The sequence below is a fragment of the Kribbella polygonati genome (assembly GCF_050320105.1).
In the GTDB taxonomy this organism is placed as follows: Bacteria; Actinomycetota; Actinomycetes; order Propionibacteriales; family Kribbellaceae; genus Kribbella.
On the sequence record NZ_CP190129.1, the window covers coordinates 510,658 to 565,591 of the forward strand.

Below are 54,934 nucleotides of genomic sequence, written 5' to 3' on the forward strand. Positions count from 1 at the left end.
CCGGGAGGTGCCGTTGGGCGAGGTCGAGGAGTACGACGACACGCTTCGGCTGCTGTTCCTGTGCTGCCACCCCGCACTCACGCCGGCGTCGGCGATCGCGCTGACGCTGCGGGCTGTCGGCGGACTGACCACTGCCGAGATCTCCACGGCGTACCTCGTGCCGGAAGCGACGATGGCGCAGCGGATCAGCCGCGCCAAGCAGAAGCTGAAGGGTGCGAGCTTCGAGCTGGACGCGGACGACGACCGGCTGCGCAACGTGCTGCACGTCCTCTATCTGATGTTCAACGAGGGCTACACGAGTACCAGTGGCGAAGAGCTGCACCGTAGCGACCTGTCGGGCGAAGCGATCCGCCTGACGCGCGCCGTACGCGCTCAGCTGCCTGACAACGGGCAGGTCACCGGGCTGCTCGCCCTGATGCTGCTGACCGACGCCAGGCGTGCAGCGCGGACCGGTAAGGACGGGGAGCTCGTTCCGCTTGCTGAACAGGACCGGACGCTCTGGGAGCAGGCGTACATCACCGAGGGCGTGGCTCTTGCGGTGGAGGCGTTCAACAGCCCGCCGTTGGGGGAGTACCAACTGCAAGCGGCCATCGCCGCGCTGCACGACGAGGTGGGCCGCGCCGAGGACACCGACTGGCCGCAGATCCTCGCCCTGTACGGGCTGCTGGAGGACCTGTCCGGCAACCCGATGGTGAAACTCAACCGTGCGATCGCAGCCGCCATGGTGGACGGCCCTGACGCCGGCCTGAAGCTCCTCGAACCGCTGGACGCGGAACTGGCCGGCCACTACCGCCTGGACGCCACCCGCGGGCACCTGTACGAGATGCGCGGGGACCACGAGACCGCCGCCGGGCACTTCCGGGCGGCGGCCCGTGGTACGACGAGCACGCCGGAGCGCGACTACCTGCTGGCGAAGGCAGCCTCGCTCGGTCAGGCGTAGCGCGCGAAGCCCGCCGCGACGTCGGCCTTCGTTGCCAGCAGCAACCGAAGCAGGATGCGCGCCTTGTACGGATCGAGAAAGCCGCCGTCGACCAGCCCGCGGCGCAACAGGTCGGTCTCGGAGCCGGGGGAGTGGTACGTGTTCCGCACCACCGAACCGGCTCCGGTCCGGGACGTGAGTACGACGGGCATCCGGGCGGCGAGGTCTCCGAGCACCGGAGCGAGTGCGGCCGGCACGTGGCCGACGCCGTACCCGGCAACCACGAGGCCCTGGTGTGTGTCGGCGAGGCCCTGCAGCAGCAGACCGTCGTCGTCCATGGTGACCGTGTAGAGCGCGACCCTGGCACTGTCTCCGTGGGCCTGGATGCTGTCCAGGCGTTGCGGGCGCATAAGTACACGGACCTGGTCCTCGACGACGTGTCCGAGCGGTCCGGTGTTGGGCGACTGGAACGTCGCAGTACTGGTGCTGTGCGTCTTACGGACCCAGCGAGCTGCGTGGATCTCTTCTTTGAAGACGACCAGGGCGCCCAGGTCACGTGCAGCGGGGGAGCATGCGACGCGCAGAGCGGCGAGTACGTTCGCTGGGCCGTCCGGACCGGCCAGCGTCGGGTTGCGCATCGCTCCGGTGAACACGAGCGGCTGCGGATGCGGCCAGACCAGGTCGGCGAGGAAGGCGCTCTCTTCGAGCGTGTCGGTGCCCTGCGTGACCACGGCCCCGACTGCACCGTCCGCTACGGCCTTGGCAGCGGCCTCGACGACCTCCAGCAGCTTCGCTGCGGTCAGATTCGCGCTGGGGATCTTCTCGATGTCCTGGATCTCCACCTCGTGCCCGAGGTCGGCAAGACCGGGCATCGCGGCGGTGAGGTCCGCACCGGTGAGGCGACGGCTGCCCGCCATCGAGATGGTCCCGCCCAACGTGAACAACGCGATGGCCACGCCGTGTCTCCTGTCATTTCGTCCGTGCTCTGACGTGCATCCTCTCTCCCTGCGGCCCGAACAGGCACAGCACCTCTGTCGGGCCAGGCCCTGGGTTGGAGAACCAGTGCGGCACCCGGCAGTCGAACTCGGCCACCTCGCCCTCCTTGACCACGAAGTCCTTGTCGCCGAGTCGCAGCCGGATCCGGCCGGACAGCACGTAGAACCAGTCGTAGCCCTCATGGGTCTTCTGTTCCAGGTCGTTCCCCGGATAGCCCTCGGGCAGGATCTGCTTGAACGCCTGCAGCCCACCCGGACGGCGGCTCAACGGGATGTGGATGCTGCCGTGCCGCCTGATCGGCTTGGGGTAGATCCGCGGGTCGCCTGTCGGCGGTGCGTCCACCAGCTCGTCAAGCTGCACCTGGTGCGCGCGGGCCAGCGGAAGGAGCAGCTCCAGCGTCGGCTTGCGCTGCCCGGACTCCAGCCGGGACAGGGTGCTGACCGAGATGCCGGTGGCGTCGGACAGCTGCGCCAGCGTCGTACCGCGTTCGGTCCGGAGGGCCCGCAGCCGGGGGCCGACCGACTCCAGGACGTCGTCGTCGTTTGCCATACCGGCAACAGTACTTGTCGAAAATGAAAATCACCACGCATGCTCGGGACATGACCTCGAGAACAGAGCAGTACGACGTGATCGTGATCGGCGGCGGCGCGGCCGGGCTGAGCGGCGCGCAGGCGCTGGTGCGGTCCCGCCGGTCGGTCCTGGTGATCGACGACGGTACGCCGCGCAACGCGCCCGCCGACGGTGTCCACAACTTCCTCACGCGGGACGGCGTACCGCCCGCGGAGATCTACGCGCTCGGCCGCCAGGAGGTGCAGGGGTACGGCGGATCGTTCGCCGACGGCACCGTGACCACGGCCCGGCGGACGGCGGACGGCTTCGAGGTGCAGCTCGCGGACGGTACGGCGTACCTCGGCAGGCGGCTGCTGGTGACCACAGGGCTCGTGGATGTGCTGCCCGACGTACCCGGGCTGGCCGACCGGTGGGGCAAGGACGTGGTGCACTGCCCGTACTGCCACGGCTGGGAGGTACGGGACCAGAAGATCGGCGTACTGGCGACCAGCCCGATGGCAATGCACCAGGTGCAGCTCTTCCGGCAGCTGAGCGACGACGTGACGCTGTTCCTGCACACGGCGCCGGAGCCGACCGAGGAGCAGTGGGAGGAGCTGGCTGCGCGTGGAATCGCCGTAGTACAAGGCAAAGTCGAGCAGGTGGAGGTGGCTGACGACAAGATCACCGGCGTACGGCTGGAAGGCGGCACGGTGGTCCCACGACAGGCGTTGGCGATTCAAACGACCGTACGCGCACGGGCAGGCTTCCTGGCCGATCTTGGGCTGGAACCGACCATGCTGGAGTCTGAGGTCGGTACGGCGATCCAGGTCGATGCCATGGGTGCCACCCACATACCAGGCGTGTACGCCGCGGGCAACGTCACCAACCCGATGGCCCAGGTGATGCCGTCCGCCGCCGCCGGGCTGATGGCCGGCGCCGCCATCAACTTCGACCTCATCACCGAAGAGACGCGGCAGGCAGTAGCCGCCCGCAGTAGTTGAGGAGTTGAATAGGTCCGGGAGGTCGGATGCGCGACACGGTCGACCCGGATTTCGCCTCGTTCGTCGATGCACGACAAGGCAGATGGCTGCGTACGACGTACCTCGTGTACGGCGACCTGCAACGAGCTGAGCGGGTGCTTCTGCGCGCCTTCACGCGACTGTCGATGCGCTGGCCCAGAGTGGACGACCCGGACGTCTTCGTCCAGCGCCTGCTCTACCAGCCCGCGTTGCGGCCCTGGAACCGCGACAAGCCGTTCCAGGGCGAAGAGGACGCCGTGAAGCTGGCCCTGGCCGAGCTGACGCCGGCACAGCGCGCGGTGCTCGTTCTGCTGCATCTGGAGGAGCTGACCGAGTTCGAGGTCGCCGACATGCTCGGGATGTCGCAGCCCGCCGTACACACGCACGGGATGACCGCACTGAGCCGTTTGCGTACGGCGCTCGGCGCGGGGGACTGGCGGGATGCCACATGAGGCGTGAGGACGTACCACCGCTGCTCATGCAGGCAGGGGACCTGCTACCGGAGCCTGACCTGGCGGACGCGGCCTGGGCAGCGGGCTTGACGGCACGGCGCCGTCAGCGCCGTACCGTCATGCTCGCGGTCGTGGCCGTGATCGTGGCGTTGATCGTCGCCTCGATCGTCATCCAGGTCGGCTAGGGCTCCATGATCACCCGGAGCGTCACCTCGGCCATCCGGTCGGCCTCCTCCGGTGGCGGCATCGGCTGGCCGGTCAGCGCGCGGATCACGAACACGCCGGCCATCCACTCCACCATCAGCACCGGGTCCGCGGAGCTCCTGACCCGCTCGCCGCGGGCGCGGGCCCGCTCCAGTGCCTGCGCGGTCAGGTCGATCCGGCGCTCCAGCAGGCCGCGGTAGGCCGCCGCGGACCGCTCGTCGCGGTTCGCCTCGGAGACCGCGAGCCGGATCATCGCCCGGCCGCGCTCGCTGTTCGCGAAGGCCAGCGCGACCCGGTAGACCTGGCGCAGGTCCCCCGCGATCGAGCCGGTGTCCGCGTCCGGGATCTCCAGGTCGAACAGATCGGACATCGCGTCGTTGGCGAGCTGCTCCTTGCTGGCCCACCGCCGGTAGATCGTCGCCTTGCCGACCCCCGCGGCCTCGGCGACGTCGTCCACCGTCATTCCGTCGAATCCCCGCTCCAGCAGCAGTTGCACGGCGTACCGGCGGATCCTCGGTTCCGCTTCCGGATCGCGTGGTCTGCCGCGGCGCGGCCTCACCCCGTGGCTCGGCTCCATGACGTCGTTCCCCAGGTCGGACGGGCGCAGTGGCGCGGCTGCGGTCCCGTGTGGTCCAGGCCAGAGTGCCACACTCCGCTCCGTAGTGGGCGACGTCACCTCGTTGTCACCTGGGAGTCCGCTTTGTCACACGCCTGAAACAAACGGACCGATCGGCTGAAACGGCGCGCCGACACCGTTTGCGGTGTGGCGGGCGCGGGCTCCCCGGCGTTGTGGAGTTCTCCCGACTGAGGACGTCGGCCACCCCCTGTATCGATGGAAGGGATGACGTTGATGGAGATCAACGCCGGCGATACCGCCTGGGTGCTGGCCAGTGCCGCCCTGGTGATGCTGATGACCCCGGGACTGGCTTTCTTCTACGGCGGCATGGTGCGCGTGAAGAGCGTGCTGAACATGATGATGATGAGTTTCATCACCATCGCCGTCGTCACCATCCTCTGGGTGGTGGTCGGCTACTCGCTGACGTTCGCCGGTGACACCGGGCACGTGATCGGGAACTTCTCCGAGGTCGGGCTGCAGGGCCTGCTCGACCCGAAGGCGGTGAGCGGGACGACGCCCACGCTCGCTTTCGTCGCCTTCCAGTTGATGTTCGCGATCATCACCCCCGCGCTGATCTCCGGTGCGATCGCCGACCGGGCCACGTTCCGCGGCTGGATCGCGTTCGTGGTCGGCTGGACGCTGCTCGTGTACTTCCCGGTCGCGCACTCCGTCTGGTTCCTGGACAAGGGCAACGGCGGCTGGATCGGTGACAAGCTGAAGGCGATCGACTTCGCCGGCGGTACGGCGGTGCACCTGAACGCCGGTGCCGCCGCGCTCGCGCTGGCCATCGTGCTCGGCAAGCGGGTCGGCTGGAAGAAGGACCCGATGCGGCCGCACAGCCTGCCGCTGGTGCTGCTCGGTGCCGGTCTGCTGTGGTTCGGCTGGTTCGGCTTCAACGCGGGCTCCGCGCTGAGCGCCGGCACCACCGCTTCGGTCACGTTCGTGAACACCCAGGTCGCCACGGCCGCCGCGGTGATCGGCTGGCTGATCGTGGAGCGCCTCACCCACGGCAAGGCCACCACCCTGGGCATGGCGTCCGGTGCGGTCGCCGGTCTGGTCGCGATCACCCCGTCCTGTGGTGCGGTCACCCCGCTCGGCGCGATCGCCGTCGGTGTGCTGGCCGGTGCGATCTGCGCCTTCGCGGTGTCGCTGAAGTACAAGCTCGGCTTCGACGACTCGCTCGACGTGGTCGGCGTGCACTTCGTCGGCGGTCTGTTCGGCTCGCTGGCGATCGGCCTGTTCGGTTCGGCCGCCGCCCCGTCCGCCGTGAACGGCCTGTTCTACGGTGGCGGCGTCACCCAGCTCGGCCGGCAGGCGCTGGCCAACGTGGTGGTCGCGATCTACTCCTTCTCGGTGGCGTTCATCCTCGGCAAGGTGATCGACAAGACGATCGGCTTCCGGCTCACCGAGGACGACGAGGTCACCGGTGTCGACCAGGTCGAGCACGCGGAGACGGCGTACGACTACCTCAGCGCCGCGGGTCTGCGCGGCGCGCTGGCGTCCCGCCCCGCTGCCGCGGCAGCCCCTGCCGAGACCGAGAATGGGTCGACCGAGGCGTCCGAGAAGGAAGGTGTCAAGGCATGAAGCTGGTCACCGCGGTGGTCAAGCCGCACAAGCTCGAGGACGTGCGGGCCGCGCTGGAGACGTTCGGCGTCACCGGGATGACGGTCACCGAGGCGAGCGGGTACGGGCGGCAGAAGGGCCACACCGAGGTCTATCGTGGCGCCGAGTACGAGGTGGACCTGGTGCCGAAGGTCCGGCTCGAGGTGGTCGTCGAGGACGGTGACAGCGCCGACGTGGTGGACGTCATCGTGAAGGCCGCCCAGACCGGCAAGATCGGCGACGGCAAGGTGTGGGTCACCCCGGTCGAGACGATCGTCCGGGTCCGCACCGGTGAACTGGACGGAGACGCGCTCTAGATGGTCGATCGGGCAGAGCAGCGGCGGGTTCGTGCCGCAGAGGCGGACGAGCTGCTGCAACTGCTGCTGGCGAAGGCCTGCGACGCCCTCGGTGTTCCCACCGAGGGCGTCGCCCTCGTCGCGGTGGGCGGTTACGGCCGCGAGGAGCTGTCGCCGTACAGCGACCTCGACGTGATGCTCGTGCACGCCGAGGGGTACCCGCGGATCGACGAGCTGGCTGCCCAGATCTGGTACCCGCTGTGGGACTCCAGGACCAAGCTGGACCACAGCGTCCGCACCCTGGCCGAGGCGCAGCAGGCGGCCGCGGCCGACGACCGGGTGGCGTTGGGCCTGCTGGACGCGCGGCACGTCGCGGGCGACACCCACCTGACCCTGCAGCTCCGGTCCGTGCTCATGGCCGACTGGCGACGTACGGCGAAGTCCCGGCTGCCCGGGCTGGCCCAGGCGTGCCGTGACCGCGCCTCCACGGTCGGAGAGCTCGCGCACCTCGCAGAGCCCGACCTGAAGGAGGCGTACGGCGGTCTGCGGGATGCCGTCGTACTACGTGCTCTCGTGGCGTCGTGGCTGGTCGACGTACCGCACCCTGTGGTCGAGCGGGCGCGGCGTGACCTGCTGGAGATCCGCGACGTACTGCATGAGGTGGCAGGGCGGGCGACTGACCGGCTGGTGGCCGACCTGGCCGGTGAAGTGGCAGCAGGGCTCGGGTTGTCGGGGCGGGACGAGCTGCTGCGGCACGTGTACGCGACCGGGCGGACGCTGGCGCATGTATGTGACGTGTCTTGGCGACGGGTCGAAAGCTTGATGACCAAGCCGCCGCGGTCCCGGCGCAGACAGCGGACAGGTGGGCCGTTGCTGCTCGCGCTGGACGAAGGGGTGGCGCAGCACGAGGGTGAGGTCGTGCTGATGCCGGACGCGCGCCCAGAGCGCAACCCGGTGCTAGGCCTCCGTGCTGCTGCGGTTGCTGCCGACCGGGAGCTAGTGCTCTCGCCTGCGGTCTGTGCGCGGCTTGCGTCGTCGGCTGCTGACTTTCCGGAGCCCTGGCCGGGGGAGGCGCGGCGGTTGCTGTGCGCTCTGCTCGGTGCCGGGGCCGGGTTACGGGAGGTGTGGGAGGCCCTCGATCAGGCCGGGTACATCTCGCGGCTGCTGCCCGAGTGGGATGCCGTACGGTTCCGGCCGCCGCAGTCGGCGATCCACCGGTTCACCGTCGACCGGCACCTGCTGGAGACGTGCGTCGAGGCGTCGGCGATGGTGCGCGACGTACGGCGCCCGGACCTGTTGCTGGTGGCTGCGCTACTGCACGACCTCGGCAAGGCGCTCGACGGCGACCACAGCGTCACCGGCGCGGGCATCGCGGCCCGGGTGGCGCGCCGGATCGGCTTCAGTGAGGCGGACGCCGGCACGATCACGTTGCTGGTCCGCCAGCACCTGATGCTCGCGCAGGTCGCGACCCGGCGTGACCTGGACGACCCGATGACGGTGGACATGGTCGCCGGGATCGTCCGCAGTACGGAGACCCTGGACCTGCTGGAGGCGTTGACGTACGCCGATGCGCGCGCGGCCGGTCCGGCGGCGTCGTCGCCGTGGCGGATGCGGCTCGTGGGAGACCTGTGCCGGCGGGTACGCAGCGAGCTCGCGGGTGGCGAGAGCATGTGGATGGAGAGCCCGCCCGTACCGGTGCCCGTGCTGCACCAAGTGGTCGGTGTCGGGCGTCTTGGCGTCACGGTGACAGAGCACCACGGTGACCTGCGCGTCAACGTCGCCGTACCCGACCAAGTGGGGACACTGTCGACGGTTGCCGCAGTACTGGCCGTAGACCGGCTGGCGGTGCGGTCTGCTGTCGTGACGTCCGTTGACGGCCTTGGGATCTCGCAGTGGACCGTTGCCGGCTCACCGCCCGATCCAGTGCGGCTACGGGACAGGCTGGCGGTAGCACTGCGCGACTCGTCGGACGTCGTACGGCGTCTTGCTGCCCGGGACTCGTCTCAGCCGCGCGTGGCCAGCCGTGTCGACTTGTTGGCAGAAGCGTCCGAGACGGCAACAGTGCTGCAAGTGCGGGCGCATGACCGACCTGGACTGCTGTACGACGTGACCGCGGCCATTGCGGCTACTGGTGCGGACATCCGGTCTGCCCACGTCAGCACGCTCGGGGCGGAGTGTGTGGACGTCTTCTACCTAACGGATCGCGATGGTGCGCCGTTGGAGCCTGAGGACGCGCGGACGACCGCAAAGTCGGTCCTGGATCGGTTGAGCTTCTAATCTTCGCTACGTGGATCTTGTAGAGGCATTGCAGCGACAGGCGACCGCCTGCGAGGACCTGGGCTCGCCGATGTACGCCGAGTTGCTCCGGCTGCTCGTCGACGACTACGAGGTCGGCGGGGTGACGGTACGGGTGCTGGACGGCTACGACGGCCGCTCGTTCGGCGAGGCGATCGGCCTACGGCTGCTGGCCGCCGTACACGGCCTGGTGCTGTCCGGTACGGCGCCTGAGCTGGCGGCGTTCTACCCGAGCACGGGCGGCGCGTGGGACCCGGTGCTCGGCTGGGAGGCCTTCGAGCAGGTGCTGCAGTCGCGGCTGGGGGAGGTGCGGTCCCTCCTGACACAGCCTCCGCAGACGAACGAGGTCGGCCGGTCGGCCGCGTTGTACGGCGGCCTGCTGCACCTGGTGTCGGCAGTGCCGTTGCCCGTGCGGCTGTTCGAGATCGGGGCGAGCGGCGGCTTGAACCTGCGGGCGGACCAGTACCGCTACGTGGCCGACGGGACGTCGTACGGGCCTGCTGACAGTCCTGTCGTGTTCGATCCGGCGTGGACGGGGCACGTGCCCTCGGTGGACCTGCGGATCGCGGAACGGGTCGGCTGTGACATTGCGCCGGTGGACCCGCTGACACCCAACGGTGCGCTCACACTCACGTCGTACGTCTGGCCGGACATGACGGACCGCCTGGCGCGGCTACGTGGTGCCTTGGCGATCGCCCACGACGTACCGGCCGACGTACGCCCGGAAGACGCCGTCTCGTTCCTGCAGGGCCTCGAACTGTCGGAGGGCCACGTAACCGTCGTGTGGCACTCGATCATGTGGCAGTACCTCCGCCGCCCGGACCGCGCCGCCATCGACGCCCGCCTGGCGGAACTGGGCGCCCAGGCCACAGCCACCGCACCACTCGCCCACCTCAGCCTCGAACCACACCGCACCCTCACCCACGACCACGGCACCGACGGCTACGAGTACCGAATCAACCTACAAACCTGGCCCCCCGGCAAACCCAGCACCCTCGGCACCTCAGCTCCCCACGGCCAAGACCTGACCTGGCTCACCTGAACCGTCGGACCGGCCGACCTCAACAACCACCGCCGAGCCTGCAGGATCTGCCCGAACCGTTCCGCCCGGCTCGCCGTCAACCGGTACCGCGCCATGTCCAAGGATGCTGCCCCGTCCCATGACGTCATTCCTGCGTCCGCCCCCGCTGCTGCCCCGGTGCCGACGTGGGCGCCGCCCCGCGCGCCCCCTGCCCGAGCCGCGGCGCACTCACCACCGCCCCGCCGGCCGGTGCCATCCCCGTCAAAAACCTCGCCGCCGCCACATCATGAGCCTTCGCCACCCCCTGCCCCTCGCCGACCACCTGCCTGTCTCCGGCCGCTTGCCCGGCGCCGCTCGTCGGACCGGTTTCCCGCGTCGCGCCGTCGGCCGTCGTTCCCACGGTCGCAGACTGGTGACGCTGCCGAATCTCGTCGACCTTCGCGTTCAGCGTTCGGCCGATCTGGTCGGCGACGTGTCGGCCGGCCTCTGGCGATTGGCCCGCCAACTTCTCCCACGCCGGGTGGAGCATGGTGCCGATCAGCTCGCGTCGGACTGCCCGGCGGTCGTCCGGGCGCATCGCGTCGTGGAGGCGGTTCTGTACAACGGCGTCCGCCAGTTGGTCGAAATGCATCGCCACCGGACCACGGCCGAGTTGGTCAAGTAGTTGGGTCCGGTCGACACGGACCCCGGACACCTGGTGGATGAGGTCATTGGCGGCTGCGTACGTCCCGGTCTGCTGCGACGGATCGAATGCGAGGTGCGAGTAGCCGGCCATCTGGGCGAACGTGGTGAAGTCGTCGGCGGCCCGAACGGAGGCGACTCCGTCGTGCAGCGCCAGTGACTGGTCGTTCCGAACCGCGTTGGCCGCGCCCGGTGCGTCCTTGGGCATGCCGGCCTCGGTCGCCCGGTGCAAGACCGTCGCCAACGCGTGCGCCTGCCGGCGAGGTGTCTCGGAACGACGGCCCGTCAGCTCGTGGCGGAGGAGTGATTCGTCGACACCGATGGCACCGGTCGCATGATCGAACCCACCGGGGCCGTCCGTCGCATACAGCTGGCGGCCCCCGCCGTTCCAGCCGTCGACGCCGGTCGGGTTGATCGAGCGCGCGAGATCGTACAGACGCGCGAACTCGCGGTAGGCCGCCGAGTCCTCCGGAACCCGCTGCGCCGACTCAGGCATCGGTCAGTGGGAACGGTGGATTGCGCAGCGAGTCCTCGAGATACTTGAGGTCGTACGTCAGCGCGCGGATGTCGTACTCCTCGTCCGGTGTCGCGCTGTCGGCGAGCTGCCAGATTCGCCGGCGGCCGTCCTCCAGGACCGCGATCTTCTCCTCGGTCGTGCCCTTCGGGGGAAAAACCTCGACGTGGATGCGTTCGGCCTGTTTGTAGAGCTCGCTGCGCACCGGGGGCGGCGGCGGAGGTACGGCGAGGTCGTCGATGAGACCGGTGGTCCAGGCACGGTCGTGTTCGGAGGCGTCGGCGGGGATCAGTGCACGCAGGCTCTCCTGCTCGGCGGCGACGTCCACGGATCCGCCGCGCACCCGCTCCCGGGCACGTTTGAAGGCCGTGTTGAACGCGTGCGGGTCGACAGGCATCGGTGGTCTCCTCAGGGTTCGGGGCGGTGGTAGCACGGTAGCTGGGGGCGGGGGTGGGGCGTGGGAGTTATCCACAGGTTGGGGGGCCGGTAGACTCGGGGAGTTCATCGCTTCGAGGAAACGGACTGTTTCTCGTGTTCGACACGCTTTCCGATCGGCTCTCCACCGCGTTCAAGAATTTGCGGGGCAAGGGCAAGCTGACCGACGCCGACATCGACGCGACCGCCCGGGAGATCCGGATCGCGTTGCTGGAGGCCGATGTCGCGCTGCCGGTGGTGCGGGAGTTCATCGCGGCGGTCAAGGAACGGGCCAGTGGGACCGAGGTGCGTGGCGGGCTGAACCCGGCGCAGCAGGTCATCAAGATCGTCAACGAGGAACTGGTCAACATCCTCGGCGGCGAGACCCGTGAGCTGCGGATGGCGAAGCGGCCGCCGACGGTGATCATGCTCGCCGGTCTGCAGGGTGCCGGTAAGACCACGCTGGCGGGCAAGCTCGCGAAGTGGCTGAAGGAGACCCGGCACCAGACGCCGATCCTGGTCGCCGCGGACCTGCAGCGGCCGAACGCGGTCACCCAGCTGCAGGTGGTCGGTGAGCGGGCCGGCGTACCGGTGTATGCGCCGGAGCCGGGCAACGGCGTCGGCGACCCGGTGGACGTGGCCCGCAGGGCGATGGACGAGGCGCGGACCAAGCAGCACAGCGTCGTGATCGTCGACACGGCCGGCCGGCTCGGTGTCGACGAGGAGCTGATGAAGCAGGCCGCGGACATCCGCGACGCGGTCAGCCCGGACGAGATCCTGTTCGTCGTCGACGCGATGATCGGCCAGGACGCGGTCACCACCGCGCAGGCCTTCCTGGACGGCGTCGGCTTCGACGGCGTCGTACTGTCCAAGCTCGACGGCGACGCCCGCGGTGGTGCCGCGCTGTCGATCGCGCAGGTCACCGGCCGCCAGGTGATGTTCGCGTCGAACGGCGAGAAGCTCGAGGACTTCGACGTCTTCCACCCGGACCGGATGGCGTCGCGCATCCTCGGTATGGGCGACGTGCTGAGCCTGATCGAGAAGGCCGAGCAGACCTTCGACGCCGAGGAGGCCGCGAAGACTGCGGCCAAGCTGCAGAAGAAGGGCGGCAAGGACTTCACGCTGGACGACTTCCTCGCCCAGATGCAGTCGGTCCGCAAGATGGGCCCGCTGACCAAGATCTTCGGCATGTTGCCGGGTGCGAACCAGTTCAAGGACCAGCTGGAGAACTTCGACGAGCGCGAGATCGACCGGATCGAGGCGGTCATCCACTCGATGACGCCGGCCGAGCGGAACGACCCGAACATCATCAACGGCTCCCGCCGGGCCCGGATCGCGAAGGGTTCCGGGACCGAGGTGGCGACCGTCAGCGGCCTGGTCGAGCGGTTCTTCGAGGCCCGCAAGATGATGGCCGCGATGGCGTCCGGGAAGGGGATTCCGGGGATGCCCGGAATGCCGGGGATGCCGGGCATGGGTGGCGGCGGCGGCCGGAAGGCCAAGCAGCAGGCGGCCAAGAAGGGCAAGAAGCGCGGCTCGGGCAACCCGGCCAAGCGGGCCAACCAGGTGAACCAGCAGCCGCAGGCGCCGCAGCCGGGTCAGCTGCCGGCCGCGTTCGGCGGGGCGGGACAGGACGGCGAGTTCGAGCTGCCGGACGACCTGAAGAAGATGCTCGGCGGCAACTGAGCCCTTCCCGAACGGGCACAGTACGAACGGATGACAGCTCTGTCATCCGTTCACCCGGCGCGCGCCGCGGCGCCCGGGCTTACGGTGGTGAACGCAGGGGGACGAGTAGCTGAATTGCCTGTTCGGTACTCGGTCACGGCGCACCGGCTCCGGTTGTGGCTGATCTTCCAACGGTTAGGATCGTCCCTACGCCCAAGAGCAACACCACCTGCGGAATGCGTCGAGGACGGTTCGGATGAGGCAGCAGTTCAAGAACCTGGACACGTGGCGGGGAAAGCTGACCGCCACCTGGGTCTGCCTGGCTCCGCCGACCGCCATGGTCGCCGTGTTCGTGGTCGGCGGCGTCACCTCGAACACGTTCATCGTCGACGCGCACGCGCTGGCCGCGCCGCGCCAGGACGCGGTCTTCGACGACCTGGCGAACAACGTCCCGGCGCAGCCCGGTGCCGACGGCAGTCTGCCGACGCAGGCGAAGTCCACGATCGAGGTCCCGTTCACCGGTACGACCGACGGCACCGTGCAGCCGATTCCGGGCGCGTTCGGCGACGCGTCGGGTATCCCGGGCACGGTGCTGGCGGCGTACCAGAAGGCTGCTCGCGATCTCGCGCTGTCGATGCCCGGCTGCCACCTCACCTGGCCGTTGCTGGCCGGGATCGGCAAGGTCGAGTCCGACCACGCCAGCGGCGGCAAGGTGGACGCGAACGGCAACACCCGCGGCAAGATCCTCGGCCCGGTCCTCGACGGCAGCCCCGGGATGGCGGCGATCGCCGACACCGACCACGGCGTGTACGACGGGAACACGACGTGGGACCGCGCCGTCGGCCCGATGCAGTTCGTGCCGGGTACCTGGAACACGTTCGGTGCCGACGGCAACGGTGACGGCGTGAAGGACCCGCACAACGTGTTCGACGCGGCCCGCGCGGCCGGGGACTACCTGTGCTCCGGCGGGGCGAACCTGTCCGACCCGCAGGGCCTGGTGCAGGCGGTGCTGCGCTACAACCACTCGATGGACTACGTGTCGACGGTGCTGCGCTGGATGCAGTCGTACAGCAAGGACACCGTGAGCGTGCCGGACAAGCCGGGCCAGATCGTCGTACCGGACGACAACGGCAACGCGGGCGGCGACGACAAGGGCAACACCCGGACCACGCCGCCGACCACTCCGCCGACGACGGTCCCGACCACGGCGCCGACGACCGGTACGACGACCTCCCGGCCGACCGTCGTACCGACGACGCCGCGCCCGACGTCCGGCGTCACCGGCTCGACGAAGCCGACGACGCCGAGGCCGACGCACGCGCCGGAGACCTCGACGACGCCGACGAAGCCGCCGTACACGCCGCCGACGACGCCGACGACGCCGCCGAGCACCCCGACCAGCACGCCGCCGACGACACCGCCGACGACGCCCGGGGACCCGAGCTGCCCGCCGAGCACGCCGCCGACGGACACGCCCACCCCGACACCTTCGCCGTCGGACTCGCCGACCCTGACGCCCACTCCGACCCCGTCGCCGACGCCGAGCCCGTGCGACTCGACGGCTCCGGCGGGCGAGCAGACGACCACGAACGCGCCGGCCGCGTCCCAGCCGGCGAACTGAGCCGACCCCGGTCCGGACCTTTTCGAGGTAGGGTTTGTCGTTACCTCGGTGCCGGTTTTCCGAGCGGATTCTGTGGCCCGTAACTTTGCGTCGTCTTGATGTAACTTTCTGGCGCTTGGTTCGTTGAAGGGGCTATGCGCCTAACCCGTAGTGGTAACCGTCGGGTCAAAATCATCATCGCTTCACTCTGTACCGCCCCGCTCCTGGTCGGGGCCGTTGTCACCGTCGCCTCGGGAGGAACCGGAGCCGCCGATCAGCTGACGGCGGGCAGTCCGGTCGCGCCCTCACCGGGGGCCGGGCTGAACAGCGGTGAGTTCGACGAACTGACGATGATCGTGCCGCAGCGTCCCGGCGTGGACGGGCAGCTCGGATCCGACAAACCCGCCCTCGCCGACGTCCCCGTGCAGGGGGCCACCGACGGGCGATCGGTCGTCCGTCCCGGGCGGCCGGGTGCCGTGAACGGCATCCCGCGCGGGGTGTTCCCCGCCTACCGCCGCGCCACCGCGAACCTCGCGGTCGTGCGGCCGAATTGTGGGCTGACCTGGCCGCTGCTGGCCGGGATCGGCAAGGTCGAGTCCGACCACGCGGCCGGCGGCCGGGTCGACGTGGCCGGCACCACCCGCGGCCGGATCCTCGGGCCGGAGCTGAACGGCCGGCACGGCAACGGCCGGATCACCGACACCGACAAGGGCAAGTACGACGGCGACCCGGTCTGGGACCGCGCCGTCGGGCCGATGCAGATCATCCCGCAGGTGTGGAGCGAGTTCGGGGCCGACGGCAACGGCGACGGCTTCCGCAACCCGAACAACGTGTACGACGCGGTCACCACCGTCGCGGTGGTGCTCTGCGCCCAGGGCGACGACCTGCGGAACCCGCGCGACCTGGTCGCCTCGCTGCTGCGCTACCACCACTCGAAGGACTTCGTCGCGACCGTCCTGAAGTGGATGCGGCTGTACAGCAAGGACGCCGTCCTGGTGCCGAACGCGAAGGGCAACATCGCGCCCGCGAAGCCGACCGGCAACGCGGACCGCCGGGTCGACCCGCGCAAGGTGCCGAACGTTCCGGACGACACGAACACGCCGACTCCGACGCCGACGGCCACCACGACGGTGCCGACGGTGGAGCCGACGACGCCGTGGGAGACGCCGACGCTGCCGCGGCCGATCGACACGCCGACGGACTCGCCGACCCACCACCCGACGACGACCCCGACCCGGACGCCGACCAAGACCCCCACCAAGACGCCGACGAAGACGCCTACCAGGACGCCGTCGCCGACGCCGACCCCCACGCCGACTCCGACCCCGACCCCGACGCCGACCGACACCCCGACGGAAACCCCGAGCGGTACGCCGTGCGCCGGCAACGAGACCACCACCCCGACCTGCACTCCGGGCGGCGGCTCGCACGGGTAGGTGGTGCCTGGTGCTTCCCCGCCTACTGCGGGGCACTCGGCACCACCAGCCGATACGGTCAGGGCATGACCGGTGTACTGAAGCTGGCCGGCACGGTGTTGCCGGCCGGCGAGCAGCAGGAGATCCACCTCAGCGGCGGGCTGGTCGTCGACCGGCCTGCCGCTGCTGACGTCACGACCGTGCACACGGGCGGCTGGATCGTGCCGGGGCTGGTGGACGCGCACTGCCACATCGGCCTCGACCAGCACGGCGGCGTCGACGAGGAGATCCAGGAGCAGCAGGCGATCGCCGACCGGGACGCCGGCGCGCTGCTGGTCCGGGACGCCGGTTCGCCGGTCGACACCCGCTGGATCGACGACCGCGAGGACCTGCCGAAGATCATCCGGGCCGGCCGGCACCTCGCCCGCTCGAAGCGGTACCTGCGCAACTACGGCTGGGAGATCGAGCCGGAGGAGCTGGTCGCGTACGTCGAGCAGGAGGCCCACCGCGGCGACGGGTGGGTGAAGCTGGTCGGCGACTGGATCGACCGCGAGGCCGGCGACCTGACCCCGTGCTGGCCGGCCGAGGCGCTGAACGCGGCGATCGCGCGCGCCCACGAGCTCGGCGCCCGGGTCACCGCGCACGTGTTCGGCGAGCACGCCCTCCCGGACCTGGTGGCCGCGGGCATCGACTGCCTCGAACACGGGACGGGCATCGAGCCGGGGCTGCTCGGCGAGCTGGCCGAGCGCCAGGTGGCCGTCGTACCGACGCTGATCCAGCTGGAGAACTTCCCGCAGTACGCCGAGCAGGCCGCGGGCAAGTTCCCGGTGTACGCCGCGCACATGACCGACCTGTACGAGCGCCGGCTGCAGCGGTTGCGGGACGCGTTCGAGGCCGGCGTACCGGTGTATGCGGGCACCGACGCGGGCGGCGTCCTCGGGCACGGGCTGGTCGCGCAGGAGATCCAGGCGCTGACCGAGATCGGGATGTCGGGGGAGCAGGCGCTGGCCGCCGGGTCGTGGGCGGCGCGCGAGTGGCTGGGGGCGCCGAGCGAGCTGCGGCCGGGCGATCCGGCCGATCTGGTCGTGTACGACGAGGACCCGCGGGCCAATCCGGCGGTTCTGTCGTACCCGCGGCTGATCGCGCTGCGTGGGAGCGTGATCTTCTCTCGGTGACGGAAAAATCTTCCTGAGAGGGTGGCCTCGGCGGAAGATCTTCCCTTAGCGTGGCTCTCGGGACCGCCGACGCCCCTCGGCGGACCAGATACGGGAAGGAACCGCCCCATGTCCCGAGTACCCAAGCTGGCCGCGCTCCTGGGCGTTGGTGCCCTCGCGCTGACCGCCCTTCCGAGCAACGCGGCAGAGCCCTCCGCGACGAGTCTCGCCTCGGCGTTCCAGAGCGCTTCGGCGAAGTACGACGTACCGCGTGAAGTGCTGGTGAGCGTCGGCTTCGCCGAGACGCATCTGGACGGCCACCACGGTGCGCCGAGCCAGGCGAACGGCTACGGCGTGATGCACCTGGCCGCGAACAACACGAACAAGACGATGTCCGAGGCAAGCAAACTGACCGGGCTGCCGGTCGCGAAGCTGTCGAAGGACGACACGTCGAACATCCTCGGCGCCGCCGCCGTCCTGGACTCGTACGCCGACCAGGCCCGCCTGAAGGACCGCTCGAAGCTCGGCGAGTGGTACTCCGTGATCGCGAAGTACTCGCACTCCGCCGACGCGCCGACCGCCCGGCTGTACACCGACGAGGTCTACAAGGTGATCGGCCTCGGGGTCCGTACCGCCGGCGTCTCGACCGATCCGCAGGACGTGACGCCGGACCGCGGCGCGTACGCGAAGGTCGCACCGCTCGATGCCAAGGTGCAGGGCGCCGACTACCCGGGCGCGATCTGGGACCCGGCGAGCACCAGCAACTACCAGGTCGGGCGCACGCAGGCGATCACCACGATCGTCATCCACGTCACCCAGGGCTCGTACGCCGGGACGATCAGCTGGTTCAAGAACCCGTCGGCGCAGGTCAGCGCGCACTACGTGGTGCGGTCCAGCGACGGCCAGATCACCCAGATGGTGGCCGAGAAGGACACCGCGTGGCACGCCCGGAGCGCGAACCCGTACGCGATCGGGATCGAGCACGAGGGGTACGTCGACCAGCCGTCGTGGTTCACCGACGCGATGTACCGGTCGTCGGCCGCGCTGGTGAAGAACATCGCCGACCGGCGCGGCATCCCGAAGGACCGTGACCACATCAAGGGCCACAGCGAGATGCCCGGCAACGACCACACCGACCCCGGTCCGAACTGGAACTGGGACTACTACATGCAGCTGGTGAACGACGGGAATCCGAACCCGCCGCAGTACAACTTCACCACCTGGGGGAGCGGCGTGAACGTCCGCTCCGCGCCCAAGCTGTCCGCGTCGGTGGTGACGTCGCTCGCCGGCCCGACCCGCGTGTTCGTGGAGTGCCAGGTCCAGGGCGACACGGTCACCGCGGGCGGGTACACCAACAACTGGTGGTCCAAGCTGCGCGACCAGAAGGGCTATATCACCAACATCTACATCGACGACCCGAACGCCAAGCTCCCCGGCGTTCCAGACTGCTAGAGCGGAAAGGTAGAGCCTGCTGTACCGACCTCCCGGCGGTGAGTGCCGGAAGATAGGAGCATGCTCTCGAAGATTCTGTCCCGGGGTGGTCCGGCCGCGGCGTACCTGGTGGTGCGGTTCTTCAAGTCGGTCACGTTGCTGGCCGCGCTGCCGATCAGTCTGTTGCTGGGCTGGATCATCCCGGGCGCCACCGCCGGCCTGGTGCGGCTGGCGAACAGCGAGCGGTACCGCGCCGCGAAGTACCTGGGCGTCCCGCAGGCGGAGGAGCTACCTGCTGCGCTGCCACGGCAGTCCGGGGACGTGGTGACGCTGTTCCGGGACAAGTCGTTCAAGCGCAGCCTCAAGTGCCTGCTGATGCCGGTGGTGATGATCCCGGAGCTGTTCGTCACGGCGATCGCCGTGGTCGGTGCCCCCGCCGCAGTAGCAAGCATGCTGTTGTGGAAGCTTGACCCAGGCAACTTCAGCCTTCTCGGTGTCGGCGTCGGCAACTGGCTCGAGGCGCTCACGCTTGGCCCTCTGCAGATCCTGCTCAGCCTGGGTTTCCTGGGCTGGCTGGCGCCGGCAATCGCCCGTGGCCATGCCAACGCCGTGCTGACGCTGCTAGCGCCGAGTGCGGAGCAGCTGGAAACCGCCAGGCTGGAGCAGCGTGTGGAGGAGCTCACCAAGAGCAGGGCCGGTGCGGTTGATTCGCATGGCGCCGAGCTGCGCCGGATCGAGCGGGACCTGCACGACGGTACCCAGGCCCAGCTGGTCTCGCTGGCGATGCGTATCGGCGTTGCCAAGCAGCTGATGGCCGAAGACCCGGAGAAGGCCGCCAAGCTGCTCGACGACGCCAGAGACGGTGCAGAGCAGGCCATGACCGAGCTACGCGGAGTCCTGCGCACCATGTACCCGCCGATCCTCGCTGACCGCGGTCTTGCCGGCGCGGTCTCCGCACTGGCCGCTCGTTGCCCGCTTCCCGTAGACCTACGCATCGGTGAGCTGGGCGAGGTCCCGGCCGCAGTCGAGGCGGCGGCGTACTTCGTGGTCGCAGAGTCCCTCACCAACATCACCAAGCACAGTGCGGCCGGCCATGTCGACGTACAGCTCGAACGGCGCGGTTCTGAGCTCTACCTGGCCGTCACGGACGACGGGATCGGTGGAGCCCGCATCAGCGAGCAGAGCGACCTGCTGGGCCGGGGGAGCGGTCTGCATGGGATGCTGCATCGCGTGCAGGCGATCGACGGCCACATGGAGCTGCAGAGCCCGATCGGCGGGCCGACCACGGTCGAGGTGATCCTTCCGTGCGGGTGATCATCCTCGAGGACAACCCGATCCTCGCCGAGGGCCTGAGCCTGCTGCTCGACAACTCCGGCTTCCAGGTCGCCGCGATCACCACCGACGCGGACCACTTCGCCAAGGCGGTCGCCGAGCACGAGATCGACATCGCGATCGTCGACGTACGGCTGCCACCGACCTTCACCGACGAGGGCCTGCGCGCCGCGATCGAGGCCCGGCGTACCCGGCCGGGGCTCCCGGTGCTGGTGTTCTCGCAGTACGTCGAGGAGGTGTATGCGGCCGAGCTACTGGCGGCCGGCAGCGAGGGCGTTGGGTACCTCCTCAAGGACCGGGTGTCCCGCGTTGACGAGTTCCTGGAGGCCGTACGCCGGGTTGCGGGCGGGGGCACCGTCCTGGACTCGGAGGTGGTCAGCCAGCTGATGGTGAAGCGCAGCAGCCCACTGGACCGCCTGACGCCGCGGGAACGTGAAGTACTCGCGCTGATGGCGGAGGGGCTCGGCAACACCGCCATCGGGGAGAAGTTGTTCATTTCCGACGGTGCTGTGCACAAGCACGTCGGCAACGTGTTCCTGAAGCTGGACCTGCCGCCGACGGACTCCGGGCACCGCCGTGTCCTGGCTGTTCTCGCCTACCTCGGCCTGTGAACTCTTGACGGTTCGGTCTCGCTAGTCCACTCTCGTGATCTGAGAGCGCTCTCATCCACCGAACCGCCCCTAGGTGAGGAGAGTTCATGAAGGTCCTATTAGCCGCCGTACTCACGGCGGCTGCACTGACTGTGCCCACGGCCCAGGCACTGGCCGCCCCGGGCCAGGCAGCTGCGATGCAACGCGACTTCGGCCTGAACGAGCAGCAGATGCAGCAACGCCTGGCAGCCGAGACCTCAGCAGCCAAGCTGCTCCCGGCTGCCCAGAAGGCAGCCGGCACTGCCTTCGGCGGAGCCTGGTACGACGCCACGACGCAGAAGCTCGTCGTAGGAGTCGCCGGCCAGGACCACGCGGCCGCCGTACGCGCCACAGGTGCCCAGGTGACCGCCGTACCGGTAACAGAGAAGGCACTGAACCAGCGCAAGGCTGCTGTCGACAAGCTGGCTGGTAAGGCAGTACCGGCCGCCGTCAGCGGCTGGGCGGCCGACCCGAAGTCAGGGACCGTGGTCGTCAACGTCCAAGCAGGTAAGCGTTCCAAGGCCGTCGACGCGTTCCTGGCCAAGCTAGGCGCCGTCACAGTCAAGGAGGTCGCTGCCGAGGCGCCTCGTACGTTCGCGGCCGGCACCGTCGGCGGTGACCCGTACTACGTCAGCAACATCCGCTGCTCGATCGGCTTCTCCGTGGTCGGCGGCTACGTCACCGCGGGGCACTGCGGGCGCAGCGGAATCGTGCGGGGCTGGGACGGCTCGGACCAGGGCTCGTTCCAGGGCTGGTCGTTCCCCGGCAACGACTATGCGTGGGTGTCGACGGGCTACGGCTGGTGGAACGTCGGCGTGGTCCTCGGCTGGGGACAAGTGAGCGACCAGCTCGTCCGTGGTTCGTGGGAGGCACCGATCGGTTCGTCGGTATGCCGCAGCGGCTCGACGTCGCACTGGCACTGCGGCACGATCCTGGCGAAGAACGAGACCGTCAACTACGGCAACGGCCAGCTGTTCTACGGCGCGACCAAGACCAACGTGTGCGCCGAGCCCGGCGACTCCGGCGGGTCGTTCATCACCGGTGACCAGGCACAGGGCGTCACGTCCGGCGGCTGGGGCAACTGCAGCAGCGGCGGCGAGACGTGGTTCCAGCCTGTCAACGAGATCCTGCAGACGTACCACCTGACGCTGCAGACCATGTGAGGACCAAGTGGGATCCCCTTGCGCACAAGGGGATCCCACGCGGTTCAGCAGAGTGGTACGCCGGGCAGCTGGGCGTTCGGATCGCTGATGTAGATGTTGCTGATGAAGCCGTTCTGGTCGCGCAGCTTCGACCACCAGTTGTTGGTGTACCCCTCGGCGTTCACGGTGTCGCCCTGCTTCTGGCAGAGCACCCACACCGAGGTCGGCCCGGACAGCGTGGTGACGACCGGCGAGTTCAGGTGCGCGTCGGAGCGGACGTTCACGCCGGAACCCCAGGTCATGTAGTTCTTGCCGGGGCCGGAGCAGCCGTTGTCGCTGGTCAGGTTGTACGAGCCGTACTGCGACGGGTACGCCAGCGCGGAGCCGTTGATGACGATGTTCTGGCCGACACCGTTGAGCAGCTGCTCGTAGTGGATGTGCGGGCCGGTGGAGTTCCCGGTACTGCCGGTGACCCCGATCTGCTGGCCCTGCGAGACGGCCTGACCGTCGGCGACCGAGTACGCGGACAGGTGGAAGTAGTACGTCTTCCACCCGCCGCCGTGCTCGACCGCGATGTAGTTGCCGGCTCCGCTCGGCTGCGAGAACCGGTACGCCGTACCGGCCGCGGAGGCGAGGACCGGCGTACCGTTCGTGGTCCCGCCGTCGGAGCGGACGAAGTCGAGAGCGCGGCGGACCTCACCGTCGTGGTGGCTGTAGGTCCAGCGTTGGCCACACGGGAACGGGGCCTTGAAGTTCGGCGCGGCCTGCGCCTGCGTCGGCACCGCCACCAGGGCGGCGGCGCCGAGCAGGAGCGAGGCGAGTACTGCGAGGATTCTTCTGGGCGGCATGTCGATCAGTGTCGGCGGTGAACCACTCACCGATCAACGGTTTGCGTCTGTACTTAAATGTCAGGCGGTTTCGTCCGGGACCGGCTCCAGCTTCGGGGCCTCGTCCTTCTTGGCGGCCAGCGAGTCGATCAGCTGCTTGGCCAGCGCGAAGCCGGAGCCGCCCATCGTGATCGTCTTCACCAGGGTGTCCTCGATGCCCTGCGCACCGTTCAGCACCACCATGTTGCCGACCTTCTCGAACGAGCTGGCCGCGGCGCTGACGATCTCCGGGTAGGCCTCGGCGAGCTGCTGCGCGACGACCGCCTCGGTGTTCGTGGCGAGCGCCTCGGCGCGGGCCTTGATACCGGCGGCCTCGGCCATCGCCTTGGCCTGCACGGCCGACGCCTCCGCCTTACCGGTGAGCTCGGTGGCCTTCGCCTGTGCCTCACCGCGGAGCTGGACCTCCCGGGCGTTCGCCTCGGCGGCCGCGATCTGCGCGTCCCGGGCCGCCTGGGCCAGGGTGCGCTGCCGGTACGCCTCGGCGTCGGCCGGCTTGAGCACCGACGACTCCAGCTGCTTCTCGGCCAGCGAGGCGTTCAGCTTCGCGGTCTCCGTCTCGGCGACGACGACCTCCTGCTTGGCCAGCGCCGCCGCCAGCGGGCCGGCCTGGAACGACTTCGAGGTGGCCTGGTCGACCTCGGCCTGGTAGCCGGCCTTGGCGATCTCGCTCTCCCGGATCGCGGCGGCCTTGGCCGCGGCCGCGACCTGCTCGCGCTCGGTCGCCTCCCGGTCCCGCTCGGCCTGCGCGATCCGGGCCTGCGCCTCGACCGCCGCGGCCTGCGGGCGGCCGAGGTTCTTGATGTAGCCGGACTCGTCGTCGATCTCCTGGATCTGCAGCGAGTCCACGACCAGGCCGAGCTTCTCCATGTCGCCGGCCAGCGAGCCGCGGATGTTCGTGGTCAGCGTCTCCCGGTCGTGCAGCATCTCCTCGACCGTGGTGGAACCGACGATCGCCCGCAGGTGACCCGCGAACAGTTCGTGGATGGTGCCCATCACCTGCTCGTCGCTCTGCTCCAGGAACCGCCGCGCGGCGTTCGCGATCGAGCCGTAGTCGTCACCGACCTTGTAGGCCGTGACGCCCTTGATGTGCAGCGGGATGCCCTGGCTGGACACGCAGGTGACGGTCAGCGGCGTGGCGCGGATGTCCAGCGGCAACCGCCGGACGGTCTGGAATCCCGGCAGCACCGAGGTGCCCCGACCGACCACGATCTTGAAGCCGAGCGTGTCGTTGACCTGGTCGTTGCTGGAGTGCGCGCCGAGGCCCGAGATGATCAGCGCCTCGTTCGGCTCCGCCACCCGCCAGACCATCCGGAACAGGATGAGCAGCACCACGACCGCGACGGCGGCGATGCCTACGTACGTCCAGAGCATTTCCCCTCCAAGGGAACGAAATTAAAGGGCGCGAGCGACGTAGACGGTGCGCGGTGGGTCGAAGTCGACGACGACCACCTGCGTCCCCACCTCCAGCACCTCGTCGGTCGCGGGGTAAGCGTAGAAGGCCTCGGTGGCACCCCGGACCGGCAGCATCACCTCGCCGACGATCCCGGGTGCGATGCGCCCGATGACCCGCCCCCGCTTGCCTACCATCTTGCCCCTCCGACGCACTTCCGGCTGCTCCAGTTCCCCGAATGTTAGGGCATGCCTCCTGATCCCACGCCTACTGCGGGGCACTCGGCACGGCATCTCGCCGCACGGGTGCAAAGGCCACGATGCTCCGCATCGAGACCTTCGCCCCCGCACGCCGAGCTACCGCACCGAGCACCTCCTCGCTACGACGTGGGATCAGGAGGCATGCCCTAGCTGGCCGTTCGACTTGTCGCCGCTGCGGCGCAGGAGGATCGTTGAGCTTGGAGACGGGAGGGACGCATGGGCGACGGCGTACTGGTCGGCGTCACCGAGCAAGGCGCCGACGACGCGCGCCTCGAGGAGCTCGCGCTGTTGCTGCGGCAGGAGCTGCTGTTGCTCGACGTGAACTCGGTCGAGTCGTACCGCGCGGGCCCCGCGCCGGAAGGCTCGAAGGGTGGCCTGGCCGCGGTCGCCGGCCTGCTGAACGTCTCGCTGGCCCCGGGGTTGCAGGCGCTCGGATCGGTGGTCGTGGTGATCCGGGAGTGGGTCCGCCGATCGGCCTCCGGGCGGACGGTGAAGCTCACCATCGACGGCGACGTGATCGAGCTGACCGGAGCGACCGGCGAGATCCAGCAGCAGCTGGTCGACGCGTTCGTACGACGGCACGCCGGCGCGGGCGAGTGAGATGGACGGCTCGCGGATCGCGCTGATCGTCGCCAACGACGAGTACGACGATCCGGGACTGCGGCGGCTGGTCGCGCCGGCGCAGGACGCGGTGGCGCTGGCCGCCGTGCTGGCGGACCCGTCCGTGGGCGACTTCGACGTGCGGGTGCTGCGGAACGAGTCCGCGCAGGAGATCCGCCTCGCGGTGGAGGACTTCTTCGCGGACCGGGTACCGGAGGACCTGCTGTTGCTGCACTTCTCCTGCCATGGTTTGAAGAACGCGGCGGGCGAGCTGTTCCTGGCGGTCGCGGACACGAAGCCGGCCCGGCTGGCCTCGACCGCGGTCGCCGCGGACTTCGTCAACCGGCAGATGGCGGACAGCCGGGCGCAACGGATCGCGCTGTTCCTGGACTGCTGTTACGGCGGCGCGTTCCCGCGCGGCATGGTCGTACGGGCTGCCGGTGAGGCACAGGTACGGGATGCTTTCGCCGGCCAGGCCGATGTCGGCGGAGGACGCGGTCGCGTGGTCGTGACCGCCTCCAGCGCGATGGAGTACGCGTTCGAGGGCGGCCAACTTGCGACGGACAGCGCACCGGCTCCGTCGGTGTTCACCGGCGCGGTGGTCGACGGCCTGACCACCGGGGAGGCGGACCGCGACGGTGACGGGTGGGTCGGGCTGACCGAGCTGGTCGGCTACGTGACCGACCGGGTCCGTCGGGTGACACCGAACCAGAATCCACAGATGTGGACGTTCGGCTCGCAGGGCGAACTCCTGATCGCCCGCAGCCGGGTCCGCCGGATCACTCCGGCGGCGCTGGCGCCGGAGCTCCTCGAGGCGCTGGAGAGTCCGTTGCCAGCGGCAAGGTTCGGCGTGGTCGACTACCTGCGCGAACGCCTCGCGGGCACCGATCTGAGTCAGGCCTACGCCGCCTGGCAGGCGTTGCTGCCGATGGTGAACGACGACAGCCGCCGGGTCGCGGAGGCGGCGACGGCCGCCGTGCAGACCGGTGTCGCACGGGTCACTCCCGCGGTCCTCGACCTCAGTGCGACAGGTACGGCGGAGGTGCGGCTCGAGGGTACGCCGATCGCGCTGACGGCCGTTGCCTCGGCCACCGTCTCGTGGTTGACGGTGGAGCAGGACGGTCCGGTGATCCGGGTCCGGGCGGACGGCGCCGGTACGGGCAAGGCGGCGGTCGTCCTCACCGGTCCCACCGGCGACCAGACGATCCCGGTCCGGATGACCGTGCCGGACCGGATGACCGTGCCGGACACCGGGTCCGAACCGCCCGCGCCGCCGCCGGAACCCCGGCCGGAGCCCGAACCGAGTCCCCGGCCCGAGCCACCGCGGACGCAGGAGGCCAGTTCCGCCGGCGAACCGGTCGCCGTCGCGCCACCGGCCGAACCGGGAATCGTGCCCTGGTGGGCGGTCGTCGTACTCGCGCTCGGCTCGGCCCTCCTGATGGTGGTGAACTGGCCGGGAGCAGCCGACTCCCGCAAGCTGTGGTACGACCCGGATCCGACCGGCTGGTACGTCTACCGCAGCTGGGCCGACCCGGAGATCCTCGCCGCGACGGCCGCGTTCCTGGCCGCGGCACTGGCACGTACGGCGGGTCCGGTCGCCCTCGGTGTGGTCGCCGGCTGCCTGCTCTCGATGCTCGAGGATGCGATCAGGATCCTCGGCGGCGGGATCAGTGCCGACGAGACCAGCGCCTGGACGGTCACCGCCGTACTGACCGCCGTCCTGCTCGTCGTACTGTTCGTTTCCCTCAGACCGCGGAGCTGGCCGATGCGTCCGGTTCCGCCGCCGTCCGCCGGCCTGGTGGTTGCCGGAGGCATCCTCCTGGTGGTGGGGCCGACGATCCAGGCCCCCAACGGCTACTCCCTGCTCACCGTCACGCCGTTGTTCCTGCTCGGACCTCTCGTGACCACCGCCCTCGCCTGGTCCGCGATCGCGAGCCCCTCGCGGACCTGGCTGAGTGCGGCCGCCGTGACGCCGGCGGTCCTCGGGGCGATCGGCGCCGCACCGCTCTGGACCCAAGGCCACTCGGTCCTGGTGTTCCTGCTTTACCTGTTCGGCAACCTGTTGATCGCCGCGGGAGTGCTCAGCCGCGGACGGCGCCTTCCGTCGCACCCTTGATGAACTGGCGGGCGAAGATCGCGAAGACGACCACCAGGGGGATCATCGCGAGCAGCGCGCCGGTCATCACCATGCTGTAGTCGACGCCGTGCGCGCGGTTCAGGGTGGACAGCGCGACCTGCAGCGTCAGGTGGTCCGGATTGGTGAGCACGATCAGCGGCCACATGTAGTCGTTCCAGGACCCGACGAACGTGAAGATGCCGAGGAACGCCAGCGCCGGCCGCGCGGACGGCAGCGCGACGTGCCAGTACGTGCCGAAGAAGCCGCAGCCGTCCAGTGTCGCCGCCTCGACCAGTTCGTCGTGGATCGAGTTCTGGAAGTACTGCCGCATCCAGAAGATCCCGAACGCGTTCGCCGCGCCCGGGATGATCAGCGCCTTCAGCGAACCGACCCAGCCGAGGATGGCCATCGTCTGGAACTGCGGCACGGCGGCCAGCTGCGCCGGCAGCAGCATCGTCGCGAGCAGGATCACGAACAGCGCGTTCCGCCCCGGGAACCGGAACTTCGCGAACGTGAACGCGGCCAGCGAGTCGAAGAACAGCACCAGCGCCGTCGTCGAGACCGCGACGATCGCGGTGTTCGCCATCGACTGGAAGAACGCGACGTTCGCCAGCACCTGATGGACGTTCTCGCCGAAGTGCCCGCCGAACGTGAACTTCGGCGGGAACCGGTAGATGTCCGCGGTCGTGTTCGACGCCATGATGACCGTCCACACGAACGGGAACATGAACACCAGCAGCGCCAGGATCAGAACGGTGTGCAGCGCGATCCCGCGCACCCTGCTCCGGATCATCGGTCCTCACCCCGTCCGCGGAAGATCCGCCAGTTGATTGCCGTGAACAACAGCACCAGCACGAAGATGCTCAGCCCGATGGCCGCGGCGTACCCGTAGTCGTTGTCGAGGAACGCGGCCCGGTAGAAGAACATCACCACGGTCATCCCGCTCTGCCCGGTGCCGCCGCTGTTGCCGACCATCACCTGCGGCTCGGTGAACGTCTGCAGGCCGCCGATCGTCGACATCATGACGGTGAACAGTACGACGGGACGCAGCTGCGGCAACGTGATCGAGAAGAACGTCCGTACGGCGCCCGCACCGTCCACCTTGGCGGCCTCGTACTGCTCGCGCGGGATCGCCTGCAGACCGGCCAGGTAGATCAGCGTGTTGTACCCGACCCACTGCCAGACGATCATCGCGGTGATCGCGATCTTGATGCCCCAGGGCTGCCCGAGCCAGTTCTGCTGCGGGATGCCGAGCGACCGCAGCGCGGCGTTCACCAGACCGAAGTTCGTACTGAAGATCGAGCTGAAGAAGATCGCCATCGCGACCAGCGAGGTGACGTTGGGGATGAAGTACGCGATCCGGTAGACGTTGGTGAACCGGACCGCGGACTGCAGCATCACCGCGAGCACCAGCGCGAGTACCAACGTCGGCACCGTGGACATCACGAACAGGACGACGGTGTTCTCCAGCGCCTGCCAGAAGGTCGGATCCTTGACCAGGAACGCGAAGTTGCTGAGCCCGGTGAACTTGCGGGCACTCAGCCCGTCCCAGCGCTGGAACGCCAGCACGATGGTGGACAGCACCGGGTACAGCCCGAACACCGCGAACAACACGTAGAACGGCGACAGCGCCAGGTAGAACCGCCAGTACGACCAGATCCGCCTCCGGGGAACCGCCGCCGTCACCGTGGGTCTGGTCACCGTCGCCGTGGCGGTCACTGCACTCCCTGCCGTTTGGCGATCGCCTTCGCCTTCGACACCGCCGACGCCCAGGCCGCATCCGACGTCTTGGACCCGGTCTGCACGGTCTTCAGCTCGTCGTGGAACGGTCCCGCGACCGAGTCGTCGAACGGGCTCTGGTACGCGACCGGGATGTTCTTGGCCGCCGGGCCGAAGATGTCGATCGGCACCTGGCCGCCGAAGAACGGGTCCTTCGCCTTCAGCTCCGGCTTGTCGTACGCCGCCGGCGCGGACGGGAAGATCTGCGCGTCGGTGAACGCCTTCGCCTCGTTGTCGGCGCTGAGCATGTACTTGATCACGTCGAACGCCTTCTGCGGATCGGCGGCGTTCTTGGTGATCGCGAGGAACGAGCCGCCGAAGTTCGCCGGACCGCCCGGGGTCGGCGCCAGCCGCCACTTGCCGGCCGTCTTCTTCACCGCGGACTTGATGTCCAGCGCGAGCCAGGCGGCACCGGTGATCGTCGGGATCGTGCCCTGGTCGAGGCCCGCGTTCCAGTCCGGGCTGCCGCTCGAGGTCCGGCCGTCGATCTTCAGCGTCATCGCCTTGACCGAGGTGTCCCAGGCCTTGCGGATGTGGTCCTGGTCGCCGATGAACTTGTTGTCCTTGGAGATGTACCGCTCGGTGCCCTGGCCGACCACCATGTCGTAGAGGTCGGTGGCGTCCGGGATCAGCGGCGCCTTCGGGTTCTTGGCCTTCAGCTGGACGCCGGCGTTGAAGAAGTCGTCCCAGCTCTTCAGTTGCTCGGCGACCTGGGCCGGGTCGCTCGGCAGCCCGGCGGCGGCGAAGATGTCCTCGCGGTAGTACAGCGCGGTCGGGCCGACGTCGATCGGCAGCCCGATCACCTTGCCGTCCAGCGTGGTGGCCTGCTTGACCTTCCAGTCCAGGTAGTCGCCGAGCACGGAGTCCGCGCCGACGGTCTTCAGGTCCACGAACCGCTCCGCCTGGGGCAGCAGCGACGCGATGTCCTCGCCCTTCAGGCCGGTGATGTCCGGGATCGACGTACCGCCGTTGAACGTGGTGATCAGCTTCTGCTTGAAGTCGCCGCCGATCTCGGAGTACTTGATCTTCGGGTCCGGGAAGTGCGCGATCGTGTCCTTCAGCACGGACTGGCCGAGACCGCCCGGCCAGCACCAGAACGTCAGCTCGGTGGCGGCGTTCTTCTTGGCCGGCGCGCCGGCGTTGTTCATCCCGGACGAGCAGCCGACGAGCGTGCCACCCGCTACGGCCGCGAAGCCCCCGAGCAGCGTCCGACGAGAGAGGTTCATTCGGTTTACCTTCCTGAGTGAGCGCTGATCAGCGCTTCCAGTTGGTGTTGATCGGGGTTGGCTTCCTGCCAGGCCGCGAGGTCGGCCCAGCGCGGCGCGGCGTCCGCACCGCCGAGCCGGGTGACCGAGATCGCCGCGGTGAGTGCGGCGAACCGCACCCGTTGCTCGAGCGGCAGCTCCCAGAGCGTGCCGGCGATGAAGCCGGCGGCGAACACGTCACCCGCCCCGGTGGTGTCCGCCGCCGGGACCGGATAGGCCGGTACGTCGACGTACTGCCCGCCGGCCGCGTCGAGAGCGATGGCACCGGCGGCGCCGTTCGACACGACGACCAGCGGAACCTTCTCCGCCAGCCGGCGGATCGCCTGTTCGGGGGAGTCCGTCCGGGTGTAGTGCATGGCCTCGTCGGCGTTCGGCAGGAACACGTCACAGTGCTCGAGCTGATCGAGTACGGCGGGATCCCACTGCTCGCTCGGGTCCCAGCCGACGTCCGCGAACACCGTGCTGCCGGCCGCCTTCGCCTTGGCCAGCCACTCGTTCGGCCACGGACCGATGTGGGCGGCGACCGCCCGGGCGGCCGGTGCGGAGGCGATCAGGTCGTCGGCCGACAGCGGGGGAGTGGTGCCGCGGGTGACCAGCGCCCGGTCGTTGTCGTAGGCAAGGGCCACGGTGAGCGGGGTCGGCCAGTCCGGGAGCTTGCGGGACAGTCCGAGGTCGATGCCCTCGGCACTCAGCCCGGCCCACACCCGGTCGCCGAGGTCGTCCGCGCCGAACGCGGCGGCCATCCCGGTGCGCAGCCCGAGCCGGGCGAGCGCGACCGCGAAGTTCGCGATCCCGCCCGGGCTCTCGTGCGACTCGGTCGCCCACACCTCGGTCCCGGGCCGTGGCGCCGTGGGCAGCCCGAGCACCAGGTCCTGGAAGACCAAGCCCGACACCACGACGTCCAGTTGATGCATCTGCAGCCACACTCCTGCATGGTCGATCAAACTCGTGCATGAATCTTGAAACTTGTGCGCATGATCCGCAATACCTGCTCATGACTTTGACTGAAAATGACGGAGTTTGCGTGATACGGTCTGGGTGTGTTGCCGAAGCAGCGACAGGATCAGATCGTCCGCGCCCTCCGGGCCGACGGCGCCGGCGGCGTGAAGGTGCTGGCCGCGAAGCTCGGGGTCAGTGAGGCGACCATCCGCCGCGACCTCGAGCAGTTGCACGCCGAGGGCCGGTTGACCCGGGTGTACGGCGGCGCGCTCGCGGTCGACGGCGGCGACGAGCCGTTCGCGGAAGTCAACGCCGTCCATGCCGAGGAGAAGGACCGGATCGCCCGCCGCGCGGCCGAGCTGGTGACCGACGGCGAGTCGCTGCTGCTCGACATCGGTACGACGGCACTCCGGGTGGCGCAGCACCTGCACGGGCGGTCGTTGACCGTTGTCACCAGCAACCTCGCCGTACTGGACGAGCTGGAGAACGACGAGCAGATCGAGCTGATCGTGCTGGGCGGGTTCGTCCGGCGGAGCTACCGGTCGCTGGTCGGGTACCTGACCGAGGAGAGCCTGCGGCAGATCCACGTCGACTGGCTGTTCCTCGGTACCAGCGGGGTCCGGCCCGACGGCAGGGTGATGGACAGCACGATGATCGAGGTGCCGGTGAAGCGGGCGATGATCAACGCGGCGGACCGGGTCGTGTTGCTCGCGGACCGGACCAAGTTCCCGGGCCACGGGGTGGCGCGGGTCTGCGAACCGGGGGAGCTGAGCATGGTGGTGACCGAGTCCGGCGCCGACGAGGCGACCCGGGCCCAACTGGCGGAAGCGGGAGTGCAGGTGGTTCTGGCGTGAACAGGCGGATCCAGGGGGTGTTGCTGTGCGACTGACGATTCTCGGTGGCGGCGGGTTCCGGGTCCCGCTCGTCTACCACGCCCTGCTCGGCGACCACGGCCCTGGCCGGATCACCGACGTGATGCTCTACGACACCGACCGCACCCGCCTGTCGGCGATCGGTGCAGTACTCCGCCAGCAGGCGGCGGCCGCGACCGAGCCGCCCGCGGTGACGGAGACAACCGACCTCGACGAGGCCCTTCGCGGCGCCGACTTCATCTTCTCGGCGATCCGGGTCGGCGGCCTCGACGGCCGCACCGTCGACGAACGGGTCGCCCTCGGCCTCGGTGTCCTCGGCCAGGAAACGGTCGGCGCCGGCGGCATCGCCTACGGTCTTCGCACCATCCCAGTCGCCCGGCAGATCGCCCAGCGCATCGCGGCCGTCGCGCCGGACGCCTGGACCATCAACTTCACCAACCCCGCAGGCATGGTCACCGAAGCAATGACCCCGTTCCTGGGCGATCGGGTGATCGGCATCTGTGACTCACCTTCGGGGCTCGGGCGGCGCGCGGCTTTGGCACTGGGCGTGGACCCGTCAACCGCGTTCTACGACTACGCCGGCCTCAACCACCTCGGCTGGCTCAGGGGCCTCAAGTCCGGCGGCATCGACCGCCTGCCGGATCTACTACAGTCCTCCAGGGCGCTGTCCTCCTTCGAGGAGGGCCGGCTGTTCGGCGCGGACTGGCTCCGCTCGATCGGCTCGATCCCGAACGAGTACCTGCACTACTACTACTTCGCCCGCGAGACCCTCAACGCGGTATCCGCCGTACGTCAGACCCGCGGCGCGTTCCTCCTCGACCAGCAGTCCGCGTTCTACGCCGACACCGGGCAGCACCCGGACCAGGCGCTCGAGCTGTGGCAGAAGACCCGGGCCGAGCGCGAGTCGACGTACATGGTGGAGAGCCGCGAGATCGCCGACGCGGGGGAGCGGGACGAGCGCGACATGGCCGCGGGCGGCTACGAACAGGTGGCGCTGTCGCTGATGCGGGCGATCGGGCACAACGAGCGCGCGTCGCTGATCCTCAACGTCCGCAACCGCGGCGTACTGCGGCACCTGGACGACGACGCCGTCGTGGAGATCCCGTGCACGGTGGACGCCAACGGCGCCCTGCCCGTGACGGTCTCCCAGCTCACCGACCACCAGGCCGGCCTCGTCTGCTCGGTGAAGGCCGTCGAGCGGACCACGATCGAGGCGGCCGCGTCGGGCTCCCGGGACGCCGCCGTACGGGCGTTCGCCTGGCATCCGCTGGTCGACTCGGTGACGGTCGCCCGCGAACTGCTGGACGGGTACGTCGAACAGCTCCCGGACCTGGGGTACCTGCGCGGCTGAGGCCGACCTGATGCCGATTGGTGTCCACGGTCTGGGATCTGGCACAATGTCAGGCTGAGTCCGTCCAGGTTTCGTGCAGCCCTCTAACTCCACGTTCCCGGTGCGGCCCGTTCGAGTTGTCAGGCGTTGTCCCCACGACGCGTTGCGCTGCTCACCCAGTCTGTAATTTCCAAGGGAGACCACCCAAAAGTGGCAGTCAAGATCCGTTTGAAGCGCATCGGCAAGAAGCGCACCCCGCACTACCGCATCGTCGTCATGGACGCCCGCACCAAGCGGGACGGCCGGGCGATCGAGGAGATCGGGATCTACAACCCGAAGACCGAGCCGTCGTTCATCCGCGTCGAGTCGGACCGGGCGCAGTACTGGCTGGGCGTCGGCGCGCAGCCGAGCGAGGCCGTCGAGGCGATCTTCAAGGCCTCCGGCGACTGGCAGAAGTTCAAGGGCCTGGAGGCCCCGGCGCCGCTGCGCGTCAAGGAGCCGAAGCGGGACAAGCAGGAGATCTTCAACGAGGCGCTGGCCGAGGCCCACGGCTCGCTGAAGACCGAGGCCGTCACCGCCAAGAAGACGGCGAAGAAGGCCGAGAAGAAGGACGACGCCGCCGAGGCCCCCAAGGCCGAGGACGCGCCGAAGGCTGACGAGGCCAAGGCCGAGGAGCCGAAGGCCGACGAGGCTGCGGCCGAGACCACCGAGGCCTGACGATGATGGAGACCGAGGCGCTCGAGCACCTGGTCCGAGGCATCGTGGACAACCCCGACGACGTCAGCGTCCGGGCCCGGAACCTGCGGCGTGGACGCACCCTCGAGGTGCATGTCCACCCCGACGACATCGGCAAGGTGATCGGCCGCAACGGCCGCACCGCCACCGCGATCCGCACCGTCGTCGGCGCCCTCAGCTCCGAGTCCTCGCTGCGCATCGACTTCGTCGACGAGTTCAACCGGCGTCCGCGCCGCTGACCTCAGCAGTCCACACGAAGGGCCGCCCCCGAACCGGGTGCGGCCCTTCGTCTTGTACTCCGTTTCCCCACCCCCGCCTACTCGCGCTTCTCGGTGCGGCTGGTGTGACAGCTGTCGCGTGAAATGCGACAGAATGTCCAGCATCGCTGGACGAACTGGCCAGTGGGACTTCCTGGAAGGGTTTTGCAGTGCTGGTGACAGTCGGTCGGATCGGGCGGGCGCACGGGATCAAGGGTGAGGTCGGGGTCGACGTGCGGACCGACGAGCCGGAGCGGCGGTTCGCGGACGGCGCGGTCGTCGTGACCGACGCCAAGGTGTCCCGGACGCTGACCGTGGCCGCGAGCCGCTGGCACAGCGGGCGGCTGCTGGTGAAGTTCGCCGAGGTGCCGGACCGGACCGCCGCGGAGCAGCTGCGGAACCTGTTCGTCCAGTCGGAGGTCGACGGCGACGAGCGCCCGGAGGACCCGGAGGAGTACTACGACCGCGACCTGGTCGGCCTGGCGGTACGGACCACCGACGGCGCGGGCGTGGGCGAGGTCGTCGACATCGTGCACCTGCCGGCCCAGGACCTGCTGGAGATCCGCCGTACGGCGGGCAACGTGGTGATGGTCCCGCTGGTCGAGGAGCTCGTCCCGGAGATCAACGTCGACAAGCGGTACGTCGTGGTGGCCGACCGGCCGGGCCTGCTGGACCCGGAGGGCGCCGAGGTGGTCCCGACCGATGAGGCTTGACGTCGTCTCGATCTTCCCGGAGTACCTGGCCGCGCTGGACGTCTCGCTGGTGGGCAAGGCGGCCAAGAGCGGCCTGCTGGACGTCCACCTGCACGACCTGCGCGACTGGACCCAGGACCGGCACCGGACCGTCGACGACACCCCGTACGGCGGCGGAGCCGGCATGGTGATGAAGCCCGAGCCCTGGGGGCAGGCGTTGGACGCCCTGGCGCCCGTGGACGGCCCTGCACAGCCCCGGTTGATCGTTCCGACGCCTGCTGGTCGCCCTTTCACTCAAGAGCTCGCTTATGAGCTGGCCGCGGAGCCCTGGCTCGCCTTCGCCTGCGGCCGGTACGAAGGCATCGACGCGCGCGTGGCGTCGTACGCGGCGGAGCGGATGCGCGTCGACGAGGTCTCCATCGGCGACTACGTGCTGAACGGCGGCGAGGTCGCCGTACTCGTGATGGTCGAGGCCGTGGCCCGGCTGCTGCCCGGCGTGATCGGCAACCCGGAGTCACTGGCGGAGGAGTCGCACTCCGGGGACGGCCTGCTCGAGTACCCGGTGTACACGAAGCCCCCGGCCTGGCGCGGGCACGACGTACCGGAGGTCCTGCTCTCCGGGAACCACGGCCTGATCGCGGAGTGGCGCCACGAGGAGTCGGTACGCCGTACCGCCGAACGCCGGCCGGATCTGCTGGCGGCGTGGGGCGACGTACTGTCCGGTCAGGACGGGCTGGAAGGTGTGCGTGTCCTGCCCGCGACGGTGGACGACGCCGGCGAGATCCACGTACTGCAGCTGGCCGCGTTCCTGTCCGAGGCGCGGCTGTACGACGACTACACGATCCCGCCGTTGACGGACGACCCGGCGGCGACCGTGGCCCGCGTGGAGCGTGGCGGCGTACTGAAGGCCGTGGCCGGTACCCGCATCGTCGGATCGGTCCAGCTGGTCGTTGACGAGGCCGTCGGGCATGTCGAGCGGCTGATCGTCGCCCCGGACTGGCAAGGCCGCGGCCTCGGCGCCCGGCTGCTGCGTGCCGCCGAACAGCTCGCGCCGGCCGAGGTCACGTCGTACGCGCTGGACACCGGTGCGCTGAGCGACCGGAACCTGGCCTTGTACCGGAAAGCGGGGTACCGGGAGACCGGCCGGGAGGCGCAGACGCCGAAGGTCGACCTGGTGCACCTCGCGAAGCGCCGTCGCCGTAAGTAGCTCGCCCCGGCTGATTTCGTCACCGTGTAGGGCGTGTGGCAAGATTGTCTGCTGCTGCCCTTCGGTGCTCCTGCCACAGGGGGTGACCACCGACCGGCAGCCTTCTGATGACTTCATCACCACCGAGATTCGTGGGTGACCTGTGGCACGCGCGAGAAAGAGACACCTGAAGATGAGCAACATCCTGAACGAGCTCGACAACGCGAGCAAGCGCGACGACATCCCCGCCTTCCGCGCCGGTGACACCGTCAAGGTGCACGTCAAGGTCGTCGAGGGCAACCGGTCCCGCGTCCAGGTCTTCCAGGGTGTCGTGATCCGCCGCCACGGTGGTGGCCTGCAGGAGACCTTCACGGTCCGCAAGGTCAGCTTCGGCGTCGGTGTCGAGCGGACCTTCCCGCTGCACACCCCGATCGTCGACAAGATCGAGATCGTCACCCGCGGCGACGTCCGCCGCGCCAAGCTGTACTACCTGCGCGAGCTGCGCGGCAAGGCGGCGAAGATCAAGGAGAAGCGCGAAGTACCGGCCTCCTGACGCCGCGTAACGACGACGGTCACCGATGGCGCCGAGCACTGCGACTCGCGCTCGCCCTCGCCCGGTATCCAAGAGGGCACGTCGCAGCAAAGGGCGGCATCGCAGGCTGAAGCAGCGGAACCCGCTGCTCAGCCTGCTCGTCGAGATGAGCACCGTCACGGTGCTCGCGCTCGTCATCACGGTGGTCCTCCGGCTGTTCGTCGCCGAGGCGTTCTACGTCCCGTCCGAGTCGATGTACGACACGTTGACCAAGGACGACCGGATCCTCGCCGAGAAGATCAGCTACATGCACCGCGACGTCCAGCGCGGTGACATCGTCGTGTTCAAGGACCCGGCCAACTGGCTGAACGAGGCGCCCACCGAGCCGGGCACGCTGCGCCGGATCGGCGAGTTCGTCGGCATCCTGCCGCGCAGTGGCGAAGGTCACCTGGTGAAGCGGGTGATCGGGATCGGCGGCGACCGGGTGATCTGCTGCAACAAGCAGGGCCAGATCACCGTCAACGGCATCGCGCTCGACGAGCGCGAGTACCTGCTGAAGGACGCCAAGCCGTCGGAGTACCCGTTCAACGTCCTGGTCCCGGCTGGCCACCTGTGGGTGATGGGCGACAACCGGGCCGATTCGGCCGACTCCCGGGCACACATGGGCGGGCCCGGCGGCGGGTTCGTACCGGTCGAGAACGTGGTTGGCCGGGCTTGTTGCGTAATCTGGCCGTCTGACCGGATGACGATGCTGCGTCCTCCGGATACCTTCAAGAAGCCGGGGCTGAAGAAGTGACCGATACACCGACCAAGCCGGACGCCAAGGACACCAAGCCCGCCCACCGCTCGGGTTTCGCGGCGGCGGCCCGCGAGTTCGTGCTGATCGTGGTCGGCGCCCTGATCGTCTCGTCGATCCTGCGGGCGTTCGTCGGGCAGATGTTCATCATCCCGAGCGAGTCGATGGAGAACACGCTGCTGGTCGGTGACCGGGTCGTGGTGGAGAAGCTCACCGACGTGAAGCGCGGTGACGTGGTCGTGTTCGAGGACCCGGGCGGCTGGCTGGGCCAGGAGGAGAGCGGCCAGAAGCGCGGCTCGATCGGCCGGTTCTTCGAGATCGTCGGCCTGCTGCCGGACTCCAGCCACGGCCACCTGATCAAGCGCCTGATCGGCATGCCGGGCGACAAGGTGGCCTGCTGCGACAGCAAGGGCCGGATCTTGGTGAACGGCCAGCCACTGGACGAGACCAGTTACCTGTATCCCGGGGATGCCCCGTCCCAGATGGACTTCCAGGTGACCGTCCCGGCCGGCCGGATCTTCGTGATGGGCGACCACCGGTCGGCCTCCGGCGACTCCCGCGTGCACCTGCAGGACCTGGACGCGAACGGCGGCAACCAGGGCGACGCGGCGTTCGTACCGCTCGACAAGGTCACCGGACGGGCGATAGCCGTCGTCTGGCCGGCCAACCGCTGGGCCAAACTCGGCGTCCCCGAGACGTTCAAATCGGTCCCGGCTCCCGGTCCCGCACCGGACAAACCCTCGATATCCCTGACGCCACCGCCCAAGTGACGTTCTGTCCCCCTTGGCGCCTAGGGTAAGTCGTGTGATGCGGAGGGTTGGATGAGCGCGCTGCCGCGCGGAAGCACGGTACGGCGAGACGCCGGGCTGTACGGGTACGAGCGGGCGCTGCGACGCGTCGGCCTGGATCCGATCGCCGGCGTCGACGAGGCCGGTCGTGGGCCGTGTGCGGGCCCGCTGGTGGCGGCCGCGGTGATCCTCCCGGAGGGCAAGCGCGGTCAGATCCCGGAGCTGGCCGACTCCAAGCTGCTGACCGCGAAGGCCCGGGAACGGTGCTACGAGCAGATCCGGCAGCGGGCGCTGGCCTGGTCGGTGGTCGCGATCGAGGCGCCCGAGTGCGACCGGCTCGGCATGCACGTCGCGAACGTGGAGGCGCTCCGCCGGGCGCTGTTCCGGCTCGACGTCCGCGCGGAGTACGTCCTCACCGACGGCTTCCCGGTCGACGGTCTCGGCGTACCCGGGCTGGCGATCTGGAAGGGTGACCGCGTGGCGGCTTGCATCGCGGCCGCCTCCGTGATCGCCAAGGTGACCCGGGACCGGGTGATGGAGCACTGGGACAAGGAGTACCCGCAGTACGGGTTCGGCATCCACAAGGGTTACTGCACCCCGGAACACCAGGCGGCACTGGACGAATACGGCCCGTGCCCACAACATCGACGGCGGTTCGAGAATGTCCGCCGCAGTCTGCGGCCCGATATGGGACAGAATGTGACCAGTCCCACCGGAGTGGAGAGCCTGTCTGTGAGCGAGCGTAGCGAGCGAACCAACAACACTGCCGCCTCCAGCGCTCATGCCGGAGCCGAGCGCAGCGAGGTGCAGGCATGAGCGCTGACGACCTTGAGAAGTACGAGACCGATATGGAGCTCCAGCTCTATCGGGAGTACAAGGACGTCGTCGGGATCTTCAAGTACGTCGTCGAGACCGAACGGCGCTTCTACCTGTGCAACGCGGTCGACCTGAAGGTCCGCACCGAGGGCGGCGACGTGTACTTCGAGGTCACGATGGCCGACGCCTGGGTCTGGGACGTCTACCGTTCCGCCCGCTTCGTGAAGAACGCGAAGGTGGTCACCTTCCGCGACGTCAACATCGAAGAACTCGCCAAGTCCGACCTCGAGGTCCCCAAAGACTCCGACTTCGGCCGCTGACACCACCCCCACTCAGGTGGTGTCCGGCGCGGGGCTGGCGGGTAGCAGGCGCCAGCCGGTTTCGTCGTGCTCGACCATGGAGAGCGCGGCCAGGAACTCCAGGCACTCCTGGGTGGTCTGCACGTCGAGGCCCGCGGTGACGGCGATACGGGCGACCGGCGCGGACTGTACGACAGGCACCGCGTCCAGCGTGCGGCGGTGGTCGTGGTCGAGTTGGTCGTACGGCGTGGTCGGCGCGACCGCACGTGGCGCCAGGCGGGTGCCCAGCGGAGAGATCGCCTCGATGACCTCGGCGACGTTCGTCACGAGGACCGCGCCTCGCTCACGGACGAGCAGGTGGGTGCCTTCGGACATTCGGGACGTGACAGGACCCGGTACGGCGAGGACCGCTCGACCGCACTGCTCCGCCCAGCCCGCGCTGTTGAGAGCCCCGCTTCGCACTGCTGCCTCGATCACGACAACGCCAAGGGTGGCTGCCGCGATCAGGCGATTGCGCGCCAGGAACCTGAGCCGGGTCGGCGCGGATCCGGGCGGGAGCTCGCTCACGAGCAGACCCCGCTCGGCGATCAGGCTCAGCAGCGCCGAATTCCGTCGCGGGTAGAACTGGTCGACACCGCACGCCAGCACGGCGACCGTGACTCCCGACGTGCTGAGCACGCCGCGGTGCGCCGCCGCATCGATTCCGAACGCACCCCCGGACACGACGGCGAACCCGCTATCGGCGACTCCGGACGAAAGCTCCGCCGCGACATGCTCGCCGTACGACGAACACGCGCGCGAGCCGACCACCGCGACAGACTGTCTCAGCGTCTTCCGGAGATTGAGCGGACCCCTGACCCACAGCCCGAACGGCACCCCGGCGCGGCGGCCGAGCTGCCCCGCCTCGGCCAGCACCTCGATCTGGTCCGGCCACTCGTCGTCGCCCGGAATCACGAATCGCCCGCCGATCGCAGCCGCCCGCTCGAGATCACGCTCCGGCTCGACCTCGGCCAGCCGCGCCCACCAGCGTTCGGTCCCGCGAGCCTTCCGCCGCAGCACGTCCCAGATCTCCGCCGCGGCCATGCCGTCGAATGCCTTCAACGCGTTGAGGTCACCCGGCTCGACCACCCGCGACAACCCCACTCGCGCCAGCCGGTCGTCACCCCCGTCCCCGCAGCCCACCAACTGTCCCACCGCCCGCCCGCCACCAGCCCCCGCTCCAGAACCCGCTCCCAGACGATCCGATCCCACAGTCCCTCCCAGATGACTGGTCGCTCCCGCAAACCCGCCGAGTACCTCAGACGACCAGTCATTCACCGGCTCAGCCGCGACATCCGTAGCCGCGACATCCGTAGCCATGCCATCCGCAGCCGTGCGATCCGCAGCCGTGCGATCCGCAGCCGTGCGATCCGTAGCCGTGCCCTCCGCAGGCCCTACATCCGCTGCCGTGACAGCCGCAGGCGTGCCCTCCGCAGGCCCTACATCCGCCGCCATGACATCCGCAGGCGTTACATCCGCTGCCGTGACAGCCGCAGCCGGCAGGACGCCGACGCCGGCGACAAGCCTCGCTGCGCCGGCCGGAAGAAAACCGACGCCGGCCGTAAGCCTTGCTGCGACGGCCGGAAGGCAGTCCCGAAGTGCCCTGGGCCCGGACGCACGGCGCGGACTCGCCGGGGCCGCCGTGGCGAACCTCGCCGAGCCTCGGCCCGCGAACGCAGGGGTTGTGGTTGCGAGCGCTGGGGGAGTGGTGGCTGACGTTCTGGGGGCCGGGGAGGCGCCCGCTCGGATTGCTGGGGCTGGTGAAGTGCTCGCTCGGATTGCCAGGGCTGGGGGAGATCCAGGGGTGGTGATGGGGTGGGGGTTCATGAGGTGGGTCCTTTGAGGGGGCGGGTGTCGGCGAGGGGGGTGAGGAGTTCGCCGGTGCGGAGTTGGAAGGCTTCGTGGGTGAGGTCGACGGTTGGGTGCGTGGCGCCTTGGAGGTCGGCGAGTGTCCAGGCGAGGCGGACTACGCGGTCCAGGCCGCGGGCGGTGATGCGGCCGGCGGCGTACAGGTCTTCGAGGAGCTTTTGGCCGGCGTCGTTCAGTGGGTGCTCGCGGCGCATGACCGGGCCTGGCACCTCGCTGTTGAGGATCCAGCCGGTGGTCTTGTAGCGGAATGCCTGTCGGTCGCGGGCGTCTTGGACGCGGGCGGCGACAACGGCGGTCGACTCGGATGCTTCGCCGGCGGTGATCGTCCGAGCCGCCGGGAGGATGTGCCGCTGGATGTCGAGGCGGTCCTTGATCGGGCCGCTGATTCGTTGCCGATAGCGCATAAGTACTTGTGGCGTACAGGTACAGGACGAGCCCAGGTCTGTCCCGGAAAGCCCGCACGGGCAGGGATTCGCTGCCATGACGAGCATGAACCTGGCCGGGAACTTGGCGACCGCCGCGGCGCGATGGATCTCGATGTATCCGGACTCGAGCGGCTGGCGCAGCGTGTCGAGGGTCAGCGGGTGCATCTCGGCTGCCTCGTCGATGAACAGCACGCCGCGATGTGCGCAGCTGATCGCTCCTGGACGGGGCACACCCGAGCCGCCGCCCACAAGGCTGGCCAGCGATGCGGTGTGATGCGGGGCGATGAACGGTGGTCGGGTCACGAGCTCCGCATCGCTGGTCAGCAGGCCGGCCAGCGAATGCACCGCCGAGACTTCCAGCGAGTCCTCCATCGACAAATCCGGCAGTAACCCACCGAGACGCTCGGCCAGCATGGTCTTTCCGGACCCCGGTGGTCCGTGCAGGAACAGGTTGTGGCCGCCGGCGGCCGCGGCTTCGATCGCGCGCCGCCCGTCGCGGTGGCCGATGACGTCGTCGAGGTCGACATCGGGAACGCGGGTCAGCGACTCGGACAACAGCCGTGGCTCGGCCCGTGACGGCTCCTCGTCGGGGACCTCGACGCCGCGCAACAGCGCGAGCACCTGCCGCAGTGAGCGCACGCCGTACACGTCGATGCCCGGAACCAGCCGTGCCTCGTTGGCATTCAGGTCGGGCACGACGATCCGCTCGAAGCCGGCTCGGGCAGCGGCCAGTGTCATGGCAAGTGCGCCGCGGACCTCCCGGACCCGGCCGTCGAGGCCGAGCTCGCCGATGATCGCGGTCTGCCGGAGCGCGGCATGGGCGACGACGCCGGCCGCGGTGAGCAGGCTCAGCGCGATCGCAACGTCATAGTGCGAGCCGGTCTTGGGAAGGGTGGCGGGTGACAGGCCGATGGTGATCTTGCGATCGGGGAATCGTTCGCCACTGTTGACGACCGCGGCGCGGACGCGGTCGCGGGCCTCGGTGAGCGAGGCGTCCGGCAGGCCGATGAGAGTCGTCTTCGGCAGGCCTTGCGAGATGTCGGTCTCGACCTCGACCAGGTGGCCCTCCAGACCGACGAGGGCGACGGACCAGGCGTGGGCGAGTGCCATCAGGCTGCGCCCCGGAGGTGGTCGACGGTCGGCGGTGTGTTGTTGTCGAAGACGACCGCGATGACGTCGATCCGGATCGCCGATGGGCGGACCTCGTGGGTCTGCAGCCAGCGTCCGGCCAGCTTGCGGAGGGTTGTGAGCTTCTTGTAGGTGATCGACTCCAGCGGCGAGCCGTAGTTGCGCCCACGGCGCGTCTTCACCTCGCACACGACCAGCGTGCTGCCTTCGCGGGCGACGATGTCGATCTCGCCCAACTGGCACCGCCAGTTGCGCTCCAGCACGGTGAAACCGTTGCTGGTCAGATACCTCGCGGCGAGATCTTCGCCGTACTTCCCGACTGCTGTCTTGGTCCGCATTCGTGACCACCTCCGGCAGAGAAGATGCCGGGATCGGGCCGCGAATCAGCGGTCACTTCTCCGCTGTGGACAACCTCAGTTGCGCATGTGTTTGCCGCGGTTGGACTTCTGCGCCTGTTGTTCGGGGGGGGTGCGGATGGCGCGGAGTTCGGTGGAGTGGTCGTGGCCGGAGCGGATCGCCTGAAGGCCGCCGGTGCCGGGATCGGTGTCGCCGAGGTCGAAGTCCCAGCTGTCCTCGTTGGCGAGGCGGCTGTGCCAGCGGCCGTAGAGGCCGTAGATCGTGATGCCGATGCCCATCCACACCAGGAACTTGATCCAGCTACCCGTCTTCATGTTGAGCATCAGCCACACGGTCGCCGCCAGCGAGAGCAGCGGGATCAGCGGGACCAACGGCACCCGGAAGCCACGCTCCAGGTTGGGCTCCGTGCGGCGCAGGCGGAGCACGCCGACAGCGCAGAACGCGAAGCAGAACAGGGCGCCGATGACCAGCAGCTCCTCGAGGTCCAGCACCTTCGGGTACAGCGTCAGCACCAGCGCGGCGATGCCGGCGGCGGCCGCGGCACGTGCGGGGGACGAGTACACCCGGCTGACCCGGCCGAGGCTCTTCGGCAGCAGGCCGTCGCGGCCCATGTTGAACAGCACTCGGCTCTGCGCGATCAGCACCACCATGATCACGGTCATCAACGCGAGCAGCGCGCCTACGTTGACGACGTTCGCGGCCCAGCCGACACCGACCGAGGCGAGCGCCTCGGAGACCGGCGCCTTGCCGCCGAGCTGCCCGTACGGGCGCATGCCGACCAGGACGACGGCCATCGCGATGTACAGGATCGTCACGGCGCCGACGCCGAGCAGCATGCCCTGCGGCACGGTCTTGCGCGGGCTACGGGCGTCCTCGGACGCGGTCGCGATCAGGTCGAACCCGATGTAGGCGAACACGATCGTGCTCGCCGCCGTGAAGACGCCCATCATCCCGAACGAACCGAACGAGGAGTCCAGGATCCAGCCCAGCACCGTCGGATCCGCCATCGCGGGCGCGGCCCGGGCCGGCGGGATGAACGGGTGGTAGTTCTCCATCTTGATGTGGGTCGCGCCGACGACCACGACGAGCAGGATCACCGCGACCTTCGCGATCACGACGATCGTCAGCACCCGCGACGACAGCTTGGTGCCGGTCACGATCAGCGCGGTGAGGATCAGCAGCAGCAGCGGGGCGACCAGGTTCACCTTGGCCTCGGGCCCGAAGAACTGCGCGATACCGCTCGGCAGCGTGACGCCGAACCCGTCGAGCGTGGCGAGGAAGTACGCCGACCAGACGCGCGCGACGATCGCCGCCGCGGTGACGAGTTCGAGGACGAGTGCCCAGCCGACCAGCCATGCCCACGCCTCGCCGAACGTCACGTAACTGAACGTGTACGCACTGCCGGAGACCGGGATCGTCGACGACAGTTCGGCGTAGCAGGCCGCGGCCAGCAGGCAGACGATCGCGGCGATCACGAACGACAGGATCACTGCCGGTCCGGACACGTTCGCTGCCTGAACGCCGCTGATGCTGAAGATGCCGGAGCCGATCATCACGCCCAGGCCGAGTACAACCAGGTCGCGACGACCGAACAGCCGCGGCAGACGGTGCCGTGCGTCCTCGACTCGAGTGAACGCCGACTCGACCGGCAGGCGCCGGCCTACGGTCTGTCCGTTCGCTGAGGGGGCCATGGTCAGGGGTGCCTCCGTTGCTACTAGGGCAATCGGGCCGAACAGTAGTCGACCGTCGGGCTATCGACCAGACCTCCTCTTCTCGGCCCCCGCGCGGTGCCTTGCAGTGCCGGGCCGCCTCACGCATCGTCGAGGGATGACGCCGGACGAAGTCAGCGGAAACCGTTCCATGCCGGAAAGTTTCGCTGTGTTACTTGCTGACTACGAAAGGCATCTGACGGCGGAAAGAGACCTCAGCACTCACTCCGTGAGAGCCTACATCGGAGATGTGGCGGATTTACTCGAACATTTGATTCGGCTTGGTCACGATGACCTCGAGGGCCTCGATATCCGGGGTCTGCGGTCCTGGCTGGCCAAACAGCAAAGTCTGGGGAAATCCCGCAGCACGATGGCCCGCCGGGCGACCGCCGCAAGGGTGTTCACCGGCTGGGCACGGCGGACCGGGCGCATCAGTACGGATCCCGGAGCGTTGCTCGCCAGCCCGAAGGCGCACAAAACGCTTCCGGGGGTGCTCGGCCAGGCCGACACCCGGACGGTGCTCGACGCCGCCGCGGTCGCCGCGGACGACGGCAGTCCGGTCGGGCTCCGCGACCTGGCGATCATGGAGCTGCTGTACGCCACCGGGATCCGGGTCGGCGAGCTGTGCTCCCTCGACGTCGACGACATCGACCGGGAGCGGCGCGTCGTCCGGGTGTTCGGCAAGGGCCGGAAGGAGCGGTCGGTGCCGTACGGCGTCCCGGCGGGCGAGGCGATCGATCGGTGGCTGGCCGAGGCGCGGCCGCGGCTCGTACGCGAGGGAAGCGGGCCGGCGGCGTTCCTCGGGGCGCGCGGCGGGCGGATCGATCAGCGGACGGTACGGCGGATGGTGCACCAGCGGGTGGCCGTCGTCGACGCGGATCTGGCGCCGCACGGGCTGCGGCATACCGCGGCCACCCACCTGCTGGAAGGCGGAGCGGATCTGCGCAGCGTGCAGGAACTGCTCGGTCACGCGTCCCTGGCGACCACGCAGATCTACACCCACGTCTCCACCGACCGGCTGCGGCAGGCGTACCAGCAGGCACACCCCAGGGCATGACCGAGGGCCGAATGCGGCGGGTGGGTGCCGGAATACGGCAGACTTCGGGACATGCGGGTTTCGGCGAAGTCTGACTATGCGTTGCGAGCTCTGATCGAGATCACCCAGCGATGGGTGGCCAACGACCATTCGGTGGTGTCGGCCGAGGAGTTGAGCCGGGCGCAGGGCATTCCGCACGGGTTCCTGCAGGGGATCCTCGCCGACCTGCGCCGGGCCGGGGTGCTGTCCAGCCAGCGCGGTCAGTCCGGCGGGTGGCGGCTGGCGGTCGACCCGAACGAGATCTCGGTCGCCGACGTGATGCGTGCGGTCGACGGCCCGATCGTGAGCATCTCGGGCGTCCGGCCGGAGAGCGTCACGTACAACGAGCACGCGGTGGTCCTCCAGCGGGTCTGGATCGCGGCGCGGGCCAGCCTCCGCGACGTCCTCGAGAACACCACGCTGACCGATCTCGCCCGGAACAAGCTCCCGGCCGGCGTCGAGCGCCGCTCGCGGGACGAGGACGCCTGGCAGGCGCGGGTCCCGGGGAGCTGACCCAATGCTACAGTCGTGACTTATATAAGCCGCGACTTTAGGGGATGAGCGATGGCCGAGCAGCAGATCAAGACGTTCCTGATGTTCGAGGGCGGCGCGGAGAAGGCGATGAACTTCTACCTGTCGCTGTTCGACGACGCCGAGGTCGTGTCGATGCACAAGTACGGCGCCGAGGGGCCCGGTCCCGAGGGATCGGTGATGGTCGCCGTGTTCCGGCTGGCCGGGCAGCAGTTCATGTGCAGTGACAGCTTCCAGCATCATGGATTCACCTTCACGCCTTCGATGTCGTTCTTCGTGGACTGTGCGGACGAGGCCGAGCTCGAGCGGCTGTACAACGCGCTGGTCGAGGGTGGGGGCGCGCTGATGCCGCTGGGGGAGTACGGGTTCAGCAAGAAGTTCGGCTGGGTGAACGACCGGTTCGGGGTGTCGTGGCAGCTGAACCTGCCGCACCAGTAGGGCTCAGGGGCGTCTGATCACCAGGCCCGCGGCGAGCGTGAGCGCGGCCGTCACAGCGATGATCAGCTTCGCCGCGCGCCGATTCCGGTAGCCCGCGTCGCCGATCCGGGGCTGCGGCCCGCCGATCCGGGGCTCCGACCCGCCCGTCGGGGCTGGGATGGTCCGGGCGGCGCCCGTCGAGGGTGCGGCTGTGAGGGGGAGTAGGCGGACCGGGCGGCTGGGGAGCAGACTCAGGGGATCGAGGTACTGCTTCGCCTGGAGCAGGCCCCAGTGCAGGCACGCTCTCGGCAGGCAGTGCGAGCCGACAGCGGACAGCCGCCCGATGACGGTCCCGGTGCGGACGGACGTCCCCACCGGTACATCGGCGACGACGGGCTCGTACGTCGTACGGCGGGCGCCGTACGTGATCGTGACGACGCCGCGGCCGGCGACGGGACCGGCGTACGTGATCGTGCCGGGGGTGGCGGCGAGGACCGGTTGGCCGGGTCGGCCGGCGAGGTCGACGCCGCGGTGGCCGGGGAGCCACGGCTTCGCGGGGAGCTCGAAGCCGTGGACGATCTCGGGGCGGGGATCCAGGGGCCACCCGGCGACGGGTCCGGTGGGGGGTGGGGCCGGCGTGGAGAAGGCGATGGTCATGCCGGAGAAAGTGCCGGTTTCGGGCCGGTGAATCGGCGCGGATCGGGCGATTGTGGACAACCGGGGCCGGTTCGCGTTGCGGGTGGGCGGTCACGTACACTTCCGGTGGCGCCCCGTGTGAGCGGGGCGACTACGCATGCCCGCACAAGTGCGTCAATCCAACGGTCCCGGAGCAGTCCGGGTGGATTCGCGCGACGGGCATCAGGAGCCACGGGCCAACCCGGTCCGTGGCGTGACAACCGAGTAGACCCGGAAACACCCCGGGTCGCAATAAGGAGACCACCTCATGGCCGTCGTGACCATGAAGCAGCTGCTCGAGAGCGGCGTGCACTTCGGGCACCAGACCCGGCGCTGGAACCCGAAGATGAAGCGCTACATCCTCACCGAGCGCAACGGCATCTACATCATCGACCTGCAGCAGTCGCTGTCCTACATCGACCGCGCGTACGAGTTCGTCCGCAGCACGGTCGCGTCGGGCGGGGCGATCCTGTTCGTCGGTACCAAGAAGCAGGCGCAGGAAGCGATCGCCGAGCAGGCGACGCGGGTGGGGATGCCGTACGTGAACCAGCGCTGGCTGGGCGGCATGCTGACCAACTTCCAGACCGTGAACAAGCGGCTCCAGCGTCTGAAGGAGCTCGAGCTCATCGACTTCGACGACGTCGCCGCCTCCGGTGTCACCAAGAAGGAGCTGCTGCAGAAGCGTCGCGAGCACGACAAGCTGCTCAAGACCCTCGGCGGTATCCGCGACATGGCCCGGGTTCCGGCCGCCGTGTGGATCGTGGACACCAAGAAGGAGCACCTCGCGGTCGACGAGGCGCGCAAGCTGAAGCTGCCGATCATCGGCATCCTGGACACCAACTGCGACCCGGACGAGGTCGACTACCCGATTCCGGGGAACGACGACGCGATCCGTTCGGTCGGCCTGCTCACCCGGGTCGTCGCGGACGCCGTCGCGGACGGCCTGATGGGCCGCTCCGGCCAGGGCTCCGCCGCGGCCGGCGAGGAGCTGGGTGCGGAAGAGCCGCTGGCCGCCTGGGAGCGCGAGCTGCTGGAGAGCCAGAACGGCAAGGCCGGTGACGAGAAGGCGACCGAGGCCAAGGCCGACGAGGCCGCGCCGAAGGCCGACGAGACCCCGGCAGAGGCTCCCGCCGAGGCCGAGGCCGAGGCCGCGGCCGAGGTCCTGACCGAGCCGGTCGCCACCGACGCCGAGATCACCGAGGCGACGGACGACGCGCCGAAGGCCGACGAGGCCTGATCGCCACGGGTGCCGTCCGGTTCACCGCCGGACGGCACCACCGCCCGCTCATCCAGCCGCATCGAGAAAACGAGAGAACGAGGAATGGCGAACTACACCGCCGCTGACGTGAAGAAGCTCCGCGACACCACCGGCGCGGGCATGATGGACGCGAAGAAGGCGCTCGAGGCCACCGACGGCGACTTCGAGAAGGCCATCGAGGAGCTGCGCATCAAGGGCGCGGCCAAGGCGCAGAAGCGCGGCGCCGAGCGGTCCGCCACCAACGGCCTGGTGGCCGCGGCGGAGAACGCGCTGGTCCAGCTGAACTGCGAGACCGACTTCGTCGCGAAGAACGAGCAGTTCCAGCAGCTCGCCGCCGACATCGTCGCGCACGCGTCGGCCAGCAAGGTCGGCGACGTCGAGGGCCTGCTCAACGAGAAGCTCACCGACGGCAAGTCGGTCGCCGAGAACATCGAGGCCCTGGCCGCGGTCATCGGCGAGAAGCTGGAGCTCGGCAAGGTGGCCGTGTTCGACGGCAAGGTGACGGCGTACATGCACAAGCGCGCCGCGGACCTGCCGGCTCAGGTCGGCGTGCTGGTCGAGTTCGAGGGCGACAACGTCGAGGCCGCCCGCGGTGCCGCCATGCAGGCCGCCGCGATGCGTCCGCTCTACACCACCCGCGACGAGGTTCCGGCCGAGACGGTCGAGAACGAGAAGCGGATCGCCGAGGCGACCGCTCGCGAGGAGGGCAAGCCCGAGGGCGCCCTGCCGAAGATCGTCGAGGGCCGGGTGAACGGTTTCTTCAAGGACGTCGTGCTGCTCGAGCAGCCGTCGGTCACGGAGAACAAGAAGACCGTGAAGGCCGTGCTGGACGAGGCCGGTGTGACCGTGAAGCGGTTCGCCCGCTTCGAGGTCGGCGCCTGATCCCGTAAGGATCTGAGCGCAAGGCAACGAGCACAGCCAACGAGGAGGCCGGAATCGTGACGGAAACCCTGGGTACCGAGACGAGTCCGGCCTCTTCGCCGTTCTCGCCCGCCTATCACCGGGTGCTCTTGAAGCTCTCGGGTGAGGTGTTCGGTGGCGGCAAGCTCGGCGTCGACCCGGACGTGGTGAACTCGATCGCCAAGCAGATCGCGGACGTGGCCAGGGCCGGCGTCCAGGTCGCCGTGGTGGTCGGCGGCGGCAACTTCTTCCGCGGTGCCGAGCTCCAGCAGCGCGGCATGGAGCGGAACCGGGCCGACTACATGGGCATGCTCGGCACCGTGATGAACTGTCTGGCCCTGCAGGACTTCCTGGAGAAGCTCGGCATCGAGACGCGGGTGCAGACCGCGATCACGATGGGCCAGGTCGCCGAGCCGTACATCCCGCGCAAGGCCGAGCGGCACCTGGAGAAGGGCCGCGTGGTGATCTTCGGCGCCGGTTCCGGTATGCCGTACTTCTCCACCGACACGGTCGCCGCGCAGCGGGCCCTCGAGGTCGGCGCCGAGGCGCTGCTGATGGGCAAGCAGGGCGTGGACGGCGTGTACGACTCGGACCCGAAGAAGAACCCGGACGCGGTCAAGTTCGACCAGTTGTCGTACGACGACTTCCTGGCCCGCGGGCTGCGGGTCGCGGACGCCACCGCGATCAGCCTGGCCCGCGACAACGCGCTGCCGATCGTGATCTTCGGCCTCGAAGAGGGCAATATCGAGCGCGTCATCCACGGCGAGAAGATCGGCACCGTCGTCTCGCGGGGGCAATAAACCCCGATAACCGGTTGTCAGCCACGTACGACTAGGATCGGGACACAGGTGGCCGCGCCGAGGCGGCCCAGAGGAAGCGAGGAATGGCCGTGATCGACGAAGCTCTCCGCGATGCCGACCAGAAGATGGCGAAGGCCGTGGAGGTCGCGAAGGACGACTTCGCCGCGATCCGCACCGGCCGCGCCCACCCGCAGATGTTCGCGGGCATCCTGGCCGACTACTACGGCAGCCCGACGCCGCTGCAGCAGCTGGCCGGCTTCCAGGTCCCCGAGCCCCGCACGGTGCTGATCTCGCCGTACGACAAGGGCGCGATGGCCGCGATCGAGAAGGCGATCCGCGACTCCGACCTCGGGGTGAACCCGAGCGACGACGGCGCGGTGATCCGGGTCGTGCTGCCGGCGCTGACCGAGGAGCGCCGCAAGGAGTACATCAAGGTCGCGAAGACCAAGGCCGAGGACGCCAAGGTCTCGGTCCGCAACATCCGCCGGCACGCCATGGACCAGGTACACAAGACGGTCAAGGACGGCGACGCGGGCGAGGACGAGGGCAAGAGTGCTGAGAAGCGGCTCGACGGGTTGACGAAGAAGTATGTCGACTCCATCGACGACCTGCTCAAGCACAAGGAAGCCGAACTGCTCGAGGTGTGATGGGCGTCGAGAGCACGCCCGCGCCGAGTCCCAGCCCGAGCCGCGCCGGGCGGAACCTGCCGGCCGCGATCGCGGTGGGTGTCGGGCTCGGTGCGCTGATCCTCGGATCGCTGTACTGGCAGAAGGTGCTGTTCGTCGTCCTGGTGCTGGCGACCGTCCTGGTGGCGGTCGACGAGATGATCAAGGCGCTGCGCACCGGCGGTGCGGTGATCCCGAAGATCCCGTTGTTCGTCGGTACGGCGGCGATGCTGCTGGCGGCGTACTTCGGCGGCCCGATGGCGCTGCTGGTGGCGCTCGGGTTCACCGTGCTGGGGACGATCTTCTGGCGGATGCCGGGTGGATCGGTCGGGTTCGTCCGCGACGCCAGTGCCGGGGTGTTCCTGATCGGGTACGTGCCGCTGCTGGCCGGGTTCGCGATCCTGCTGGTGCAGCCGGACGCGGACGGTCCGGGCCGGGTGGTGACGTTCTTCGTCGTCACGGTGGCCAGCGACGTCGGCGGGTACGCGGCCGGCGTGCTGTTCGGCAAGCATCCGATGGCGCCGACGATCAGCCCGAAGAAGTCCTGGGAGGGCTTCACCGGCTCGGCGCTCGCGTGTATCGGCGCGGGCGTCGCCGCAGTGGTCTTCCTGCTGCACGGTGACTGGTGGGTCGGCGCGATCGTCGGCGCGGTCGCGGTCCTCACCGCGACGGTCGGTGACCTGGGCGAGTCGATGATCAAGCGTGACCTCGGCATCAAGGACATGTCGAACCTGCTGCCCGGTCACGGTGGCGTGATGGACCGCCTGGACTCGCTCCTCGCCACCGCCCCGATCGTGTGGCTCCTCCTGCATCTCCTGGTGAAAGCATGACGATTGCTCCCGACGGACGTCCGCTGATCGGTGACGTCGTACGCCTGGACCGCATGCAGGCGTCGGACATCGACGAGCTGTACGCCGCGATCGGCAACGAGCAGGTGTTCGCGGGCGGTTTCGGCGGTGGCCCCGGGGCGTTGCCGGCGAGCGCGGAGGACATGCGCGCCCAGTGGATCCCCGCCGCCGAGAAGCGGTTCGCGTACGTCGTCCGGCTGGTTGCCGACGGCACCGTCGTCGGTACGTCGAGCCTCGCCGACGTCGACGTGGTGAACGAGCGGATCCACCTCGGTTTCACCGGCTACGCGCCGGCGGTGTGGGGCACGGCGGTCAACCCGGCGACGAAGCTCCTGCTGCTGGAGCACGCGTTCGAGACGTGCGGATTCGGCCGCGTGAAGATCCAGACCGGTACGAAGAACACCCGCTCGCAGGCCGCGATCGCGAAGCTCGGGGCGACCCGGGAAGGCGTGCTGCGACGGCACATGCGGCAGGCGGACGGCTCGTTCCGGGACACGGTCGTGTTCTCGATCCTGGCCGACGAGTGGCCGGACGTGCGGAAGCGGCTCGAGGACCGGATCAGCCGGTGAGCTTTGCCAGCGCCGCGTAGTTCGCGAGCAGTGCGGCCCGGTCGAACGTGTTGGTCGTGACGAGCAGCTCGTCGGCGCCAGTACGGCGTACCAGGTCGGTGAGCGTTTCGTCGACCTCGGCCGGGGTGCCGTAGATCTGGCCGCGGAGCGCGTTGCCGAAGTACTCCTGCTCGCGCGCCGTCAGTTCCGCCGGTACGTCGGCCTGGAGCGGGGGGAAGACGCCGCGAGTCCGCGAGTACGCGCTGGCCCAGGCCTCGGGCAGCAGCAACTGCCGCGCTGCCTCGGTGGAGTCGGCGACCGCCGCAGTCACTGCGAGGATCACATAAGGTTCCGGCGCCCAGGCAGACGGCTGGAATGTGCTGCGATAGTCCTCCAGCAACGAAGCCGAGTCAGGGCGTGACGCGAGCACAACAGGAAGCCCCAGCGCGGCAGCGATCGCGGCGCCTTCGCCCACGGCCAGGATGTACGGCGGGATCCGCAGCCCCTCGCCGGGCCGCGCGTGCACGGACGACGTACCGGCCAGATAGCCGAGCAGCTCCTGGACCTGGCCGCTGAAGTCGTCCGCCGCGTCCTTCTCCACCCCGAGCGCCCGCCGTACGCCGTTCGTGAAGCCGACCGAGCGGCCGAGGCCCATGTCGATCCGGCCCGGATACAGCGACTCCAGTACGCCGAACTGCTCCGCCACGACGAGTGGCCTGTGGTTCGGCAGCATCACGCCGCCGGTGCCGACGCGGATCCGATCGGTGCGCGCGGCAACGGCCGCGGCCAGCACCGTAGGCGCCGAGCCGACCACACCGGGCACGCTGTGGTGCTCCGAGACCCAGAAACGCTTGTAGCCGAGCTCTTCCACCTGCTGCGCCACCTCGACCGTCGCGCGCAGCGTCTCCGCCTCCGACTCGCCCACACGCGTCCGAGAGCGGTCGAGAACTGACAGCGGGACGGAGACCATGCAAAGTCCAACCGGCCCGCCGGAGACCTCATTCCCCTAGCAGTAGTCGCAGGTCGTCCCGGAATCGCGCGGCATCGCCCAACGGAGCCAGGAACGCCCGCTCCACCTCCAATCGAACCTCCTCGGCCGCGGCGAACGTCGACTCCCCGAGAGCCGTGAGTACGACGACGTTCCGCCGCCGGTCCTCGGAACTGCGCCGGCGTTCGACAAAACCGCGCTCCTCGAGTCCGTCCAGCAGGTCGCCGATCGACGTCCGGTCCACCCGGAGCCGCGCCGCGACCTCGAGCTGGGAGAGCGGCTCGCCGGACGCGACCGCGTTCAGCACCGCGAGGTCGCGCCCGTTCAGCCCGTGCGGCGCGAGCGCGGCCGTCTGCGCCTCGGTGAGCTGCGCGAGGACGTGTTTGAGCAGATACCCGAGCCGTTCCGACATACCGCCGAATCTACCGGGGAACTGATCGTCAGGAATATTGATCATCAGCTACCCTGATGATTATGCCACCGACCTTCGGTCTGAAGACCACCCCGATGCACGTCCCGTACGCCGACATCCGCCGTGTCTGGCTCGAGGCCGACGAGTTCCCGCAGATCGGCGACGCCTGGCTGTGGGACCACTTCCTCCCGCTCCGTGGCCCCAAGGACGGCGACGTACTCGAAGGCTGGACCCTCCTGACGGCGCTCGCCGCGCAGACGACCCGGCTACGACTGGGCCTGCTGGTCACCAACAACCGCGCGCGCCACCCCGCCGTCCTCGGCAAGATCGCCAGCACGCTCGACGTGATCTCCGACGGCCGCCTGATCATGGGCCTCGGCGCAGGCGGCACCGTGCAGCCCGCCGACCGGCACGGCATCGCGGGACCGAATCCGGGGATCGAGGAGTACCTCGCCTACGGCCTCGAACTCGTACCGCCGCGGGAGGGCCTCGGCCGGCTCCGCGAGACGATCGAGATCCTCCGCCGGATGTGGACCGAGGAGGAGTTCGACTTCGACGGCCGGTACTACACCCTCGAGCGCAACCGGAACTCGCCGAAGCCGGTCCAGAAGGACGGTCCGCCGCTGCTGATCGGCGGCTGGGGTGACCGGATGCTGCGACTGGTCGCGCAGTACGCCGACCAGTGGAACATCAGCGGCCCGCCGCACACCGACTTCGGCACCCTCGCCGACCGGATCCGCCGACTGGACGCGGAGTGCGAGCGGATCGGGCGGGACCCGGCGGCGATCAGCCGCTCGCTGCAGCAGAT

The 54,934-nt window shown here is 69.2% G+C and carries 58 protein-coding genes (2 of these 58 running past the window's edge); 39 read left to right on the forward strand and 19 right to left on the reverse strand.

Annotated features, from left to right (window positions below; all coding sequences use genetic code 11):
• On the forward strand, positions 1–940 hold the 3' portion of the coding sequence (locus ACQHIV_RS02360; RefSeq protein WP_427891190.1) for an RNA polymerase sigma factor. Its footprint begins 272 nt before the window's first position; 940 of the gene's 1,212 nt are visible here — the last part of the coding sequence; its start codon lies beyond the left edge, outside the window; its stop codon occupies positions 938–940.
• On the opposite strand, the gene ACQHIV_RS02365 is transcribed toward ACQHIV_RS02360, so the two are convergent.
• Together ACQHIV_RS02365 and ACQHIV_RS02370 are read right to left on the reverse strand one after the other, a co-directional pair.
• Positions 931–1,875, reverse strand: a complete 945-nt coding sequence (locus tag ACQHIV_RS02365) for an asparaginase (RefSeq protein WP_427891191.1) — start codon at positions 1,873–1,875, stop codon at positions 931–933. The two genes, ACQHIV_RS02360 and ACQHIV_RS02365, sit on opposite strands and share 10 nt — an antisense overlap.
• A gap of 13 nt (positions 1,876–1,888) precedes the next feature.
• Complete coding sequence (locus ACQHIV_RS02370; protein WP_427891193.1) at positions 1,889–2,464, reverse strand: helix-turn-helix domain-containing protein; 576 nt, start codon at positions 2,462–2,464, stop codon at positions 1,889–1,891.
• A gap of 50 nt (positions 2,465–2,514) precedes the next feature.
• On the opposite strand from ACQHIV_RS02370, the gene ACQHIV_RS02375 reads away from it, so the two are divergent.
• Genes ACQHIV_RS02375 through ACQHIV_RS02385 form a run of 3 tightly spaced genes read left to right on the forward strand, consistent with a single transcriptional unit; the run spans position 2,515 to position 4,120 of the window.
• Positions 2,515–3,465, forward strand: a complete 951-nt coding sequence (locus tag ACQHIV_RS02375; protein ID WP_427891195.1) for an NAD(P)/FAD-dependent oxidoreductase — start codon at positions 2,515–2,517, stop codon at positions 3,463–3,465.
• Between the two features lie 26 nt (positions 3,466–3,491).
• Entirely contained in the window at positions 3,492–3,935 is a 444-nt protein-coding gene (locus tag ACQHIV_RS02380; protein ID WP_427891197.1) for a sigma factor-like helix-turn-helix DNA-binding protein, read from the forward strand.
• Positions 3,932–4,120, forward strand: a complete 189-nt coding sequence (locus tag ACQHIV_RS02385; RefSeq protein ID WP_427891199.1) for a hypothetical protein — start codon at positions 3,932–3,934, stop codon at positions 4,118–4,120. Before ACQHIV_RS02380 ends, ACQHIV_RS02385 begins: the two co-directional genes overlap by 4 nt.
• On the opposite strand, the gene ACQHIV_RS02390 is transcribed toward ACQHIV_RS02385, so the two are convergent.
• Positions 4,117–4,635, reverse strand: a complete 519-nt coding sequence (locus ACQHIV_RS02390) for a TetR/AcrR family transcriptional regulator (RefSeq protein ID WP_427891201.1) — start codon at positions 4,633–4,635, stop codon at positions 4,117–4,119. The genes ACQHIV_RS02385 and ACQHIV_RS02390 overlap by 4 nt on opposite strands.
• A 345-nt stretch (positions 4,636–4,980) precedes the next feature.
• Here ACQHIV_RS02390 and ACQHIV_RS02395 point away from each other — a divergent pair, with 345 nt between their 5' ends.
• Genes ACQHIV_RS02395 through ACQHIV_RS02410 form a run of 4 tightly spaced genes read left to right on the forward strand, consistent with a single transcriptional unit; the run spans position 4,981 to position 9,990 of the window.
• Entirely contained in the window at positions 4,981–6,339 is a 1,359-nt protein-coding gene (locus ACQHIV_RS02395; protein ID WP_427891203.1) for an ammonium transporter, read from the forward strand.
• A complete protein-coding gene (locus tag ACQHIV_RS02400; RefSeq protein WP_344188166.1) occupies positions 6,336–6,674 on the forward strand; it encodes a P-II family nitrogen regulator in 339 nt (112 codons plus the stop codon). The genes ACQHIV_RS02395 and ACQHIV_RS02400 overlap by 4 nt, the downstream gene beginning before the upstream one ends.
• Positions 6,675–8,930, forward strand: a complete 2,256-nt coding sequence (locus tag ACQHIV_RS02405; protein ID WP_427891206.1) for a [protein-PII] uridylyltransferase — start codon at positions 6,675–6,677, stop codon at positions 8,928–8,930. It abuts the gene before it with no gap.
• Positions 8,931–8,940: 10 nt separating this feature from the next.
• Positions 8,941–9,990, forward strand: coding sequence for a DUF2332 domain-containing protein (locus tag ACQHIV_RS02410; RefSeq protein ID WP_427891208.1), 1,050 nt, complete (start codon positions 8,941–8,943; stop codon positions 9,988–9,990).
• Between the two features lie 124 nt (positions 9,991–10,114).
• On the opposite strand, the gene ACQHIV_RS02415 is transcribed toward ACQHIV_RS02410, so the two are convergent.
• Together ACQHIV_RS02415 and ACQHIV_RS02420 are read right to left on the reverse strand one after the other, a co-directional pair.
• Positions 10,115–11,146 (reverse strand): hypothetical protein, encoded by a 1,032-nt coding sequence (locus tag ACQHIV_RS02415; RefSeq protein WP_427891210.1) that lies wholly within the window; start codon positions 11,144–11,146, stop codon positions 10,115–10,117.
• The gene (locus ACQHIV_RS02420) at positions 11,139–11,561 is read right to left on the reverse strand and encodes a hypothetical protein (RefSeq protein WP_427891212.1); all 423 of its coding nucleotides are present in this window, start codon (positions 11,559–11,561) and stop codon (positions 11,139–11,141) included. The genes ACQHIV_RS02415 and ACQHIV_RS02420 overlap by 8 nt, the downstream gene beginning before the upstream one ends.
• Before the next feature lie 134 nt (positions 11,562–11,695).
• Between ACQHIV_RS02420 and ffh the strand changes: the two genes are divergently transcribed.
• From ffh to ACQHIV_RS02460, 8 genes are all read left to right on the forward strand, one after another.
• Positions 11,696–13,261 (forward strand): signal recognition particle protein, encoded by a 1,566-nt coding sequence (gene ffh / locus ACQHIV_RS02425; RefSeq protein ID WP_427891213.1) that lies wholly within the window; start codon positions 11,696–11,698, stop codon positions 13,259–13,261.
• Between the two features lie 235 nt (positions 13,262–13,496).
• On the forward strand, positions 13,497–14,861 hold the full coding sequence (locus ACQHIV_RS02430; protein WP_427891214.1) for a lytic transglycosylase domain-containing protein: 1,365 nt from the start codon (positions 13,497–13,499) through the stop codon (positions 14,859–14,861).
• A 329-nt stretch (positions 14,862–15,190) separates the two neighbouring features.
• On the forward strand, positions 15,191–16,276 hold the full coding sequence (locus tag ACQHIV_RS02435; RefSeq protein WP_427891216.1) for a lytic transglycosylase domain-containing protein: 1,086 nt from the start codon (positions 15,191–15,193) through the stop codon (positions 16,274–16,276).
• Between the two features lie 65 nt (positions 16,277–16,341).
• Positions 16,342–17,430 (forward strand): amidohydrolase family protein, encoded by a 1,089-nt coding sequence (locus ACQHIV_RS02440; RefSeq protein ID WP_427891218.1) that lies wholly within the window; start codon positions 16,342–16,344, stop codon positions 17,428–17,430.
• A gap of 108 nt (positions 17,431–17,538) precedes the next feature.
• On the forward strand, positions 17,539–18,861 hold the full coding sequence (locus ACQHIV_RS02445; protein ID WP_427891220.1) for an N-acetylmuramoyl-L-alanine amidase: 1,323 nt from the start codon (positions 17,539–17,541) through the stop codon (positions 18,859–18,861).
• A 60-nt stretch (positions 18,862–18,921) separates the two neighbouring features.
• The gene (locus ACQHIV_RS02450; RefSeq protein WP_427891222.1) at positions 18,922–20,154 is read left to right on the forward strand and encodes a histidine kinase; all 1,233 of its coding nucleotides are present in this window, start codon (positions 18,922–18,924) and stop codon (positions 20,152–20,154) included.
• Positions 20,145–20,783 (forward strand): response regulator, encoded by a 639-nt coding sequence (locus tag ACQHIV_RS02455; RefSeq protein ID WP_427891224.1) that lies wholly within the window; start codon positions 20,145–20,147, stop codon positions 20,781–20,783. Before ACQHIV_RS02450 ends, ACQHIV_RS02455 begins: the two co-directional genes overlap by 10 nt.
• 86 nt (positions 20,784–20,869) lie before the next feature.
• On the forward strand, positions 20,870–21,964 hold the full coding sequence (locus tag ACQHIV_RS02460; protein ID WP_427891226.1) for a S1 family peptidase: 1,095 nt from the start codon (positions 20,870–20,872) through the stop codon (positions 21,962–21,964).
• 44 nt (positions 21,965–22,008) lie between these two features.
• On the opposite strand, the gene ACQHIV_RS02465 is transcribed toward ACQHIV_RS02460, so the two are convergent.
• Genes ACQHIV_RS02465 through ACQHIV_RS02475 form a run of 3 tightly spaced genes read right to left on the reverse strand, consistent with a single transcriptional unit; the run spans position 22,009 to position 24,417 of the window.
• Positions 22,009–22,821 (reverse strand): peptidoglycan DD-metalloendopeptidase family protein, encoded by an 813-nt coding sequence (locus tag ACQHIV_RS02465; RefSeq protein WP_427891227.1) that lies wholly within the window; start codon positions 22,819–22,821, stop codon positions 22,009–22,011.
• A 30-nt stretch (positions 22,822–22,851) separates the two neighbouring features.
• Positions 22,852–24,201, reverse strand: a complete 1,350-nt coding sequence (locus tag ACQHIV_RS02470) for a flotillin family protein (RefSeq protein ID WP_427891229.1) — start codon at positions 24,199–24,201, stop codon at positions 22,852–22,854.
• A gap of 21 nt (positions 24,202–24,222) precedes the next feature.
• A complete protein-coding gene (locus tag ACQHIV_RS02475) occupies positions 24,223–24,417 on the reverse strand; it encodes a hypothetical protein (protein WP_325037628.1) in 195 nt (64 codons plus the stop codon).
• Positions 24,418–24,696: 279 nt separating this feature from the next.
• Between ACQHIV_RS02475 and ACQHIV_RS02480 the strand changes: the two genes are divergently transcribed.
• Together ACQHIV_RS02480 and ACQHIV_RS02485 are read left to right on the forward strand one after the other, a co-directional pair.
• Positions 24,697–25,080, forward strand: a complete 384-nt coding sequence (locus tag ACQHIV_RS02480) for an effector-associated constant component EACC1 (RefSeq protein ID WP_427891231.1) — start codon at positions 24,697–24,699, stop codon at positions 25,078–25,080.
• A gap of 1 nt (position 25,081) precedes the next feature.
• The gene (locus tag ACQHIV_RS02485) at positions 25,082–27,196 is read left to right on the forward strand and encodes a caspase family protein (RefSeq protein WP_427891233.1); all 2,115 of its coding nucleotides are present in this window, start codon (positions 25,082–25,084) and stop codon (positions 27,194–27,196) included.
• Here ACQHIV_RS02485 and ACQHIV_RS02490 read toward each other — a convergent pair.
• Genes ACQHIV_RS02490 through ACQHIV_RS02505 form a run of 4 tightly spaced genes read right to left on the reverse strand, consistent with a single transcriptional unit; the run spans position 27,162 to position 31,154 of the window.
• Positions 27,162–27,986 carry a carbohydrate ABC transporter permease gene (locus ACQHIV_RS02490; protein ID WP_427896393.1) on the reverse strand — a complete coding sequence of 275 codons (825 nt, stop codon included), beginning with the start codon at positions 27,984–27,986 and terminating at the stop codon, positions 27,162–27,164. The genes ACQHIV_RS02485 and ACQHIV_RS02490 overlap by 35 nt on opposite strands.
• Positions 27,986–28,915 (reverse strand): carbohydrate ABC transporter permease, encoded by a 930-nt coding sequence (locus tag ACQHIV_RS02495; RefSeq protein WP_427891235.1) that lies wholly within the window; start codon positions 28,913–28,915, stop codon positions 27,986–27,988. The genes ACQHIV_RS02490 and ACQHIV_RS02495 overlap by 1 nt, the downstream gene beginning before the upstream one ends.
• The gene (locus ACQHIV_RS02500; RefSeq protein ID WP_427891237.1) at positions 28,912–30,201 is read right to left on the reverse strand and encodes an ABC transporter substrate-binding protein; all 1,290 of its coding nucleotides are present in this window, start codon (positions 30,199–30,201) and stop codon (positions 28,912–28,914) included. Before ACQHIV_RS02500 ends, ACQHIV_RS02495 begins: the two co-directional genes overlap by 4 nt.
• A gap of 5 nt (positions 30,202–30,206) precedes the next feature.
• Positions 30,207–31,154: a carbohydrate kinase family protein gene (locus tag ACQHIV_RS02505; RefSeq protein WP_427891239.1), complete on the reverse strand. Its 948-nt coding sequence runs from the start codon at positions 31,152–31,154 to the stop codon at positions 30,207–30,209.
• Between the two features lie 126 nt (positions 31,155–31,280).
• Between ACQHIV_RS02505 and ACQHIV_RS02510 the strand changes: the two genes are divergently transcribed.
• The 11 genes from ACQHIV_RS02510 to ACQHIV_RS02560 all read left to right on the forward strand — a co-directional run bounded on the left by ACQHIV_RS02510 (position 31,281) and on the right by ACQHIV_RS02560 (position 39,503).
• Positions 31,281–32,033: a DeoR/GlpR family DNA-binding transcription regulator gene (locus ACQHIV_RS02510; RefSeq protein ID WP_427891241.1), complete on the forward strand. Its 753-nt coding sequence runs from the start codon at positions 31,281–31,283 to the stop codon at positions 32,031–32,033.
• A 25-nt stretch (positions 32,034–32,058) separates the two neighbouring features.
• The gene (locus tag ACQHIV_RS02515; RefSeq protein ID WP_427891243.1) at positions 32,059–33,402 is read left to right on the forward strand and encodes a 6-phospho-beta-glucosidase; all 1,344 of its coding nucleotides are present in this window, start codon (positions 32,059–32,061) and stop codon (positions 33,400–33,402) included.
• Between the two features lie 189 nt (positions 33,403–33,591).
• Positions 33,592–34,098 (forward strand): 30S ribosomal protein S16, encoded by a 507-nt coding sequence (rpsP, locus tag ACQHIV_RS02520; RefSeq protein ID WP_427891245.1) that lies wholly within the window; start codon positions 33,592–33,594, stop codon positions 34,096–34,098.
• A 5-nt stretch (positions 34,099–34,103) separates the two neighbouring features.
• Positions 34,104–34,355, forward strand: a complete 252-nt coding sequence (locus ACQHIV_RS02525) for an RNA-binding protein (protein WP_131292053.1) — start codon at positions 34,104–34,106, stop codon at positions 34,353–34,355.
• A gap of 188 nt (positions 34,356–34,543) precedes the next feature.
• On the forward strand, positions 34,544–35,086 hold the full coding sequence (gene rimM / locus ACQHIV_RS02530; RefSeq protein WP_427891247.1) for a ribosome maturation factor RimM: 543 nt from the start codon (positions 34,544–34,546) through the stop codon (positions 35,084–35,086).
• Positions 35,076–36,272: a tRNA (guanosine(37)-N1)-methyltransferase TrmD gene (gene trmD / locus ACQHIV_RS02535; RefSeq protein ID WP_427891248.1), complete on the forward strand. Its 1,197-nt coding sequence runs from the start codon at positions 35,076–35,078 to the stop codon at positions 36,270–36,272. The genes rimM and trmD overlap by 11 nt, the downstream gene beginning before the upstream one ends.
• Before the next feature lie 172 nt (positions 36,273–36,444).
• Positions 36,445–36,804: a 50S ribosomal protein L19 gene (rplS, locus tag ACQHIV_RS02540; protein ID WP_427891250.1), complete on the forward strand. Its 360-nt coding sequence runs from the start codon at positions 36,445–36,447 to the stop codon at positions 36,802–36,804.
• A gap of 145 nt (positions 36,805–36,949) precedes the next feature.
• Positions 36,950–37,579 (forward strand): signal peptidase I, encoded by a 630-nt coding sequence (lepB, locus tag ACQHIV_RS02545; protein WP_380196323.1) that lies wholly within the window; start codon positions 36,950–36,952, stop codon positions 37,577–37,579.
• Positions 37,576–38,349: a signal peptidase I gene (gene lepB, locus ACQHIV_RS02550; RefSeq protein ID WP_427891252.1), complete on the forward strand. Its 774-nt coding sequence runs from the start codon at positions 37,576–37,578 to the stop codon at positions 38,347–38,349. The genes lepB (ACQHIV_RS02545) and lepB (ACQHIV_RS02550) overlap by 4 nt, the downstream gene beginning before the upstream one ends.
• Positions 38,350–38,400: 51 nt before the next feature.
• Complete coding sequence (locus ACQHIV_RS02555; RefSeq protein ID WP_427891254.1) at positions 38,401–39,183, forward strand: ribonuclease HII; 783 nt, start codon at positions 38,401–38,403, stop codon at positions 39,181–39,183.
• The gene (locus tag ACQHIV_RS02560) at positions 39,180–39,503 is read left to right on the forward strand and encodes a DUF2469 domain-containing protein (RefSeq protein ID WP_012922325.1); all 324 of its coding nucleotides are present in this window, start codon (positions 39,180–39,182) and stop codon (positions 39,501–39,503) included. Before ACQHIV_RS02555 ends, ACQHIV_RS02560 begins: the two co-directional genes overlap by 4 nt.
• A 12-nt stretch (positions 39,504–39,515) precedes the next feature.
• Here the strand turns inward: ACQHIV_RS02560 and dprA are convergent, their stop codons facing one another.
• From dprA to ACQHIV_RS02580, 4 genes are all read right to left on the reverse strand, one after another.
• Positions 39,516–40,676 carry a DNA-processing protein DprA gene (dprA, locus tag ACQHIV_RS02565; protein ID WP_427891256.1) on the reverse strand — a complete coding sequence of 387 codons (1,161 nt, stop codon included), beginning with the start codon at positions 40,674–40,676 and terminating at the stop codon, positions 39,516–39,518.
• Positions 40,677–41,344: 668 nt separating this feature from the next.
• Positions 41,345–42,925 carry a YifB family Mg chelatase-like AAA ATPase gene (locus ACQHIV_RS02570; RefSeq protein ID WP_427891257.1) on the reverse strand — a complete coding sequence of 527 codons (1,581 nt, stop codon included), beginning with the start codon at positions 42,923–42,925 and terminating at the stop codon, positions 41,345–41,347.
• Positions 42,925–43,281, reverse strand: coding sequence for a YraN family protein (locus tag ACQHIV_RS02575; RefSeq protein WP_427891259.1), 357 nt, complete (start codon positions 43,279–43,281; stop codon positions 42,925–42,927). The genes ACQHIV_RS02570 and ACQHIV_RS02575 overlap by 1 nt, the downstream gene beginning before the upstream one ends.
• A 75-nt stretch (positions 43,282–43,356) precedes the next feature.
• The gene (locus ACQHIV_RS02580) at positions 43,357–44,991 is read right to left on the reverse strand and encodes an APC family permease (RefSeq protein ID WP_427891260.1); all 1,635 of its coding nucleotides are present in this window, start codon (positions 44,989–44,991) and stop codon (positions 43,357–43,359) included.
• Positions 44,992–45,127: 136 nt separating this feature from the next.
• Here ACQHIV_RS02580 and ACQHIV_RS02585 point away from each other — a divergent pair, with 136 nt between their 5' ends.
• The 3 genes from ACQHIV_RS02585 to ACQHIV_RS02595 are packed head-to-tail and all read left to right on the forward strand — an operon-like array spanning position 45,128 to position 47,053.
• On the forward strand, positions 45,128–46,066 hold the full coding sequence (locus ACQHIV_RS02585) for a tyrosine recombinase XerC (protein ID WP_427891261.1): 939 nt from the start codon (positions 45,128–45,130) through the stop codon (positions 46,064–46,066).
• A gap of 51 nt (positions 46,067–46,117) precedes the next feature.
• Positions 46,118–46,597: an RrF2 family transcriptional regulator gene (locus ACQHIV_RS02590; RefSeq protein ID WP_209694222.1), complete on the forward strand. Its 480-nt coding sequence runs from the start codon at positions 46,118–46,120 to the stop codon at positions 46,595–46,597.
• A 51-nt stretch (positions 46,598–46,648) separates the two neighbouring features.
• The gene (locus ACQHIV_RS02595; protein WP_427891262.1) at positions 46,649–47,053 is read left to right on the forward strand and encodes a VOC family protein; all 405 of its coding nucleotides are present in this window, start codon (positions 46,649–46,651) and stop codon (positions 47,051–47,053) included.
• A gap of 3 nt (positions 47,054–47,056) precedes the next feature.
• Here the strand turns inward: ACQHIV_RS02595 and ACQHIV_RS02600 are convergent, their stop codons facing one another.
• The gene (locus ACQHIV_RS02600) at positions 47,057–47,689 is read right to left on the reverse strand and encodes a M23 family metallopeptidase (RefSeq protein WP_427891263.1); all 633 of its coding nucleotides are present in this window, start codon (positions 47,687–47,689) and stop codon (positions 47,057–47,059) included.
• A gap of 286 nt (positions 47,690–47,975) precedes the next feature.
• Here ACQHIV_RS02600 and rpsB point away from each other — a divergent pair, with 286 nt between their 5' ends.
• The 6 genes from rpsB to ACQHIV_RS02630 all read left to right on the forward strand — a co-directional run bounded on the left by rpsB (position 47,976) and on the right by ACQHIV_RS02630 (position 52,747).
• Positions 47,976–48,944, forward strand: coding sequence for a 30S ribosomal protein S2 (rpsB, locus tag ACQHIV_RS02605; RefSeq protein WP_427891264.1), 969 nt, complete (start codon positions 47,976–47,978; stop codon positions 48,942–48,944).
• Positions 48,945–49,028: 84 nt separating this feature from the next.
• Entirely contained in the window at positions 49,029–49,847 is an 819-nt protein-coding gene (gene tsf / locus ACQHIV_RS02610; RefSeq protein ID WP_427891266.1) for a translation elongation factor Ts, read from the forward strand.
• A 56-nt stretch (positions 49,848–49,903) separates the two neighbouring features.
• On the forward strand, positions 49,904–50,665 hold the full coding sequence (gene pyrH / locus ACQHIV_RS02615; RefSeq protein ID WP_344188123.1) for a UMP kinase: 762 nt from the start codon (positions 49,904–49,906) through the stop codon (positions 50,663–50,665).
• A gap of 92 nt (positions 50,666–50,757) precedes the next feature.
• On the forward strand, positions 50,758–51,312 hold the full coding sequence (gene frr / locus ACQHIV_RS02620; RefSeq protein ID WP_380196954.1) for a ribosome recycling factor: 555 nt from the start codon (positions 50,758–50,760) through the stop codon (positions 51,310–51,312).
• Positions 51,312–52,160: a phosphatidate cytidylyltransferase gene (locus ACQHIV_RS02625; protein WP_427891268.1), complete on the forward strand. Its 849-nt coding sequence runs from the start codon at positions 51,312–51,314 to the stop codon at positions 52,158–52,160. Before frr ends, ACQHIV_RS02625 begins: the two co-directional genes overlap by 1 nt.
• On the forward strand, positions 52,157–52,747 hold the full coding sequence (locus ACQHIV_RS02630; protein ID WP_427891270.1) for a GNAT family N-acetyltransferase: 591 nt from the start codon (positions 52,157–52,159) through the stop codon (positions 52,745–52,747). Before ACQHIV_RS02625 ends, ACQHIV_RS02630 begins: the two co-directional genes overlap by 4 nt.
• On the opposite strand, the gene ACQHIV_RS02635 is transcribed toward ACQHIV_RS02630, so the two are convergent.
• Together ACQHIV_RS02635 and ACQHIV_RS02640 are read right to left on the reverse strand one after the other, a co-directional pair.
• The gene (locus ACQHIV_RS02635; protein WP_427891272.1) at positions 52,737–53,696 is read right to left on the reverse strand and encodes an MsnO8 family LLM class oxidoreductase; all 960 of its coding nucleotides are present in this window, start codon (positions 53,694–53,696) and stop codon (positions 52,737–52,739) included. The genes ACQHIV_RS02630 and ACQHIV_RS02635 overlap by 11 nt on opposite strands.
• A 28-nt stretch (positions 53,697–53,724) precedes the next feature.
• Positions 53,725–54,126: a MarR family winged helix-turn-helix transcriptional regulator gene (locus tag ACQHIV_RS02640; protein WP_427891274.1), complete on the reverse strand. Its 402-nt coding sequence runs from the start codon at positions 54,124–54,126 to the stop codon at positions 53,725–53,727.
• 62 nt (positions 54,127–54,188) lie between these two features.
• Between ACQHIV_RS02640 and ACQHIV_RS02645 the strand changes: the two genes are divergently transcribed.
• Positions 54,189–54,934, forward strand: partial view of an LLM class flavin-dependent oxidoreductase gene (locus ACQHIV_RS02645; RefSeq protein WP_427891276.1) — the 5' portion only. It continues 151 nt past the right edge of the window; only the first 746 of its 897 coding nucleotides appear in the window; it begins with the start codon at positions 54,189–54,191; the stop codon falls past the right edge of the window.

Excerpts from the sequence above, each read along its gene's own strand:
- ACQHIV_RS02370 (WP_427891193.1), bottom strand. The coding sequence starts at position 2,464 with ATGGCAAACGACGACGACGTCCTGGAGTCGGTCGGCCCCCGGCTGCGG.
- ACQHIV_RS02480 (WP_427891231.1), top strand. The coding sequence starts at position 24,697 with ATGGGCGACGGCGTACTGGTCGGCGTCACCGAGCAAGGCGCCGACGAC.
- ACQHIV_RS02420 (WP_427891212.1), bottom strand. The coding sequence starts at position 11,561 with ATGCCTGTCGACCCGCACGCGTTCAACACGGCCTTCAAACGTGCCCGG.
- ACQHIV_RS02585 (WP_427891261.1), top strand. The coding sequence starts at position 45,128 with ATGACGCCGGACGAAGTCAGCGGAAACCGTTCCATGCCGGAAAGTTTC.
- ACQHIV_RS02385 (WP_427891199.1), top strand. The coding sequence starts at position 3,932 with ATGAGGCGTGAGGACGTACCACCGCTGCTCATGCAGGCAGGGGACCTG.
- ACQHIV_RS02560 (WP_012922325.1), top strand. The coding sequence starts at position 39,180 with ATGAGCGCTGACGACCTTGAGAAGTACGAGACCGATATGGAGCTCCAG.
- ACQHIV_RS02580 (WP_427891260.1), bottom strand. The coding sequence starts at position 44,991 with ATGGCCCCCTCAGCGAACGGACAGACCGTAGGCCGGCGCCTGCCGGTC.
- rplS (WP_427891250.1), top strand. The coding sequence starts at position 36,445 with ATGAGCAACATCCTGAACGAGCTCGACAACGCGAGCAAGCGCGACGAC.
- ACQHIV_RS02395 (WP_427891203.1), top strand. The coding sequence starts at position 4,981 with ATGACGTTGATGGAGATCAACGCCGGCGATACCGCCTGGGTGCTGGCC.
- ACQHIV_RS02500 (WP_427891237.1), bottom strand. The coding sequence starts at position 30,201 with ATGAACCTCTCTCGTCGGACGCTGCTCGGGGGCTTCGCGGCCGTAGCG.
- ACQHIV_RS02485 (WP_427891233.1), top strand. The coding sequence starts at position 25,082 with ATGGACGGCTCGCGGATCGCGCTGATCGTCGCCAACGACGAGTACGAC.
- ACQHIV_RS02590 (WP_209694222.1), top strand. The coding sequence starts at position 46,118 with ATGCGGGTTTCGGCGAAGTCTGACTATGCGTTGCGAGCTCTGATCGAG.
- ACQHIV_RS02475 (WP_325037628.1), bottom strand. The coding sequence starts at position 24,417 with ATGGTAGGCAAGCGGGGGCGGGTCATCGGGCGCATCGCACCCGGGATC.
- ACQHIV_RS02555 (WP_427891254.1), top strand. The coding sequence starts at position 38,401 with ATGAGCGCGCTGCCGCGCGGAAGCACGGTACGGCGAGACGCCGGGCTG.
- ACQHIV_RS02375 (WP_427891195.1), top strand. The coding sequence starts at position 2,515 with ATGACCTCGAGAACAGAGCAGTACGACGTGATCGTGATCGGCGGCGGC.
- ACQHIV_RS02430 (WP_427891214.1), top strand. The coding sequence starts at position 13,497 with ATGAGGCAGCAGTTCAAGAACCTGGACACGTGGCGGGGAAAGCTGACC.
- ACQHIV_RS02505 (WP_427891239.1), bottom strand. The coding sequence starts at position 31,154 with ATGCATCAACTGGACGTCGTGGTGTCGGGCTTGGTCTTCCAGGACCTG.
- ACQHIV_RS02600 (WP_427891263.1), bottom strand. The coding sequence starts at position 47,689 with ATGACCATCGCCTTCTCCACGCCGGCCCCACCCCCCACCGGACCCGTC.
- ACQHIV_RS02470 (WP_427891229.1), bottom strand. The coding sequence starts at position 24,201 with ATGCTCTGGACGTACGTAGGCATCGCCGCCGTCGCGGTCGTGGTGCTG.
- ACQHIV_RS02400 (WP_344188166.1), top strand. The coding sequence starts at position 6,336 with ATGAAGCTGGTCACCGCGGTGGTCAAGCCGCACAAGCTCGAGGACGTG.
- ACQHIV_RS02640 (WP_427891274.1), bottom strand. The coding sequence starts at position 54,126 with ATGTCGGAACGGCTCGGGTATCTGCTCAAACACGTCCTCGCGCAGCTC.
- lepB (WP_380196323.1), top strand. The coding sequence starts at position 36,950 with ATGAGCACCGTCACGGTGCTCGCGCTCGTCATCACGGTGGTCCTCCGG.
- rpsB (WP_427891264.1), top strand. The coding sequence starts at position 47,976 with ATGGCCGTCGTGACCATGAAGCAGCTGCTCGAGAGCGGCGTGCACTTC.
- ACQHIV_RS02575 (WP_427891259.1), bottom strand. The coding sequence starts at position 43,281 with ATGCGGACCAAGACAGCAGTCGGGAAGTACGGCGAAGATCTCGCCGCG.
- ACQHIV_RS02460 (WP_427891226.1), top strand. The coding sequence starts at position 20,870 with ATGAAGGTCCTATTAGCCGCCGTACTCACGGCGGCTGCACTGACTGTG.
- ACQHIV_RS02630 (WP_427891270.1), top strand. The coding sequence starts at position 52,157 with ATGACGATTGCTCCCGACGGACGTCCGCTGATCGGTGACGTCGTACGC.
- ACQHIV_RS02635 (WP_427891272.1), bottom strand. The coding sequence starts at position 53,696 with ATGGTCTCCGTCCCGCTGTCAGTTCTCGACCGCTCTCGGACGCGTGTG.
- ACQHIV_RS02440 (WP_427891218.1), top strand. The coding sequence starts at position 16,342 with ATGACCGGTGTACTGAAGCTGGCCGGCACGGTGTTGCCGGCCGGCGAG.
- ACQHIV_RS02525 (WP_131292053.1), top strand. The coding sequence starts at position 34,104 with ATGGAGACCGAGGCGCTCGAGCACCTGGTCCGAGGCATCGTGGACAAC.
- ACQHIV_RS02625 (WP_427891268.1), top strand. The coding sequence starts at position 51,312 with ATGGGCGTCGAGAGCACGCCCGCGCCGAGTCCCAGCCCGAGCCGCGCC.
- ACQHIV_RS02380 (WP_427891197.1), top strand. The coding sequence starts at position 3,492 with ATGCGCGACACGGTCGACCCGGATTTCGCCTCGTTCGTCGATGCACGA.
- ACQHIV_RS02415 (WP_427891210.1), bottom strand. The coding sequence starts at position 11,146 with ATGCCTGAGTCGGCGCAGCGGGTTCCGGAGGACTCGGCGGCCTACCGC.
- ACQHIV_RS02405 (WP_427891206.1), top strand. The coding sequence starts at position 6,675 with ATGGTCGATCGGGCAGAGCAGCGGCGGGTTCGTGCCGCAGAGGCGGAC.
- ACQHIV_RS02450 (WP_427891222.1), top strand. The coding sequence starts at position 18,922 with ATGCTCTCGAAGATTCTGTCCCGGGGTGGTCCGGCCGCGGCGTACCTG.
- tsf (WP_427891266.1), top strand. The coding sequence starts at position 49,029 with ATGGCGAACTACACCGCCGCTGACGTGAAGAAGCTCCGCGACACCACC.
- ACQHIV_RS02435 (WP_427891216.1), top strand. The coding sequence starts at position 15,191 with ATGATCGTGCCGCAGCGTCCCGGCGTGGACGGGCAGCTCGGATCCGAC.
- ACQHIV_RS02445 (WP_427891220.1), top strand. The coding sequence starts at position 17,539 with ATGTCCCGAGTACCCAAGCTGGCCGCGCTCCTGGGCGTTGGTGCCCTC.
- ACQHIV_RS02595 (WP_427891262.1), top strand. The coding sequence starts at position 46,649 with ATGGCCGAGCAGCAGATCAAGACGTTCCTGATGTTCGAGGGCGGCGCG.
- ACQHIV_RS02570 (WP_427891257.1), bottom strand. The coding sequence starts at position 42,925 with ATGGCACTCGCCCACGCCTGGTCCGTCGCCCTCGTCGGTCTGGAGGGC.
- trmD (WP_427891248.1), top strand. The coding sequence starts at position 35,076 with ATGAGGCTTGACGTCGTCTCGATCTTCCCGGAGTACCTGGCCGCGCTG.